This window comes from Streptomyces sp. NPDC048295 (assembly GCF_040652135.1).
Classification (GTDB): Bacteria; Actinomycetota; Actinomycetes; order Streptomycetales; family Streptomycetaceae; genus Streptomyces.
Genome location: NZ_JBEZLL010000006.1, coordinates 338153 through 390460 on the forward strand (window position 1 = coordinate 338153; position 52308 = coordinate 390460).

At 71.3% G+C, this 52308-nt stretch carries 52 protein-coding genes, 1 pseudogene and 2 riboswitches; of the genes and pseudogenes, 18 read left to right on the forward strand and 35 right to left on the reverse strand.

Annotated elements, in window-relative coordinates; all coding sequences use genetic code 11:
- The first annotated feature begins 4 nt into the window (after nt 1–4).
- A complete protein-coding gene (locus tag AB0D53_RS12000) occupies nt 5–622 on the forward strand; it encodes a DUF4126 domain-containing protein (RefSeq protein ID WP_362443790.1) in 618 nt (205 codons plus the stop codon).
- Nucleotides 623–652: 30 nt separating this feature from the next.
- Complete coding sequence (locus AB0D53_RS12005; RefSeq protein WP_362443793.1) at nt 653–2170, forward strand: NAD(P)/FAD-dependent oxidoreductase; 1518 nt, start codon at nt 653–655, stop codon at nt 2168–2170.
- A gap of 52 nt (nt 2171–2222) precedes the next feature.
- Here the strand turns inward: AB0D53_RS12005 and AB0D53_RS12010 are convergent, their stop codons facing one another.
- The 7 genes from AB0D53_RS12010 to AB0D53_RS12040 form a co-directional block, all read right to left on the reverse strand.
- Nucleotides 2223–3146 (reverse strand): hypothetical protein, encoded by a 924-nt coding sequence (locus tag AB0D53_RS12010; RefSeq protein WP_362443797.1) that lies wholly within the window; start codon nt 3144–3146, stop codon nt 2223–2225.
- A 50-nt stretch (nt 3147–3196) separates the two neighbouring features.
- On the reverse strand, nt 3197–4114 hold the full coding sequence (gene metF, locus AB0D53_RS12015; RefSeq protein ID WP_362443800.1) for a methylenetetrahydrofolate reductase [NAD(P)H]: 918 nt from the start codon (nt 4112–4114) through the stop codon (nt 3197–3199).
- 121 nt (nt 4115–4235) lie between these two features.
- Nucleotides 4236–4889, reverse strand: coding sequence for a thiamine phosphate synthase (gene thiE / locus AB0D53_RS12020; RefSeq protein WP_362443803.1), 654 nt, complete (start codon nt 4887–4889; stop codon nt 4236–4238).
- A gap of 108 nt (nt 4890–4997) precedes the next feature.
- Complete coding sequence (locus AB0D53_RS12025; RefSeq protein ID WP_329815399.1) at nt 4998–5363, reverse strand: Rv2175c family DNA-binding protein; 366 nt, start codon at nt 5361–5363, stop codon at nt 4998–5000.
- Between the two features lie 43 nt (nt 5364–5406).
- Nucleotides 5407–7155, reverse strand: a complete 1749-nt coding sequence (locus tag AB0D53_RS12030; RefSeq protein ID WP_362443808.1) for a peptide-N4-asparagine amidase — start codon at nt 7153–7155, stop codon at nt 5407–5409.
- Nucleotides 7156–7266: 111 nt separating this feature from the next.
- Entirely contained in the window at nt 7267–8523 is a 1257-nt protein-coding gene (locus AB0D53_RS12035) for an FAD-dependent oxidoreductase (RefSeq protein WP_362443811.1), read from the reverse strand.
- 28 nt (nt 8524–8551) lie between these two features.
- Nucleotides 8552–8896, reverse strand: coding sequence for a hypothetical protein (locus AB0D53_RS12040; RefSeq protein ID WP_362443814.1), 345 nt, complete (start codon nt 8894–8896; stop codon nt 8552–8554).
- A 51-nt stretch (nt 8897–8947) separates the two neighbouring features.
- A riboswitch (TPP riboswitch) is annotated at nt 8948–9060 on the forward strand.
- Between AB0D53_RS12040 and thiO the strand changes: the two genes are divergently transcribed.
- From thiO to AB0D53_RS12070, 6 genes are all read left to right on the forward strand, one after another.
- The gene (thiO, locus tag AB0D53_RS12045; protein ID WP_362443817.1) at nt 9058–10242 is read left to right on the forward strand and encodes a glycine oxidase ThiO; all 1185 of its coding nucleotides are present in this window, start codon (nt 9058–9060) and stop codon (nt 10240–10242) included. It overlaps the preceding riboswitch by 3 nt.
- Nucleotides 10239–10475, forward strand: coding sequence for a sulfur carrier protein ThiS (gene thiS, locus AB0D53_RS12050; protein WP_362443820.1), 237 nt, complete (start codon nt 10239–10241; stop codon nt 10473–10475). The genes thiO and thiS overlap by 4 nt, the downstream gene beginning before the upstream one ends.
- 3 nt (nt 10476–10478) lie before the next feature.
- On the forward strand, nt 10479–11273 hold the full coding sequence (locus tag AB0D53_RS12055; RefSeq protein WP_362443823.1) for a thiazole synthase: 795 nt from the start codon (nt 10479–10481) through the stop codon (nt 11271–11273).
- A gap of 110 nt (nt 11274–11383) precedes the next feature.
- On the forward strand, nt 11384–13300 hold the full coding sequence (pknB, locus tag AB0D53_RS12060; RefSeq protein WP_362443826.1) for a Stk1 family PASTA domain-containing Ser/Thr kinase: 1917 nt from the start codon (nt 11384–11386) through the stop codon (nt 13298–13300).
- A gap of 6 nt (nt 13301–13306) precedes the next feature.
- Nucleotides 13307–14161, forward strand: a complete 855-nt coding sequence (locus tag AB0D53_RS12065) for a deoxyribonuclease IV (protein ID WP_362443829.1) — start codon at nt 13307–13309, stop codon at nt 14159–14161.
- Nucleotides 14162–14406: 245 nt separating this feature from the next.
- A complete protein-coding gene (locus AB0D53_RS12070; protein ID WP_362443832.1) occupies nt 14407–14880 on the forward strand; it encodes a DUF4396 domain-containing protein in 474 nt (157 codons plus the stop codon).
- Nucleotides 14881–14913: 33 nt separating this feature from the next.
- Here AB0D53_RS12070 and AB0D53_RS12075 read toward each other — a convergent pair whose 3' ends face one another.
- Entirely contained in the window at nt 14914–15546 is a 633-nt protein-coding gene (locus tag AB0D53_RS12075) for a sulfite oxidase-like oxidoreductase (protein ID WP_329815408.1), read from the reverse strand.
- Nucleotides 15547–15701: 155 nt separating this feature from the next.
- Here AB0D53_RS12075 and bfr point away from each other — a divergent pair, with 155 nt between their 5' ends.
- The gene (bfr, locus tag AB0D53_RS12080; RefSeq protein WP_266736773.1) at nt 15702–16181 is read left to right on the forward strand and encodes a bacterioferritin; all 480 of its coding nucleotides are present in this window, start codon (nt 15702–15704) and stop codon (nt 16179–16181) included.
- A 33-nt stretch (nt 16182–16214) separates the two neighbouring features.
- Here bfr and AB0D53_RS12085 read toward each other — a convergent pair whose 3' ends face one another.
- Complete coding sequence (locus tag AB0D53_RS12085; protein WP_362443837.1) at nt 16215–16535, reverse strand: (2Fe-2S)-binding protein; 321 nt, start codon at nt 16533–16535, stop codon at nt 16215–16217.
- 169 nt (nt 16536–16704) lie between these two features.
- A complete protein-coding gene (locus AB0D53_RS12090) occupies nt 16705–18051 on the reverse strand; it encodes a class II 3-deoxy-7-phosphoheptulonate synthase (RefSeq protein WP_329815411.1) in 1347 nt (448 codons plus the stop codon).
- A 103-nt stretch (nt 18052–18154) separates the two neighbouring features.
- Here AB0D53_RS12090 and AB0D53_RS12095 point away from each other — a divergent pair, with 103 nt between their 5' ends.
- Together AB0D53_RS12095 and AB0D53_RS12100 are read left to right on the forward strand one after the other, a co-directional pair.
- On the forward strand, nt 18155–18211 hold the full coding sequence (locus AB0D53_RS12095) for a trp operon leader peptide (RefSeq protein ID WP_107408160.1): 57 nt from the start codon (nt 18155–18157) through the stop codon (nt 18209–18211).
- Nucleotides 18212–18304: 93 nt separating this feature from the next.
- Complete coding sequence (locus tag AB0D53_RS12100) at nt 18305–20191, forward strand: anthranilate synthase family protein (RefSeq protein ID WP_362443841.1); 1887 nt, start codon at nt 18305–18307, stop codon at nt 20189–20191.
- Nucleotides 20192–20225: 34 nt separating this feature from the next.
- On the opposite strand, the gene AB0D53_RS12105 is transcribed toward AB0D53_RS12100, so the two are convergent.
- From AB0D53_RS12105 to AB0D53_RS12120, 4 genes are all read right to left on the reverse strand, one after another.
- Nucleotides 20226–21230, reverse strand: a complete 1005-nt coding sequence (locus tag AB0D53_RS12105; protein ID WP_362443844.1) for a 2-hydroxyacid dehydrogenase — start codon at nt 21228–21230, stop codon at nt 20226–20228.
- 126 nt (nt 21231–21356) lie between these two features.
- A complete protein-coding gene (locus AB0D53_RS12110) occupies nt 21357–22049 on the reverse strand; it encodes a response regulator transcription factor (protein WP_362443847.1) in 693 nt (230 codons plus the stop codon).
- Nucleotides 22046–23269 (reverse strand): DUF5931 domain-containing protein, encoded by a 1224-nt coding sequence (locus AB0D53_RS12115; protein WP_362443850.1) that lies wholly within the window; start codon nt 23267–23269, stop codon nt 22046–22048. Before AB0D53_RS12115 ends, AB0D53_RS12110 begins: the two co-directional genes overlap by 4 nt.
- A 52-nt stretch (nt 23270–23321) precedes the next feature.
- Nucleotides 23322–24065, reverse strand: a complete 744-nt coding sequence (locus tag AB0D53_RS12120; RefSeq protein WP_329815416.1) for a lysophospholipid acyltransferase family protein — start codon at nt 24063–24065, stop codon at nt 23322–23324.
- Nucleotides 24066–24258: 193 nt separating this feature from the next.
- Between AB0D53_RS12120 and AB0D53_RS12125 the strand changes: the two genes are divergently transcribed.
- Complete coding sequence (locus tag AB0D53_RS12125; protein ID WP_362443854.1) at nt 24259–25038, forward strand: alpha/beta fold hydrolase; 780 nt, start codon at nt 24259–24261, stop codon at nt 25036–25038.
- The gene (locus tag AB0D53_RS12130) at nt 25031–25711 is read left to right on the forward strand and encodes a hypothetical protein (RefSeq protein WP_362443857.1); all 681 of its coding nucleotides are present in this window, start codon (nt 25031–25033) and stop codon (nt 25709–25711) included. The genes AB0D53_RS12125 and AB0D53_RS12130 overlap by 8 nt, the downstream gene beginning before the upstream one ends.
- A gap of 37 nt (nt 25712–25748) precedes the next feature.
- Here AB0D53_RS12130 and AB0D53_RS12135 read toward each other — a convergent pair whose 3' ends face one another.
- The 6 genes from AB0D53_RS12135 to AB0D53_RS12160 form a co-directional block, all read right to left on the reverse strand.
- Complete coding sequence (locus tag AB0D53_RS12135) at nt 25749–26507, reverse strand: endonuclease/exonuclease/phosphatase family protein (RefSeq protein ID WP_362443860.1); 759 nt, start codon at nt 26505–26507, stop codon at nt 25749–25751.
- 78 nt (nt 26508–26585) lie between these two features.
- Nucleotides 26586–27527 (reverse strand): ROK family glucokinase, encoded by a 942-nt coding sequence (locus AB0D53_RS12140; protein WP_329815420.1) that lies wholly within the window; start codon nt 27525–27527, stop codon nt 26586–26588.
- A gap of 75 nt (nt 27528–27602) precedes the next feature.
- The gene (locus tag AB0D53_RS12145) at nt 27603–28061 is read right to left on the reverse strand and encodes a DUF5304 domain-containing protein (protein ID WP_362443865.1); all 459 of its coding nucleotides are present in this window, start codon (nt 28059–28061) and stop codon (nt 27603–27605) included.
- Nucleotides 28062–28147: 86 nt separating this feature from the next.
- Entirely contained in the window at nt 28148–29464 is a 1317-nt protein-coding gene (locus AB0D53_RS12150) for an ArsA-related P-loop ATPase (protein ID WP_362443868.1), read from the reverse strand.
- A gap of 4 nt (nt 29465–29468) precedes the next feature.
- On the reverse strand, nt 29469–29918 hold the full coding sequence (locus AB0D53_RS12155) for an SRPBCC family protein (RefSeq protein WP_072483258.1): 450 nt from the start codon (nt 29916–29918) through the stop codon (nt 29469–29471).
- A gap of 112 nt (nt 29919–30030) precedes the next feature.
- The gene (locus AB0D53_RS12160) at nt 30031–30825 is read right to left on the reverse strand and encodes a metallophosphoesterase (RefSeq protein ID WP_362443872.1); all 795 of its coding nucleotides are present in this window, start codon (nt 30823–30825) and stop codon (nt 30031–30033) included.
- 280 nt (nt 30826–31105) lie between these two features.
- On the opposite strand from AB0D53_RS12160, the gene AB0D53_RS12165 reads away from it, so the two are divergent.
- Entirely contained in the window at nt 31106–32902 is a 1797-nt protein-coding gene (locus tag AB0D53_RS12165; RefSeq protein ID WP_362443875.1) for an AMP-dependent synthetase/ligase, read from the forward strand.
- Nucleotides 32903–32987: 85 nt separating this feature from the next.
- On the opposite strand, the gene AB0D53_RS12170 is transcribed toward AB0D53_RS12165, so the two are convergent.
- Nucleotides 32988–34130 carry a glycosyltransferase family 4 protein gene (locus AB0D53_RS12170; protein WP_362443878.1) on the reverse strand — a complete coding sequence of 381 codons (1143 nt, stop codon included), beginning with the start codon at nt 34128–34130 and terminating at the stop codon, nt 32988–32990.
- Between the two features lie 120 nt (nt 34131–34250).
- Here AB0D53_RS12170 and AB0D53_RS12175 point away from each other — a divergent pair, with 120 nt between their 5' ends.
- Nucleotides 34251–35501 carry a glycosyltransferase family 87 protein gene (locus AB0D53_RS12175; protein WP_362443881.1) on the forward strand — a complete coding sequence of 417 codons (1251 nt, stop codon included), beginning with the start codon at nt 34251–34253 and terminating at the stop codon, nt 35499–35501.
- 189 nt (nt 35502–35690) lie between these two features.
- Here the strand turns inward: AB0D53_RS12175 and AB0D53_RS12180 are convergent, their stop codons facing one another.
- The 5 genes from AB0D53_RS12180 to AB0D53_RS12200 form a co-directional block, all read right to left on the reverse strand.
- A complete protein-coding gene (locus AB0D53_RS12180) occupies nt 35691–36929 on the reverse strand; it encodes a hypothetical protein (protein ID WP_362443884.1) in 1239 nt (412 codons plus the stop codon).
- 16 nt (nt 36930–36945) lie between these two features.
- On the reverse strand, nt 36946–37977 hold the full coding sequence (locus AB0D53_RS12185) for an NlpC/P60 family protein (protein WP_362443887.1): 1032 nt from the start codon (nt 37975–37977) through the stop codon (nt 36946–36948).
- A 236-nt stretch (nt 37978–38213) separates the two neighbouring features.
- Nucleotides 38214–39242, reverse strand: coding sequence for an NlpC/P60 family protein (locus AB0D53_RS12190; RefSeq protein ID WP_362443890.1), 1029 nt, complete (start codon nt 39240–39242; stop codon nt 38214–38216).
- 284 nt (nt 39243–39526) lie between these two features.
- Nucleotides 39527–40888: an NYN domain-containing protein gene (locus tag AB0D53_RS12195; RefSeq protein WP_362443943.1), complete on the reverse strand. Its 1362-nt coding sequence runs from the start codon at nt 40886–40888 to the stop codon at nt 39527–39529.
- 37 nt (nt 40889–40925) lie between these two features.
- Nucleotides 40926–41168: a hypothetical protein gene (locus AB0D53_RS12200; protein ID WP_014156692.1), complete on the reverse strand. Its 243-nt coding sequence runs from the start codon at nt 41166–41168 to the stop codon at nt 40926–40928.
- 164 nt (nt 41169–41332) lie between these two features.
- Here AB0D53_RS12200 and AB0D53_RS12205 point away from each other — a divergent pair, with 164 nt between their 5' ends.
- Together AB0D53_RS12205 and AB0D53_RS12210 are read left to right on the forward strand one after the other, a co-directional pair.
- Nucleotides 41333–42085 carry a rhomboid family intramembrane serine protease gene (locus AB0D53_RS12205; protein WP_362443893.1) on the forward strand — a complete coding sequence of 251 codons (753 nt, stop codon included), beginning with the start codon at nt 41333–41335 and terminating at the stop codon, nt 42083–42085.
- Nucleotides 42082–42363, forward strand: coding sequence for an Lrp/AsnC ligand binding domain-containing protein (locus tag AB0D53_RS12210; RefSeq protein ID WP_072483264.1), 282 nt, complete (start codon nt 42082–42084; stop codon nt 42361–42363). Before AB0D53_RS12205 ends, AB0D53_RS12210 begins: the two co-directional genes overlap by 4 nt.
- Before the next feature lie 76 nt (nt 42364–42439).
- Here the strand turns inward: AB0D53_RS12210 and AB0D53_RS12215 are convergent, their stop codons facing one another.
- The 6 genes from AB0D53_RS12215 to AB0D53_RS12240 all read right to left on the reverse strand — a co-directional run bounded on the left by AB0D53_RS12215 (nt 42440) and on the right by AB0D53_RS12240 (nt 49546).
- A complete protein-coding gene (locus AB0D53_RS12215) occupies nt 42440–43816 on the reverse strand; it encodes an aminotransferase class V-fold PLP-dependent enzyme (protein WP_362443897.1) in 1377 nt (458 codons plus the stop codon).
- 175 nt (nt 43817–43991) lie between these two features.
- Nucleotides 43992–44109, reverse strand: a riboswitch (SAM riboswitch).
- 85 nt (nt 44110–44194) lie between these two features.
- The gene (gene trpD / locus AB0D53_RS12220; protein ID WP_362443900.1) at nt 44195–45259 is read right to left on the reverse strand and encodes an anthranilate phosphoribosyltransferase; all 1065 of its coding nucleotides are present in this window, start codon (nt 45257–45259) and stop codon (nt 44195–44197) included.
- 123 nt (nt 45260–45382) lie between these two features.
- Complete coding sequence (locus tag AB0D53_RS12225; RefSeq protein ID WP_362443903.1) at nt 45383–47008, reverse strand: ubiquinol-cytochrome c reductase cytochrome b subunit; 1626 nt, start codon at nt 47006–47008, stop codon at nt 45383–45385.
- A complete protein-coding gene (locus tag AB0D53_RS12230; protein ID WP_362443905.1) occupies nt 47005–48057 on the reverse strand; it encodes a Rieske 2Fe-2S domain-containing protein in 1053 nt (350 codons plus the stop codon). Before AB0D53_RS12230 ends, AB0D53_RS12225 begins: the two co-directional genes overlap by 4 nt.
- Nucleotides 48054–48863: a c-type cytochrome gene (locus AB0D53_RS12235; RefSeq protein ID WP_329815434.1), complete on the reverse strand. Its 810-nt coding sequence runs from the start codon at nt 48861–48863 to the stop codon at nt 48054–48056. Before AB0D53_RS12235 ends, AB0D53_RS12230 begins: the two co-directional genes overlap by 4 nt.
- A 62-nt stretch (nt 48864–48925) precedes the next feature.
- A complete protein-coding gene (locus tag AB0D53_RS12240; protein WP_114244128.1) occupies nt 48926–49546 on the reverse strand; it encodes a heme-copper oxidase subunit III in 621 nt (206 codons plus the stop codon).
- 187 nt (nt 49547–49733) lie between these two features.
- Here AB0D53_RS12240 and AB0D53_RS12245 point away from each other — a divergent pair, with 187 nt between their 5' ends.
- Nucleotides 49734–50135, forward strand: coding sequence for a hypothetical protein (locus AB0D53_RS12245; protein WP_362443910.1), 402 nt, complete (start codon nt 49734–49736; stop codon nt 50133–50135).
- An 86-nt stretch (nt 50136–50221) separates the two neighbouring features.
- Here AB0D53_RS12245 and AB0D53_RS12250 read toward each other — a convergent pair whose 3' ends face one another.
- From AB0D53_RS12250 to AB0D53_RS12260, 3 genes and pseudogenes are all read right to left on the reverse strand, one after another.
- On the reverse strand, nt 50222–51478 hold the full coding sequence (locus AB0D53_RS12250; RefSeq protein WP_362443913.1) for an Ig-like domain-containing protein: 1257 nt from the start codon (nt 51476–51478) through the stop codon (nt 50222–50224).
- Nucleotides 51479–51604: 126 nt separating this feature from the next.
- Nucleotides 51605–52003, reverse strand: a complete 399-nt coding sequence (locus tag AB0D53_RS12255) for a cytochrome c oxidase subunit 4 (RefSeq protein WP_329815437.1) — start codon at nt 52001–52003, stop codon at nt 51605–51607.
- Nucleotides 52000–52308 (reverse strand): annotated as a pseudogene (locus tag AB0D53_RS12260) (cytochrome ubiquinol oxidase subunit I); the annotation flags it as partial. The gene AB0D53_RS12255 and the pseudogene AB0D53_RS12260, both read right to left, overlap by 4 nt.

A 52308-nucleotide genomic window follows, 5' to 3' on the forward strand; every position in this document is an offset into this window, starting at 1 on the left:
GTCCGTGTCCGTACTCCCCCTGGTGTTCACAAGCGGCTGGGCGAGCGGGATCAACGCCTATGCGGTGGTCCTGCTGCTCGGTGTCTTCGGTGCGACCGGCCTGACCGACGAGGTGCCCGCGTCGCTGCAACGCACCGACGTCCTCGTCGTGGCCGGCGTTCTCTTCCTGTGCGAGGTGGTGGCCGACAAGATCCCGTACGTGGACTCGGTCTGGGACACGGCGCACACCGTCATCAGGCCGGTCGCCGGTGCCGTCGTGGCCGCGCTGCTGGCCGGCGAGAGCGGTTCGCTGCCGCAGCTCGCGGCCGCGGCGGTGGGCGGTTCCACCGCGCTGATGAGCCATCTGGTGAAGGCCGGCACCAGGATGGCGGTCAACTCCTCCCCCGAACCGTTCAGCAATGTCGCGGTGAGCATCGCGGAGGACCTGGGTGTCGCCGGGATCGTCACCTTCGCGATATTCCATCCGGTGGTGGCCGCCGTCATCGCGGGGACGCTGTTGCTGCTGGGCATCGTCATCGTGGCCTTCCTGGCCTCCAGAATCCGCCGCCACCTGCGCCGCAGGGCTCGGCGGCGGGAGGAGAAACGCCTGGCCGGGACGGGTTCGCGCCAGCCGGCGGAGTGACTGTCGGTGGTGGCCGCTAGGGTCACTGACATGGCACGTATTGCGGTGATCGGCGCCGGGATGGGCGCGATGGCGGCGGCCGCCCGGCTCGCCGTGGCAGGCCACCGGGTGACGGTGTACGAGCGGTCGGAGACCTTCGGCGGTTCGGTCGGCCGGTATGCCCATGAGGGCTTCGCCTTCGACACCGGTCCGGCGCTGCTGCATCTGCCCGCCGTCTACCGCGACTTGTTCGTGAAGACCGGCAAGGAGCCGCTGGAGCGGTGCGTCACCATGACGCAGGTCGATCCTTCGAGCCGCCATCTGTTCGCCGACGGCACGGCGGTCTCGCTGCCGAACGCCTCACGTGCCGGGGTCGTCTCCGCGCTGGACGGCGCGCTCGGCGGCGGTGCGGGCGCGGCCTGGGGCGGGTTCCTGGACCGGGCGCGCGATGCCTGGGACCGGTCCCGGCGTCCGCTCCTGGAGGAGCCGCTGCGCTCCGACTGGCAGGTGCTGGGCCGTGATCCGTACCCGGCGCTGAGGCAGCGCCGCCTGCTGCGCTCCGCCCGGCAGGCGGGCACGGTCGCGGAGGTCGGCGCGTGGGAGCTGGCGGACCCCCGGCTGGCCGCGCTCCTCGACGGATACGCCCTGTCGTACGGGCTCGATCCGCTGCGCGCCCCGGCGGCGGCGGCCCTGCTGCCGTACATGGAGGAGACGTTCGGCAGCTGGTACGTCCGCGGCGGGATGCGGGCCCTGGCGCAGGCGGTGTACGAGCGGTGCCTGGCCCGTAAGGTGGAGTTCGTCTTCGGCGCCGAGGTGGCCCGGGTCGTCGAGAAGGACGGCCGGGCGGCGGGCGTCGAGCTCGTGGACGGCACGGTCGCCGAGGCCGGCCATGTGGTGCTGGGGATCCGGCCGCGGCCGGAGCTGGTGCCCGGTCAGGAGCTGTGGCAGGACGGGGACGTGGCGGTGCAGCCCCGGCCCGGACAAGGGGTGGTGCCGGGGCGCTTCCTGGTTCTGCTCTCGTTGCGCGGCGCCCGGCCCGCGGATGCCGTGCACCGGACGCTGGTGCACGCGCAGGACGGCGCGGCGGAGCGCGAGGCGGTCTTCGGCGGGCGGCTCGCCGAGCACCCCACGGTGACGGTGCTGCGCCCGGACGACCCCTCGGCCCGCCCCGACGACGCGCACGAGGCGGTGACGCTGACGGCGACGGTCGCCCCGCACGGAGTGGTGGACTGGACGGACCCCGCGGTGCGCGAGCGGTGCGCCGACACGCTGATCGACACGGCCGCCGCGGCCGTGCCCGGGATACGGGAGCGGCTGCTCCGTGCCGAGGTGCGGACGCCGGCCGAGACGGCCGCCGACACCGGCGCGGAGGGCGGTTCGGTGCCCGCGCCCGCGCTGGCCGGGGCGGGCGGCGCGCATCTGCACCCGGGCAATCGCACCCGGCTGCCGGGACTCCACGTCGCGGGCGGCTGGTCGCACCCGGGCGGCGGGCTCGCCCACGCGGGCATGTCGGGTGCGCTGGTCGCCGGGCTGATCGTGGAGGGCGACGGCTTCCGGGGCTCCCAGTGACCGGGAGAGCCGTCGACCGTCGGCGTCGGCGTCGGCGTCGGCGTCGGCGTCGTCAGTAGCGGTACTGCTGCTCGTCGTAGCCGTTGCCGTTGTTGTAGCCGTTCGGGTACGGGGCGGGGTGCGCGGGCGGCTCCGGTGGGGCGACCGGGTACTGCTCGCCCTCGCGCTGCTGAGGCACCCAGACACCGCCCGGCGGCGTCTCGGGGGCGTACTGCTGGGCGTAGGGGTCGGCGTCGTACTGCTGCCGGCCGCCGAAGCTGTCGTAGCCGTTGCCGTAGCTGTCGTACGCGTCGTACTGAGCGGGACCGCCGGTGGTGCCGGTCCCGATGTACGGGTCGGAGTACGCGGCGTACTGCTGCCCCTCGGTGCCGTAGCCGTACTGCCCGGCGAGCGGGTCCTGGCCGGCGTACGGATCCTGGCCCTCCGCCCCGTACGCGGCGGGGGCGGCGTACGGGTCGTACGCGGCGTACTGCGGCTGCTGCTGGGGCTGCGCCTGGTCCGCCCCCTGCTGCTGCGACCGGTGGTGGTCGGAGTAGACGCCGTACTGCCCGGTGTCGTCCGGCATCGGCTCGGGTGCGTAGACCGCGGTCGCCGGAGCGTCCGCGTCCGCTCGCTGCGGAGGCTGCTCGTCGTGCGACGCCATCTCCAGGTCCGACACCTGGAGCGTGGGCCCGCGGCCCTCCCGGTCGCCGCCGCCCCGGCGACGACGGCTCGCACCGGGCTTGCCCCCTATGGCCCAGCCGGTGGAGAAGCCGCGCCGGAAGGAGAGCGTGACGTAGGTCTGGCCGGTCGCGAAGGCGATCGTGCCGAGGACGATGACGAACACCGACGGAATCAGCACACCGACGACCACCAGGCCGAAGCCGCCGAAAGCGAGCAGACGCCAGCGAAGGCGCGCCTTGTACTGCAGGAGCACCTCGCCGAGCAGCCACAGCGCGACGATTCCGAACGCGATGTAGAGGACCGTCCAGCCCATGCCCGCCCCCTTCTACGGCCACCGCCCCGGGTCACGGCGGGTACGGCCGGTCACGACTGCTTGTGCAGTCCGAGATTCTCGTAGATTTCGAGCGTCGCCGTCGAGTTGTTGAGCGTGATGAAGTGCAGTCCGGGCACACCCTCGGATCGCAGCCTCGCACAGAACTGCGTTGCGAAGTCGATGCCAATGGAGCGTACAGCGGCGGGATCGTCCTTGGCGGCGAGGATGCGTTCTTTCAGGGACGAGGGGAAAGACGCGTTGCTGAGCTGCGCAAATCTGTCCAGCTGTTTGACGCTGGTCAGCGGCATGACCTCGGGGATGATCGGGGTTTCGCAACCCGCAGCGACCACGCGGTCACGCATACGCAAATAGTCCTCCGGATTGAAGAACATCTGGGTGATCGCATAGTCGGCACCGGCGCGGCACTTGTCCACGAAATGCCGGATGTCGGTGTCCCAGTCGGTCGAGCGCGGGTGCATCTCGGGAAATGCCGCGACGCCCACACAGAAATCGCCGGATTCCTTGATGAGCCGGACGAGATCGGCCGCGTACCGCACGCCCTGCGGATGCTTGACCCACTCGCCCATCGGGTCGCCCGGCGGGTCTCCGCGCACGGCGAGGATGTTCCGGATCCCGGCGTCCGCGTACTGGCCGATCATGTTGCGCAGCTCGGCGACGGAGTGGTTGACCGCCGTGAGATGGGCGACGGGCGTGAGGGTGGAATCGGCCGCGATCTGCTCGGTGGCCTTCACCGTCCCGGCCCGGGTGGAGCCACCGGCCCCGTAGGTCACGGAGACGAAGCTCGGCCCCACCGCCTCGACCCGGCGCAGCGCGTTCCAGAGGTTCCGCTCGCCCTTCTCGGTCTTGGGCGCCCAGAACTCGAACGAGTAAGAGGTCTTGCCGGTCGCGAGAAGCTCACGCACGGTACGCGCGTGATCTGTCCTGGTGGATGGTGTGCCAAGGGCCATACGGGCAGGTTAACCAGAGCACGACGGCCAAAGGACCGGACCAGCGTGAATTGCCCGAATTGACGGGTTGTTTGTCCATCCTTCGGACAGTCGGCCTGATGTCGCCCTCCGGACGGCCGGATCACACCGCGGCGCGTGCCCGGATCCTTTTGGCCAGCTCGGCGGTGGCGGCGGCCGGGTCGGCGGCCTCGGTGATCGCCCGCACGACGACGACCCGGCGGGCTCCGGCGTCCAGCACCTCGTCGAGATTGCCGGCGTCGATCCCGCCGATGGCGAACCAGGGGCGCGGCCGGTCGAGCGAGGCGGCGTACCGCACCAGGTCCAGGCCCGGGGCGTGGCGTCCGGGCTTGGTCGGCGTGGGCCAGCAGGGGCCGGTGCAGAAGTAGTCCACGCCGGGCTCGGCGACGGCCGCGTCGACCTCGGAGCGGGCATGGGTGGAGCGGCCGATCAGCACGTCCTCGCCGAGAACCGCGCGGGCCGCGGGCACCGGCAGATCCCCCTGGCCGAGGTGGAGCACGTCGGAGCCGATGGCGTGGGCGACATCGGCCCGGTCGTTCACCGCGAGGAGCTTGCCGTGGCGCCGGCACGCGTCGGCGAGGACGGCCAGGTGGTCGAGCTCTTCGGCCGCCTCCATGCCCTTGTCCCGGAGCTGGACGATGTCCACCCCGGAGGCGAGGACGGCGTCGAGGAACGCAGGAAGGTCGCCCTGGCGCCTGCGGGCGTCCGTGCACAGATAGAGCCGGGCGTCGGACAGCAGCGCGCGAGGCGTGGACATGGTGCGGTTCCCCCCTGGGAGAGCGTTCGTGGAGCGGCCTGCGCCGGACGGTGCGGGGGCGCGGGCCGCGCGGTGTCGCGCGGCCCGCCCCTCACCTGCGGCCGGCGGTCAGACGGCGAGCGCCTGGGCGCGGCGCTTCACCTCCGTGCCGCGATTCTCGCTCAGTGCCTGGGCGGGGGTGCCCGGCAGGGTCGGGTCGGGGGTGAAGAGCCACTCCAGCATCTCTGCGTCGTTGTAGCCGTCGTCCCTCAGGAGCGTCAGGGTGCCGGAGAGGCCCTTGACCACCTTGTCGCCGTCGATGAAGGCGGCAGGCACCTGAAGCGTCCGGTTCTCACCACGTCGTACGGCGATCAGCTGGCCCTCCTTGACCAGCTGCCGCACGCGCGTCACCTCGACATCGAGCATTTCGGCGATGTCGGGCAGGTGGAGCCAGGCGGGGACGAGAGCATCGATCTTTGCGTCAATCTCGGTCACGGGGACAAGCCTGCCATCCCGCACCGACAGCCGATACCCGGACTCAGCCCTTCAGGGCCTCCCGGACCACGTCGGGGACCCGGCAGTGGCTCCGCCGGTCCCCGGTGACCCAGCCGTGCGCGGTCGTCAGGGAGCGCGCGTAACAGGTCCCGGTGTCGGTGGTGCCCCGGTACGTCTCGGACGACGCGCCGTCGGCGGCCCGGACGGCGCCGTTCTCGCGGGCGAGGTTGCCGGTCGAGTCCATGGTGTCGTCCGTGACCGCGTCCGTGCGCCAGCCGTGCCCGGAGCCCGTCCTGGACGTGTCGAGGAGCACACGGCGCTGGGTGACGGCCGCGTTCAGCTCGTAGTTGTCGTAGTCGCCGTAGAGCGGGATGTCCATGTCGACGTCGATGGGGTAGGACCAGGCGTGCCGCCGGGCTTCGGCGCGCCCGCCGGTGCTGGTCGTCACCGTGGTGGCGCCGTGGTCGCGCTGGTGCATCGTCTGCTGTTGGCCGGTCCTGGAGACCGTGTCCTCGTTGGTGTACGAGAACTGCTGCTCGACGGTGGTGGTGACCCGGCCCTTCGAGGTCCGGACGTAGCCGGAGATCCTCCAGGAGCGCCCGGTCGACACGGCGACATGGGTGGAGCCGTCGCCGCGCGGGGTCCGGACGGTCCTCACCACCGGCTCGTCGCCGAGCGTGTCGACGGTGACCCTGCCGCTCGTACGGGCCGCGTGCGCGTCCGTGCTCAGGAAGAGCGAACCGTCGACGATCCAGGTGTCGGCGGCTCCGTACGGCGTGATGCTGATGGCGTGCGGCCTGCCGTCGGCCAGTTCACCGGCGAAGGGGGTCAGGTCGATGTCGTAGGCCTCGGTCCTGAACTGGTCGATGGCCGGGACGGGCCGCCACAGGGTCGGGACGATGCCGCCGGAGTAGACCACGGGGTACGGCTGGGCGAGGCCCGCGGGCCGTCCGTCCACGGCGATCTGCACCTCGCGGTAGGGGCCGCCGCCGCAGAGGTAGTCCGGGGCGGTGGCGGCGAGGTCGTCGGGGACCGCGTCGAACCACTGCTCGTCGCAGCCGCCGCCGCGTGCGTACACCTGGAGGCGCGCGGCGGTCAGGTTGCGCGGGAAGGTGACGTCGGTGCTGGTGGAGCCGCCCTTGCCCACGCTCATCCAGGGGGCGCTGTCGGACCCGGTGGTGCCGAGGGGGACGATCCGGTCGGCGGTCCGCGCGGCCGGGTGGTGCTTGTCGGCCCGGTAGTACGTGATCGTCAGCCTGACCTTGTACACACCGGTGTAGGTGTCGTTGACAACGTTGCCGAGGTCCAGCTGGAGCTTCTGCGGGTCCTTGAGGAGCGGCGCGAAGTCGGTGATGTCCTTGGCGACGTGCCAGCTGATGCCGTCCTCGTCGGGCTCGGCGGTGCTGGTGCGGAAGATCTCCGCGCCGCCCACGAACACCGCGGCGAGACGATCGTACTGACGCCCCTTCACGCTGGCCGACCAGTCGAGGACGACCTTGTTCCAGGGGCCCTCGCAGGTGTCGGGCGGGGTGAGCGTGGTGGTGTACGGCGGCCCGCCGAGGGTGTTGCCGAAGTCGTGCTCGACGGCCGTGACCGAGCAGTGCGCGGTGTCGGGCCGGGAGACCGGCGGCAGCGCGTCGACCGGGTCCTGGTAGTCGACGGCCGGGTTGGAGCCGGGCCTCGGGGCGGTGCCCGCGTTCGCCGGGACGGCGAGCGCGCCGCCGGCCAGGGCGATCGAGGCCGAGACCACGCAGATCCGGCGCAGGGCGCGGACCCATCTGTGTCGGAACATGTGCTTCCTCCGGGAGCGGGCGAGTGATCCAGAGGATGTACGGTGCACCAATTCCGGCCGCCGTCCAAGAGCTTGCCCGCACTCCGGACGCTCCGCACGCCCGGCGGCGCGCTACTGACGGACCGCCGACTTCAGCGGTACGGAGGGGTCGGCGGCCCGCGCAGGATCGAGCCGCGCCCCCGCCTCGATGAGTTTGCGCCCCTGCGCCAGGTCGCGCGGCCGGCCGACGGCGAGCACCGCGACCAGCACGCCGTCGCGCAGCCAGCACACCGACCAGGCGGGCTCGGCCGGATCGCCGCGCCAGAGCAGGGTGTCGGCGCTCCCGTGGTGGCCCGCGTACTGCACGAACCGGTCGAACTGCTCGGACCAGAAGTACGGCACGGGGTCGTAGACCGCCGGCGCCGCGCCGTCCCCGGCGAGCGCCCCGATGATGTTGGCGGCGGCGGTGCGCGGGCCCTGGAGCGCGTTGTCCCAGTGGTGGACGAGCAGGCGTTCGCCGTACCGGGCGGAGGGGAACGAGGCGCAGTCGCCGACCGCGTACACATCCGGCAGCGAGGTGCGCAGCGCTTCGTCGGCGGTCACCGATCCGTCCGGTCCGAGCTCGATGCCGGAGCCGGCCAGCCAGCCGGTGGCGGGCCGGGCGCCGATCCCGACGACGACCGCTGCGGCCGGGACCGTACGGCCGTCCGCGAGGACCACCCGGCCCGGCTCGACGCGGTCGACCCGGGCGCCGGTGAGGAGTTCGGCGCCGGTCTCCGCGTACCAGGCGGCCATCGGGGCGGCGACCTCCGCGGGCATCGCGCCCGCGAGGGGCCGGTCGGCGGCCTCGACGACGGTGACCGCGCAGCCGGCCGCGCGGGCCGCGGTGGCGAACTCGGCGCCGATCCAGCCCGCGCCGACGACCACGACGCCGTGCTGCTCGTCGAGGACCGGCCGCAGCCGTGCCGCGTCGTCGAGGGTGCGCAGCAGGTGGACACCGGGAACACCCTCGACCCCGGGCAGGACGACGGGTTCGGCACCGGTCGCGATCACCAGCACGTCGTAGGGAACAGGGCCCGACGGGGTGTCCAGTTCGTGTGCCGCGGGGCGCACACCGGTGACCTCGCGGCCCAGTTGCAGATCGATCTCCAGCGCCTCGAAGTCGATGTCGAAGGCGGAGTCCTCGGCCTTGCCGAGCAGCACCGCCTTGGACAGCGGGGGCCGGTCGTAGGGCTGATGCGGTTCGGCGCCGATCAGGGTGACGGGGCCGGTGAAGCCCTGCTCGCGCAGGGCCACCGCGGTCTGCACCCCGGCCATGCCCGCTCCGACGACGACGACGCGGCTTCGTGTCCGCCGGTCCGGCTGCTCTGACTGCTGCTGCTCGCTCACCCGTACACCTTAAGCACCTGACAGATCGTCAGGAAAGGGTGAGTTCCTCGACCGTGCTCGTCCCGCCGCCCTCCTGCGACTCCCACTCCCACCGCTCGTCCAGCCGGACCCGGCCGTCCGCGAGGTCGACGACGGTGGAGTGGCAGTGGCCGCAGGACGTCGTTCCGTCCTGCTTGAGCTGGACGTAGCGGAAGTCGAGCAGGTCGCCGGTCCGGGTGCCGACGAGATGGCCGCGCACCACGTCGCCGCCCGCGTACTCGGCCCAGATCCGGCCGTCCTCCTCGTGGTACGTGAAGCGGGTACGGGTGCCGACCTGGCCGGGCGCCTGGTCGGCCACCGGTGACAGGACGAGTCCGTCGAGCGAACGGGCCACGGCGGCTGCTCCCTTACTGGGGCGGGCGGACGGGGTTTAGGGTGGCCAACGTAAAGCACTCGCGGGAGCCCGGACGCACCGGGCTGAGAGGGAGGCTGGGCGGCCTCCGACCGTACGAACCTGATCCGGGTCATGCCGGCGAAGGGAGGGGCTGGAAGCCCATGCGTTCTTCTCGGAACGGAAACGGATCCGATGTCCTGGTCATCGGGGGCGGGATCATCGGCCTGGTGACCGCCTGGCGGGCCGCGCAACGCGGACTGCGCATCGCGGTCGCCGACCCCGAACCGGGCGGCGGAGCCGCCCGGGTGGCGGCCGGCATGCTGGCCGCGGTCACCGAACTCCACTACGGCGAACAGCTGCTGCTGGGCCTCAATCTCGCCTCCGCCGCCCGCTATCCGGCCTTCGCGGCCGAGCTGGAGGCGGCGAGCGGGCGGGAGACCGGTTTCCGCGCCTGCGGCACCCTGGCCGTCGCACTGGACTCCGACGACCGCGCCCATCTGCGGGACCTGCACGCCCTGCAGCGGCGTTCGGGCCTGGAATCGGAGTGGCTCACCGGCCGCGAGTGCCGCCGTCTGGAGCCGATGCTCGCGCCGGGTGTCCGGGGCGGTCTGCGGGTCGACGGCGACCACCAGATCGATCCGCGCCGGCTGGCCGCCGCCCTGCTGACCGCCTGCGAGCGGGCCGGGGTGGTCTTCCACCGCGGCTGGGCGGAGCGCCTGAGCGTGGTGGGCGGCCGGGCCGCCGGGGCGGTGCTCGCCGGGGGTACGGAGCTCGTGGCCGACCAGGTCGTGCTCGCCGCGGGCAGCCTCAGCGGCCGGCTGGCGGGGGTGCCCGACGAGGCCGTGCCGCCGGTCCGGCCGGTGAAGGGCCAGGTGCTGAGGCTGACCGTGCCGGCCCGGCACGCGCCGTTCCTGAGCCGGACCGTACGGGCCCTGGTCCGGGGCAGTCATGTCTATCTGGTGCCGCGCGAGAACGGCGAGCTGGTCGTCGGCGCCACCAGCGAGGAGATGGGCTGGGACACCACCGTCACCGCGGGCGGCGTCTACGAGCTGCTGCGGGACGCCCACGAACTGGTGCCCGGCATCACCGAGCTGCCGCTCACCGAGACCCTGGCCGGCCTGCGCCCCACCTCCCCCGACAACGCCCCGCTGCTCGGCCCCACCGCCCTGCCCGGCCTCCACCTCGCCACCGGCCACCACCGCAACGGGGTGCTGCTCACCCCCATCACCGGTGACGTCATGGCCGAGCTCCTCACCGGCGGCGAGCCGCCCGAGCCGACCCGCCCCTTCACCCCGCGCCGTTTCCCGTCCCCCGCCGTCTCCGCACGTCAGGAGCAGCCCGCATGACCGAGCCCGTACCGCTCCCCGGGGCCGCCGCCCTCTCCGTGTCCGTGAACGGCGAGGTCCGCCGCCTCGCCGGGGGCACCACCCTGGCGGCACTCGTCGCCACGCTCACCACCGCGCACTCCGGTGTCGCGGCCGCCGTCAACGAGACCGTCGTACCGCGCGGCCGGTGGTCCGCCACCGCGCTCCTCGACGGTGACCGCGTCGAGGTCCTGACCGCGGTCCAGGGAGGCTGAACCGTGCCGGACGACCTCTTCACCCTCGGTGACGCCACCTTCGGCTCCCGGCTGATCATGGGCACGGGCGGGGCGGCCGGCCTCGACGTGCTGGAACGCTCCCTGACCGCCTCCGGCACCGAGCTGACCACCGTCGCGATGCGGCGCCTCGATCCGACCGTGCAGGGTTCGGTCCTCTCCGTCCTGCGGCGGCTCTCCATCCGCGTGCTGCCGAACACGGCGGGCTGCTTCACCGCGGGCGAGGCCGTGCTGACCGCCCGGCTGGCCCGCGAGGCGCTCGGCACCGACTGGATCAAGCTGGAGGTGGTGGCCGACGAGCGGACGCTGCTGCCCGATCCGATCGAGCTGCTGGACGCCGCGGAGATCCTGGTGGACGACGGCTTCACCGTGCTGCCGTACACCAACGACGACCCGGTGCTGGCCCGCAGGCTCCAGGACGTGGGGTGCGCGGCGGTCATGCCGCTCGGCTCCCCCATCGGCTCCGGACTCGGCATCCGCAATCCGCACAACTTCCGGCTGATCGTCGAGCAGGCCCGGGTGCCGGTGATCCTCGACGCGGGTGCCGGGACGGCCTCCGACGCGGCGTTCGCGATGGAGCTGGGGTGCTCGGCGGTGATGCTGGCGTCCGCGGTGACCCGGGCCCAGGAGCCCGAGCTGATGGCCTCGGCGATGCGCCACGCGGTGGAGGGCGGGCGCCTCGCGTACCGGGCCGGCCGGATTCCACGCCGCCACTTCGCCGAGGCGTCGTCGCCGGTGGAGGGGCGCGCGGTGCTGGACCCGGAGCGCCCGGCCTTCTGAGCCGCCGGTACGGCGTGGAGTGCGTGTCCCTGTCACGGCTCGGCTGCAGTACGGCCCCGGGAGTGCCCCGGCCCGTGGGCCGTGTCCGTGGCGGCTCGTAGACTCGCTGCGTGGATACGACCCTCCAGGACCCTCTCGTCGGGCAGCTGCTCGACGGCCGCTACCGCGTCGATGCCCGCATCGCCGTGGGCGGCATGGCCACGGTCTACCGGGCCGTGGACACCCGGCTGGACCGGGTGCTCGCCCTCAAGGTGATGCACCCGGCGCTGGCGACCGACGTCTCGTTCGTCGAGCGCTTCATCCGGGAGGCCAAGTCCGTGGCCCGGCTCGCGCACCCCAACGTGGTCGCGGTCTTCGACCAGGGCGCCCAGGGACAGTACGTCTATCTCGCGATGGAGTACGTCGCGGGCTGCACCCTGCGCGACGTGCTGCGCGATCGCGGCGCGCTCCAGCCGAGGGCCGCCCTGGACATCCTGGAGCCGGTCCTCGCCGCCCTGGGCGCGGCGCACCGGGCGGGCTTCGTGCACCGCGACATGAAGCCGGAGAATGTCCTGATAGGGGACGACGGCCGGGTCAAGGTCGCCGACTTCGGACTCGTACGGGCGGTCGGCGCCGTCACCGACACCACCGGGTCCCTCCTGGGCACGGTCTCCTATCTCGCCCCCGAGCAGATAGAGGACGGCACAGCCGACACCCGCACCGATGTGTACGCCTGCGGCGTCGTGCTGTACGAGATGCTGACCGGGTCCAAGCCGCACGGCGGCGACACCCCCGCGCAGGTCCTCTACCAACACCTCAACGAGGCCGTCCCGCCGCCGTCGGCCGCCGTCCCGGGGCTCCCGGACGCGCTCGACGGCCTGGTGGCGAGCGCCACCGCCCGTGACCCCGAGCTCCGCCCGTTCGACGCGGTCGAGCTGCTCGCCGGGACCCGGGAGGCCCGCTCCGGTCTCACCGACGCCCAGCTGGACGCCGTACCGCCGCAGGCCACCGCCGAGGTGCACGACGCCGCCGAGGACCGCACCAGCGTGATCCCGCGGCTGCTCCCGGCCGGCCAGGGCGTCTCGCACCACACCAGCCGGCTGGAGATGCCCCCGCCCCAGCCGCCACGGACCGCGGGGCCGGGCCGGGACCGTCGCGCGCCGCGGCGCTCCGTGATCGCCGTGGTCGTCGCCGTGCTGCTGGCCCTGGGGATCGGTACCGGTGTCTGGTACATCAACTCCGGGCAGTTCACCCGGGTGCCCTCGCTGCTCGGCCAGACCGAGAAGAACGCCGAGCGGCGGCTCTCGGACGCCGGTCTGGAGCTCAAGGGCGTCAAGCGGTCCTACAGCGACACCGTGGAGCGCGGCAAGGTCATCGGCAGCGACCCGGAGTCCGGCGCCCGCGTCAGGGGCAACGACGCGGTGACGCTCGTCGTCTCGCGCGGCCCCGAGATCGTGAAGGTGCCCGACGTCCAGGACCTCTCGCTCGCCGACGCCAGGGCCGAGCTGAAGAAGGCCGGTCTGGTGCCCGGGATGGTCACCAAGGAGTTCAGCGAGGCGACGACACGGGGCGACGTGATCCGTACGGACCCCGTGGCGGGCACCGAGCGCCACCCGGACTCGGCGATCGCCCTCGTCCTCAGCAAGGGCACCCCGGTGGACGTCCCCGATGTCACCGGGCTGTCGGTGGTGGACGCCACCGCCGCGCTGAAGGAGAAGGGGCTGAAGGCGAAGGTGCTGCCCGGCCGGGTCAATTCCCCGGAGGTCGCGGGCGACATCGCCCGGCAGTCGCCGGGCGATGGCAGCGAGGCCGCCGAGGGCGACACCGTCGAGCTGACGGTGTCCGAAGGGCCGCGCATGATCGACGTCCCGGACGTCACCGGCAAGGACGTCGACGAGGCCACGAGCGAACTGAAGGACGCGGGCTTCGAGGTCAAGGTCGACCGCCCGTTCCTGTCCTTCAGCGACACCATCGCGAGCCAGTCCGTCGACGGCGGCAAGCAGGCCCCCGAGGGCAGCACCATCACCATCAAGACCAAGGGACTCTAGATCCACATGCGCAACCCAGTCGGCGGCCATGTTCCGGTGGCCGGCGGCCTCGCCAAGGCCGGCCTCCCCTACGCCCGCGAGATGGGGGCGGAGGCCGTCCAGGTCTTCGTCGCCAACCCGCGCGGCTGGGCGACTCCCGTCGGCAATCCGGCCCAGGACGAGCAGTTCCGCGCCGAGTGCGCCGCCGGGTCCATACCGGCGTACGTCCACGCCCCGTACCTGATCAACTTCGGATCGCACACCGCGGCGACGGTCGAGAAGTCCGTGGAGTCGCTGCGCCACTCGCTGCGCCGGGCCCGCGAGATCGGCGCCCTGGGCGTCGTGGTGCACACCGGATCGGCGACCGGCGGCCGGCCGCGCGAGCAGGCCCTGGCGCAGGTGCGCACGCACATGCGGCCGCTGCTGGACGAGCTGACCCATGACGACGACCCGTTTCTGCTGCTGGAGTCGACGGCCGGGCAGGGGTTCTCGCTCTGCTCCCGGACCTGGGACTTCGGCCCGTACTTCGACGCGCTCGACGCCCACCCGAAACTCGGCATCTGCCTCGACACCTGTCACATCTACGCGGCGGGCCACGATCTGACCGGTCCGGCGGGCATGCGGCAGACCCTGGATCTGCTGGTCTCGACGGTCGGCGAGGGCCGGCTGAAACTGATCCACGCCAATGACTCCAAGGACGTGGTGGGGGCCCACAAGGACCGGCACGAGAACATCGGCGCCGGGCACATCGGCGAGGGACCGTTCCGTGAGCTGTTCTCGCACCCGGCGACCGCGGGCGTACCGCTGATCATCGAGACGCCGGGCGGCAAGGAGGGCCACGCGGCGGACGTGGCCCGGCTGAAGCGGCTGCGCGACGACTGATTCCCCATTGAGGAATACCCCATGGGGGTATACGGTTCCTGCTGTCGGCAGGAACCGCTACTCGGCATTGGGGGATCGCCATGCAGCACGACACGGACCACGGGCAGCACAGCCACCACGCGGACCACACAGGCCACGCGGACCGCACAGGCCATGCAGACCACTCGGGCCACGCAAACCACACCGAACACACAGGCCACACCGAACACGCAGACCATGCAGAGCACGCAGACCACGCAAGCCACATGGACCACTCCGCCCACGCCGGTCATCGCCCCGGCAAGGTGAGCTGGGCCATGGCCGCGCGGGCCACGCTGCACTGCCTCACCGGCTGCGCCATCGGCGAGATCCTCGGCATGGTGATCGGCACGGCGTTCGGCTGGGGCAACATGGCCACGATGGCGCTCGCCATCGTCCTGGCCTTCTTCTTCGGCTACACGCTGACCCTGCGCTCCATCCTGAAGGCGGGCGTCGACTTCGGCACCGCCCTGCGGGTCGCCCTCGCCGCCGACACCCTGTCCATCGCGGTGATGGAGCTGATCGACAACGGCGTGATCGCGCTGTGGCCGGGCGCCATGGACGCCACCCTCCTGGACGCACTGTTCTGGGGCGCGCTCGCGCTCTCGCTCGCCGTCGCCTTCGTCGCCACCACACCGGTCAACAAGTGGATGATCGGCCGCGGCAAGGGCCACGCGGTGGTGCACCGGTACCACCACTGAGGAACGGGCCGGAGCGGCCCGTGGGCCATCAGGTCAGAGCTCGGGGCCGTCCCCGGGCTCTTCCTGGTACGAGTAGCGCTGCTCGCTCCACGGGTCACCGATGTTGTGGTAGCCGCGCTCCTCCCAGAAGCCACGGCGGTCCGCCGTCATGTACTCGACACCCCGGACCCATTTGGGGCCCTTCCAGGCATAGAGGTGCGGCACGACGAGACGGAGCGGGAAACCGTGCTCGGCGGTGAGCAGTTCGCCGCCCTTATGAGTGGCGAAAAGTGTTCGGTCCGAGGCGAAGTCGGAGAGCCGCAGATTGGAGCTGAAGCCGTACTCGGCCCAGACCATCACATGGGTGACGTTCGGCGCGGGCGGCGCCAGCTCCAGGACCGTACGGGCCAGGACCCCGCCCCATTCGGCACCGATCATGCTGAATTTCGTGACGCAGTGCAGGTCGGCGACGACCGAGGCGAACGGCAGCACCGAGAACTCCTGATGGTTCCAGCAGTGCTTCTCACCGTCCGCGGTGGCCCCGAAGACCCGGAACTCCCAGCGGTCCGGCTTGAACTTGGGCACGGGCCCGTAGTGGGTAACCGGCCAACCACGCTGGAGCCTCTGTCCCGGCGGAAGCTCGGACTGCTCTGACGCGCGGTGTTCCCGGCTTTCCGGCTGACCCATGACTCCATGGTGACAGACAGGCAGGGGTGGTCCCGACCAGGCCAGGGGCGAATCAGGACAACTCACAGTAAGCCTGTACTTACTGGACGACCATCGGGTGCGATGACAAGATGCGGCCAACTTGTCCGGTCCACCGGTTGGAAGGAGCCTCTGCGATGCAGGGCGACCCCGAGGTCCTTGAGTTCCTGAACGAGCAGCTGACCGCAGAACTGACTGCCATCAATCAGTACTTCCTGCACGCGAAGATGCAGGACAACTTCGGCTGGACGAAGCTCGCGAAGTACACGCGCTCCGAGTCGTTCGACGAGATGAAGCACGCCGAGATCCTCACGGACCGCATCCTCTTCCTCGACGGACTCCCCAACTACCAGCGGCTGTTCCATGTGCGGGTGGGCCAGACCGTCACGGAGATGTTCCAGGCTGACCGCCAGGTCGAGGTGGAGGCGATCGACCGCCTCAAGCGCGGGATCGAGCTGATGCGCGGCAAGGGCGACATCACGTCCGCGAACATCTTCGAGTCGATCCTGGCGGACGAGGAGCACCACATCGACTATCTCGACACCCAGCTGGAACTGGTCGAGAAGCTCGGCGAGCCGCTCTACATCGCCCAGCAGATCGAGCAACCGGACAGCTAGGGTCTTCCGTCCGGATCAGGCCGGCGGGAGTGGTCAGGCCGCGTCGGGGAGCGGGATTCCCGGAGCCACGCCCGGGGCGATGCCGGGAGCGATGCCCGGGGCGATGCCAGGAGCGATCCCGGGCGCGGCCTCCGCAGTGGTGTCGGCGGCGGTGCCGGGCGCGCGCTTGCGGTCGAGCAGTTCGCGGCGCGGACAGGTGCCGCGGCCGAGCACGGCCTGGATGGCCCGGACGCAGCCGCCGCAGTCGGTGCCCGCCTTGCAGGCGGAGGCTATCTGCCTGGGCGTGCAGGCCCCGGCGTCCGCATGCTCCTTGACCTGCTTCTCCGTGATGCCGAAGCAAGAACAGACGTACACGCGGTTCACCTCCCGGCGGGATCGGTCGTTGGCTGCCCCCCGTCTACCGGTGAGGCTAACCTAACCTTACCCGGCGCGGAAGGCGTGAAAAGCCCCCGAACGCCCTGTGGGGCACGGATCACATCGATCCGCGCCCCACAGTCGTACGCGTGCCACCTGCGGTGATCGCCTACTGGTCCCGGTACATCTCGGCGACCAGGAACGCCAGGTCGAGCGACTGGCTGCGGTTGAGCCGCGGGTCGCAGGCCGTCTCGTAGCGCTGGTGCAGATCGTCCACGAAGATCTCGTGTCCGCCGCCGACGCACTCGGTGACATCGTCACCGGTGAGCTCGACGTGGATGCCGCCCGGGTGCGTACCGAGGGCCTTGTGCACCTCGAAGAAGCCCTTGACCTCGTCCAGGACGTCGTCGAAGCGACGGGTCTTGTGGCCGGAGGCGGCCTCGAAGGTGTTGCCGTGCATCGGGTCGGTCACCCACGCCACGGTGGCGCCGGAGGCGGTGACCTTCTCGACCAGGGCCGGGAGCTTGTCGCGGACCTTGTCGGCGCCCATGCGGACGATGAAGGTCAGCCGGCCGGGCTCGCGCTCGGGGTCGAGGCGTTCGATGTAGCCGAGCGCCTCGTCGACCGTGGTCGTCGGGCCGAGCTTGATGCCGATGGGGTTGCGGATCTTCGAGGCGAACTCGATGTGCGCGCCGTCCATCTGGCGGGTGCGCTCACCGATCCAGACCATGTGGCCGGAGGTGTCGTACAGCTCGCCGGTGCGCGAGTCGGTGCGGGTCAGCGCCGACTCGTAGTCCAGCAGCAGGCCCTCGTGCGAGGCGTAGAACTCGACCGCCTTGAACTCGGCCGGGTCCGTACCGCACGCCTTCATGAAGTTCAGCGCGTTGTCGATCTCGCGGGCGAGCGCCTCGTAGCGCTGGCCGGACGGGGACGACTTCACGAAGTCCTGGTTCCAGGCGTGCACCTGGCGCAGGTCGGCGTATCCGCCGGTGGTGAAGGCACGGACCAGGTTCAGCGTGGAAGCGGATGCATGGTACATCTGCTTCAGCCGCTCCGGGTCCGGGACGCGCTCCTTCTCGGTGAAGGCGAAGCCGTTGACGGAGTCGCCGCGGTAGGTCGGCAGGGTGACGCCGTCGCGGGTCTCGGTCGGCTTGGAGCGGGGCTTGGAGTACTGACCGGCGATCCGGCCCACCTTGACGACGGGCACGGAGGCCGCGTACGTCAGGACGGCACTCATCTGGAGCAGCGTCTTCAGCTTGGCCCGGATGTGGTCGGCCGACACGGCGTCGAAGGCCTCGGCGCAGTCACCGCCCTGCAGCAGGAACGCCTCGCCCTTGGCGACGGCTCCCATGCGGGCGCGCAGCTGGTCGCACTCGCCCGCGAACACGAGGGGCGGATACGACGCGAGGTCCGCGAGTACATCGCGCAGAGCCTCGGCATCGGGGTACTCGGGCTGCTGCGCCGCGGGAAGGTCTCGCCAGGTGTTGCCACCGGCGACGGAGGTATTGGCGTTCACGGTCACAACGCCAACATTACGGGGTCCGGCGGTGGGTCCATCCGCAAGCTCAATAGTTGAGACGCGCGCTCGGACGGCAGCGGCGTCCGCTAGGGTTCTGGACATGTTCGCGCAGACAAACCAGAACTGGTGGTGGACCGCTCATCCGGCGGCCCACTGACAATCGCGCGCGACAGACCACGCGAAGGCCGCCCGAGGGGCGGCCTTCTCCGCGTTTTCGGGAGCCGTTCCTCCATCCGGAAGGAACACCTCCATGTCCCACCGCACCGCCGCCGTCGTCCGGCGGCTCCTGAGCGACGACTGCCCGCCGTTCGCGCTGCTGCGCAGGCTCACCCCCGGCCGTGACCAGGACACCGTCGAGGTGCTGATCGGCCGGGTGCGGGAGGCGGACCGGCTCGCCGGTCTCCCCGTCGGTGAGCTGCCCTCGCTCGCCCTGGTGCCGTTCCGGCAGATCGCCGAGCGCGGTTTCGATGTGCGCGACGACGGGACGCCGCTGTCCGTGCTGGTCGCGGACGAGACGTACGAGCTGCCGCTCGCGGAGGTGCTGGACCACCTGCCGGTCCGGGACGTGGGGGTCGAGGACGGCGCGTTCGACGTCGGGGACGAGGAGTACGCCGGGATCGTCCGGCGGGTCGTCGAGGACGAGATCGGACAGGGCGAGGGCGCGAACTTCGTCGTCCGGCGGACCTTCCGGGGGCAGATCCCCGGCTTCGGCCGGGCCGACGCGCTGGCCCTCTTCCGGCGGCTGCTGGCCGGTGAGCGCGGCGCGTACTGGACCTTCGTCGTGCACACCGGGGCCAGGACGCTGGTCGGCGCCAGTCCCGAGGTGCATGTGCGGATGTCGGGCGGGACGGTCGTGATGAACCCGATCAGCGGGACGTACCGCTACCCCGCCGAGGGCCCGACCGCGGAGAGCCTGCTGGCCTTCCTCGCCGACCGCAAGGAGACCGAGGAGCTCTCCATGGTGGTCGACGAGGAACTGAAGATGATGTGCACCGTCGGCGACATGGGCGGGGTGGTGATCGGGCCGCGGCTCAAGGAGATGGCCCATCTCGCCCACACGGAGTACGAGCTGCGCGGGCGCTCCTCGTTGGACGTGCGGGAGGTGCTGAAGGAGACCATGTTCGCGGCGACGGTCACCGGCTCCCCGGTGCAGAACGCCTGCCGGGTCATCGAGCGGTACGAGCCCGGCGGGCGCGGCTACTACGCGGGGGCCCTGGCGCTGCTGCGGCAGGAACCGGGCGGGGCGCAGACCCTGGACTCGCCGATCCTGATCCGTACCGCCGACATCTCGGCCGACGGCGAGCTGCGGGTGGCGGTCGGGGCGACGCTCGTACGTCACTCCGATCCGGACGGCGAGGTCGCCGAGACCCATGCGAAGGCGGCCGGCGTGCTCGCGGCGCTCGGGGTGCGCCCGGGCCGTCCGGTGGACGAGGCGGCCCGGCCGCGGCTGGCGGGCGACCCCCGGGTGCAGGCGGCGCTGGAGGCCCGGCGGGACGGACTGGCGCCGTTCTGGCTGCGGATGCAGGAGCGCACCCACGAGCTGTCCGGGCGGGCGCTGGTGATCGACGGGGAGGACACCTTCACCGCGATGCTGGCGCATCTGCTGCGCTCCTCGGGGCTGGAGGTGTCGGTGCGCCGTTACGACGAGCCGGGGCTGCGCGAGCTGGTGCGGGCGCACGAGGGTCCCGTCGTGCTGGGTCCCGGGCCGGGGAATCCGGGCGACACCGCCGATCCGAAGATGCGGCTGATGCGCGGGCTGGCCGCGGAGCTGGTCCGTGATCACCGCTACGGCCTGCTCGGGGTCTGCCTCGGCCATGAGCTGATCGCGGCGGAGCTGGGGCTGGAGATCGTCCGCAAGACCGTGCCCCACCAGGGCGCGCAGACCCGGATCGAGCTGTTCGGGCGGCCGGAGACGGTGGGGTTCTACAACAGCTTCACCGCGCGCTGCGACGAGGCGGTGGTCACCGAGCTCGCGGCACACGGTGTCGAGACGAGCGTGGACGCGGCCACCGGTGAGCTGCACGCGCTGCGCGGGCCGGGCTTCGCCTCGGTGCAGTTCCACCCGGAGTCGGTGCTGACGCTGCGCGGCGCGGGAATCGTGGCCCAGCTGCTGGCGGGGCTGCCGGTGGCCGGCTGAAGGGGAGGACGGGACCCCGGGGCGGTCCGGGGTCTCAGCTCGCCGGGGGCGCCGGGACCAGGACGTTGTCGCTGCGCCGGCCGGCCAGGTAGTCGGCGACGTTCCGCACGGTGGTGTCGATGATCTGTCCCACCGCGTCCTCGGTGTAGTACGCCTGGTGCGAGGTCACGATGACGTTCGGGAAGGTGACGAGGCGGGCCAGGGTGTCGTCGTCGATGCCCTCCAGCGACTTGTCGAGGAAGAAGAGCCCGGCCTCCGCCTCGTACACGTCGAGCCCGACGCCCAGGAAGCGGCCCGCGCGCAGCTGGGTGACGAGCGCGGTGGTGTCGATGAGCCCGCCGCGGCTGGAGTTGACCAGGATGACGTCGTCCTTCATCCGGGCCAGGGCTTCCTCGCCGATGATGTGGTGGGTCGAGGGCAGCAGCGGGACGTGCAGGCTGATCAGGTCGGACTCGGCCAGCAGCTGTTCCTTCTCCACGTACTTCATGCCGAGCGCGACGCAGGCGGGGTTCTCGGCGACGTCCCAGCCGAGCAGCTCCATGCCGAAACCATGGGCGATACGGGTGAAGGCCTCGCCGATCCTGCCGGTGCCGATCACGCCCGCCGTGCGGCCGCGCATGTCCCGGCCGAGCAGTCCGTCGAGCCGGAAGTCGAAGTCGCGGGTGCGGCTCGCGGCCCGGATGATCCGGCGGTTGACGGCCATCGCGAGGGTCCAGGCGAATTCGGCGACCGAGTAGGGCGAGTAGGAGGAGACCCGGGCGACCCGGAGGGCGAGGCGCTCGGCGACGTCGAGGTCGATGTTGTTGAAGCCGGTGGAGCGCTGGGCGATCATCTGTGTGCCGCCCGCCGCCAGGGTCTGCAGGACCCTGCCGCCCAGGTCGGCGTTGACGCTGGTGGAGATGATCTCGTAGCCCGCCGCGATGGGGGCGGTGTCCCTGTTCAGGAAGACGTCCAGGCAACGGACCTCGTGCTGCCCGGCGAATGCCTTCTCGATCAGCGGCTTCTCGTCGGACTGCACACCGAATGCCAGGATTTCCACGACTTCTCCCGTTCGTCGCACGGATCAGCGGATCAGGGGCATGGGCCGGTCATCGCGAATATACGGCCCATGCCGCTGCCCCGCCGCTCGGCCGAACGGGGTGGCCGGCGGTCCGCTCCGGGGCGCTCAGGCGTCGTCGAGGCCGCGCTCGATCGCGTACCGCACGAGTTCCACGCGGTTGTGCAGCTGGAGTTTGCCCAGGGTGTTCTGCACGTGGTTCTGCACGGTGCGGTGCGAGATGACCAGCCGTTCGGCGATCTGCTTGTAGGAGAGCCCCTTGGCGACCAGCCGCAGCACCTCGGTCTCGCGCTCGGTGAGCTGCGGGGCCTTGGGTTCGTCGGAGGCGACGGGGGTGGGGTCGGAGGCGAGCCTGCGGTACTCGCCGAGGACCAGTCCCGCCAGGCCCGGTGTGAAGACCGGGTCGCCGACGGCGGTGGAGCGCACGGCATCGGTCAGCTCCTGGGTACTGGCCGACTTGAGCAGATAGCCGGTGGCCCCGGACTTGACCGCCTCCAGTACGTCGGCGTGCTCGCCGCTCGCGGAGAGCACCAGCACCCGCAGCCCCGGGTGGGAGCCGACGAGCTCCTTGCAGACCTGGACCCCGGGCATGCCGGGCAGATTGAGGTCGAGCACGAGGACGTCGGGGGTGACGGCCTTCGCCCTGCGGACCGCCTGCGGTCCGTCACCGGCGGTCGCCACCACCTCGAAGCCCGACTCGGAAAGGTCACGGGCGACGGCGTCGCGCCACATCGGGTGGTCGTCCACCACCATCACCCTGATGGTCCGCTCATCGGCGGCCCGGGTGTTCTCCGTACTCATCTCGCTGGTCCTGCCTTCCCCCGTGAAACCTTCGGAACCTTCAACTCGACCTCGGTGCCCTGGCCGGGAACCGAGACCAACTCCGCCGTACCGCCCAGGTCACGCAGCCTCCCCCGGATCGACAGGGCCACCCCCATCCGCCCCTCGCCCTCGGCCTGGGCGAGCCGTCCCTCCGGGATCCCGGGGCCGTCGTCCCGGACCGTCACGATCACCTCGTCCGGCCAGTCCTCGACGAGGATCCATGCCTGGGCATTCTCCCCCGCGTGGACCCTGACATTGTCCAGGGCGGCACTGACAGCGGCCGCCAGCTCCGTCGCGGCCGCCGCGGCCAGCAGCACCGGAGCGCCCGGCTCCGCGAAGCTGACCCGGGAGCCGGCGTGCGGGGCGAGCAGGGAGCGCAGATCGCAGTCGGCGGCGCCGGACGGTTCGTCGTCGACCTCCATGCTGCGGACCACGGCGCCCTGGGCGGCGTCCTCGGAGACCCGGGTGGCGGGTACGAGACCGCTGGAGACCAGGGTGCGCAGGGCGACCTCCTGTTCGCCGGCCATCCGGCCCAGTTCGGCCGCCTCCCCGCCGAGCGCGGTGCCGCGCCGCTGCACCATCGCGAGGACCTGGAGCACGCTGTCGTGGATGTCCCTGGCCAGCCGTTCCCGCTCGCGGGTGGCGGCCTCGATCTCCAGGGCGCGGGCCAGGGTGCGCTCACTGGCCCTGGCGACCTCGACGACGTACCCGATCGCGATGGAGGCGACCCAGACCAGCAGCACGTTGTGGAACGTGTCCCGGCTGGGATCGCCGCGCTCGATGATGTTGGCGACGGCGACGAAGGTGGAGGCGAAGGCCGCCCAGCGCCAGCCGCCCTTGATCGCGAAGGCCAGCACGGAACCCGCGGTCCAGATCGACGGCAGCGTCGGGCCGTCGACCTGCTGGGCCTCGAAGTCGGCGAGCGGGGTGAGGAGTATCCCGGCCAGGGCGATGGTCAGATCGGCGCCGAGGAAACGTTTGGTGCAGGCGGCGGCGCCCGCGACCTTCGGAAGGGTGGCGAGCGTCCAGACCACCATCACCGCCAGGAAGGCGACGGCCACCCACGGCCGGTCGTACTTCTCCCGGCCGAAGACGGAGAGCAGGACCGCGTACAGCATCGTCAGGATGCGGTACGCGGTCAGCGCACTCCACAGCGGCTGCTCGACCGACATCCGTACGACGCGCTCGCGCCTGGTCACTTCTCCCCCACCCCCCGGACGGTACGGCGCGCTCACACGCCGTACCGTTCCTTCAGCCTTGCGTTCCGGGCTCGTCGCCCTTGTGCTTCTCCGCCTCGGCGCGGCGTTTCGCCTCGTCCGCGATCTGCCGCTTGGCCGCCGTCGCGTAGATGTCGACGTACTCCTGACCGGAGAGCTTCATGATCTCGTACATCACCTCGTCGGTGAGCGAGCGGAGGATGAAGCGGTCCCCGTCCATGCCGTGGTAGCGGCTGAAGTCGAGCGGCTTGCCGATCCTGATCCCTGGGCGCATCAGCTTGGGCACGACCTGGCCGGGCGGCTGGATCTTCTCCGTGTCGATCATCGCGACGGGGATGACGGGCGCCCCGGTGGCCAGCGCCACCCTGGCCAGCCCGCCGGGCTTGCCGCGGTAGAGACGGCCGTCGGGCGAGCGGGTGCCCTCCGGGTAGATGCCGAAGAGGCCGCCGCTCTCGATGACCTCGATGCCCGCCTTGATGGCCGCCTCGCCGGCGCCGCGGGCGCCCGAGCGGTCCACCGGAAGCTGGCCGACGCCCTTGAAGAAGGCCGCGGTCAGCTTGCCCTTCACACCGGGTGCGGTGAAGTACTCGGACTTGGCGATGAAGGTGACCTTGCGGTCCAGGACCGCCGGCAGGAAGAAGGAGTCGGAGAACGACAGATGGTTGCTCGCGAGGATCGCCGGCCCCTGCGCGGGAATGTTCTCCAGGCCCTCCACCCATGGCCGGAAGGCGAGCTTCAGTGAGCCGCCGATGGAGAACTTCATTGCGCCGTAGATCAACTCGGGTGCCTCCTGTGTGCTGTCCGACAGACCTTAACCCGTGGGGCGCCCGCCTCCCGCCCGGCACGGAGCCGATGCGGCGGCCGGAGGCGGTGACGACCCTGGTCGGTGTCAGCCCGGTCGCGTACGGTGAAGTAATCCTTCTGCACTCCCCCTTTCGCTCCCCTTCGAGCCTCACGAACAGGAGACCCCGGTGCCGGTCCTTCCTGGAGCCGAGCCGTTCCGCCACGAGGGCGGAGAGGTCGGTGTCCTTCTCTGTCACGGATTCACCGGTTCCCCGCAGTCGCTGCGCCCCTGGGCGCACTACCTGGCGGAGCGCGGGCTCACCGTCTCGCTGCCCCTGCTGCCGGGGCACGGCACCCGCTGGGAGGACATGCAGCTCACCGGCTGGCAGGACTGGTACGCGGAGGTGGACCGGGAGCTGCGCGCCCTGCTGGAGCGGTGCAGCCAGGTCTTCGTCTTCGGGCTGTCCATGGGCGGCGCGCTGACGCTGCGGCTGGCGGCGAAGCACGGGGACGCGATCAGTGGCCTGGTGCTGGTCAACCCGGCGAACAAGGTGCACGGCCTGTCGGCGTACGCGCTGCCGGTAGCCCGTCATCTGGTGCGGACGACGAAGGGCCTGGCGAGCGACATCGCCCTGCCGGGCTCCGAGGAGGTGGGGTACGACCGGGTGCCGCTGCACGCGGCGCATTCGCTGCGGAATTTCTTCCGCCTGGTCGACGCCGAGCTTCCCCAGGTCACCCAGCCGATCGTGCTGCTGCACAGCCCGCAGGACCATGTGGTGCCGCCCGCCGACTCGGCCCGCATCCTCGGCCGGGTGTCGTCGACGGACGTCGAGGAGATCCTGCTGGAACAGAGCTACCACGTGGCGACGTTGGACCACGATGCGGAGCGGATCTTCGACGAGAGCTACCAGTTCATCGGCCGCCTCGCCCCGAGCGTCGGAAAGAAGGGGAGCACGTCAGGTGGCTGAGCACGACGCGGAGCGCGCGGGCAGCGAGGAGGAGCGCGAGCCCCTTCCCGCGGAGGGAGCGGCCGTGCCCGACGACGGCACGGGCCCGCAGGACGCCGCTGCACCGGAGGCGGCGCCGGGCGCCGACGGCAGCCGGACCGAGCCGTCGGTCGACGAGGACGCGGCGTGGCAGGCGATCGTCGCGGGGTACGGCGAGGAGCCGCCGGACCCGCCGGGCACCAAGCCGTTCCGGTCGGTCGAGGATCTCGCGCTGCTGGAGGACGACCGGCCCGGCGTCCTGGACCCCGACAAGGGGCTGGGGAAGAAGTCCGTGAAACCGCCGGAGAAGCCGCTCGGCGGCTCGGTCGTTTTCGCGCCCGGCGTCGGGGGTCCGCGCGACTACGACGTCGCGGAGCCGAAGGACGACGATCTCGACGACAGCGACGAGGGGCATTTCGTCCCCCCGGAGCCGCCGCCGCTGCCGGAGGCCGATGTCACTGCGAAGTTCGCCTGGCTCGCGGTCGTCGGCGGTCCGGTGCTGATGCTGCTCGCGGTGCTGCTGCGCTGGGACATGACCTGGTGGCTCACGACGATCTGCATCGGCGGCTTCCTGGGCGGTTTCGTCACCCTGGTGGCGCGGATGAACGACGACGACGAGGACGGCGACGACCCCGGGCGCGGGGCGGTGGTCTGAGGCGGGGCGCTGCGGCGGGCGGGCGAACACCGCCCGCTCAGGGCCTGATCGCGGGCACCCGCAGCGCCGCCAGCACCGGCAGATGGTCGGTGGCCGCCCGCAGGTCCGCGTCGGTGACACCGGGCAGCCCGGCGGGGACACCGCAGCCGAGCACCTCGATGCCTTCCGTCGCGAAGACCGCGTCGATGCGCCGTCGCGGGTCGTCCGGCGCATAGGTGTTCTCCTCGCCCCAGGGCCGGACCGCCCAGCAGTCCTGGAGCCGCCCGGCCAGCCGCCGGAACGCGGCTCCGGCCGGTACGTCGTTGAGGTCACCGGCCGCGATGGCGTGCTCGACGCCCAGCGCGTCCAGCCGTTCCAGCAACAGCTCCGTCTGGGCCAGGCGTTCGTCGCGCCGCAGGCTCAGATGGAAGCTCAGCAGACCGATCCGGGTGCCCGCGATCCGTACCACCGACGTCGCGAAGCCCCTGCGGTGCAGTCCGGGGGTGAGCGGCAGCAGCACGTCCTGTGTCCGCTCCACGGTGGCCCGCAGCGAGCAGAGCAGCAGCGGCCCGGCCGCGGTGGCGCCGCCACTGAGGAGGACCAGGTCGGTACGGGCCGCGAGCCAGGCGGCCCGCTTGCGCCAGCGGAAGAAGCGCGGGGCCTCCTGGATGAAGACCAGGTCGGGGGCGCAGGCGCTGATGACCCGGGCCAGTGCCTCGCGGTCGTCGCGCATCGACCGGACGTTGTAGCTGAGCACGCGGATGACGGCCGAACCATCCGGCTCGGTACGGGAGTCGGGCAGTGGCGTCAGGACCATGCGGCTCACGATACGACGGACGCCCGCCGCTCCCACAGGGGCGCGACGGGCGTCCGGTTCGGTCCGGTCCCGTTCGGCTCAGCCCTGGCGGGCCAGGTCGGCCGCGCCCACCAGTCCGGCCTCGCCACCCAGTTGGGCCGCGAGCACCTGGGCGTGCGGACGCCATTCGCCGCCGATCAGCCAGCGCCGGAACGACTTGCGGATCGGGTCGAGCACCAGCTCGCCCTCGTCCGAAACGCCGCCGCCGACGATGAACGCGGACGGGTCGAAGAGCGAGGCGAGGTCGGCGAGTCCGGCGCCGGCCCAGCGGGCCAGCTCACGGAACGAGTCGACCGCGACCGGGTCGCCCTGCCGGGCGGCCCGGCTGATGTGCTTGCCCTCGATGCCGTCGACCGTGCCGTCGCCGAGCGACAGCAGGATCGTGGCGTTCTCGGGGGTGGCGTTGGCGCGCTGCTTGGCGTACCGGACGAGCGCGCGTCCGGACGCGTACTGCTCCCAGCAGCCCTGGCTGCCGCAGCCGCAGAGCAGACCGTCCGGGACGACCCGGATGTGGCCGAACTCGGCGGCCACGCCGAAGCGTCCGCGGCGCAGCTTGTTGCCGATGATGATGCCGCCGCCGAGGCCGGTGCCGAGCGTGATGCAGATGACGTCGTCGTGGCCCTGTCCGGCGCCGAAGCGGTATTCGCCCCAGGCCGCGGCGTTGGCGTCGTTCTCGACGACCACGGGAAGGCCGACGCGCTGTTCGACCTTGTCCTTCAGCGGCTCGTGCCGCCAGTTGATGTTCGGCGCGAACAGGACGGTGGCGCGCTTGTCGTCGACGTATCCGGCCGCGCCGATGCCGACCGCATCGATCTGGTGGCCCTCGCTCGCGCCGGACACCGCCGCCGCGATCGCGTCCACGATGCCTTCAGCCGTCGGCGGGGTCGGCACCTTGTGCGTCGAGAGGATGCGGCCCTCTTCGTCGACCACTCCAGCCGCGATCTTGGTGCCGCCGATGTCGACGCCGATGGTGAGTCCCATGAATCCCTCAGTTCCGGTCGAGCCCCGCTGGGGCCAACCGTACCCGAGCCGGGGGCCCGGCCTTTTCGGTGCCGGTCAGTCCAGGTCGATGTGCTCGCCCGCGGCGGGGCCCTCGTCACGGGGGTCGGAGGGGTCGTCGGCCTTCTTCTCAGTGCCTGCGGAGTCCCCGGCGCCCTGGGTCCAGCGGCGTTCCTGGCCCTCGACGGCGGAGCGGTAGGCGGCGAGGAGCTCGCTGCCGGCCGCGGCGATGTGGTCGAAGACGTCCGGATTGCGCTCGATGACGGGCTCGACCGCGGACTTCGCCTGCTTGATGATCTGCTGCACGGTGCCCTGGGCCGCCGCGCCGAACAGCGGCGACTGGAGGGACGAGACCTTGTCGGCCACGGCGTCGACCAGCTTGCGCAGTTCCTCGGCGGCGGAGCCGGGCGGCGGGCCGTACTGGTCGCGGCGGCGGGCCTTCTCCGCTTCGAGGTCCTCGGCGCAGGCCTTCGCCCACGCGTCGTCGTCGACGGGACGATCGGTGGCATCGCTCATGGCGGACTCCTGCGACGTGGTGTGCCGGCGGCCCGGCATACGGGGCAACACGTACTACCGACGTTACCCGAACCGCGGGGCGACGTTCAGTCCGTCCTCGGCCACAGCCCGGGGTCCGGGGTGAACCGGACCCGCAGGACCCCGTCGGTGAGGGCCGCGCCGGAGACGGTGCAGCGGCGCAGCCCCGACTCCAGCGGGACGATCCGGTGGAACGGGCCAACGGTGAGCAGCAGTTCGTCGCCGCGCCGGACCAGCTGGAGGTCCTTCTTGGCGGCGCCGGGCAGCGGCAGGCACCAGACGAGGACCGGTTCGCCGTCGCCGGACGGCGGGACGGTCACGATCCGGGCGCCGGGAAGCAGTCCGCCGAGGCCGTCCGGGGCACCGGGGCTCTCGATCCACCAGGGGTCGTCGGCCCGGCCGGGGCTCCGCCCGTCCGGTTCGGAGGCCAGTCCGCCGCCCTCGAAGAGGCCGCCGCCGGTGCCCGCCGCCTCGAAGACGGTGCAGGCGGCCGTGGTGTCGAGGCGGGCGAGGTCGTCGAGGCCCCTCGGGTCGCGGCCCAGGTGGGGCACCTCGCACAGCGCGGCCTCGGGGACCCATTCCTCGTACCAGCGGTCGACCGTCTTCTCCTGCTGTGCGGCGAGCTCCGCGAACCAGGGGTCGGCCGAGTGCCTGGGCAGCACCCGGTTGACCGCGAGGGTGTCGACCCGCAGTCCGTGCAGGGCGAGGCCGGTGCGGGCGGTGCGCAGGGCCTCCTCGGCGGCGGGGCCGGGCTCCGCGACCAGCCGGAGCGTGGTGCCGCGGTCCTCGATCAGGGCCTGGACGGCGGCCAGCTCGGCGTCCCTGCGGGCGGCCGCCTCGTACAGCCACTGGGCGGGCATGGGTACACCGGCGAGCTGGGCGAGCATCGGGCGCAGGGCGCGGGCCGCCTGGCGTTCGGGGGGAAGCAGCCTGCGCAGATAGCGGCGCAGCTGCTCGGGGAGGGCGAGCAGGGCGAGCGCCTCGCGCAGCGGTGGCAGGTCGACGACGAGGAGTTCGTGGCCACGGCGCGACCAGTCGCCCTCGGCGGCGCGGCGCAGGGTGTGCAGGAGGGCGAGCTCGGTGCTGCCGGGGAGTTCGGTCAGTTCCTCGCCGTCCAGCCGGTTGCCGCCGAGCAGGTCGAGTACGGCGGAGGCCTGGTCCTGGAGGGCGAGGAGTTCCTCGCGGAAGTGCTCGCCGGAGTCGATGCGGGCGGACCACAGCCCGTCGGTGACCTCGGTGGGTTCGGTGCCGTCGGGGAAGCCGGGTATGCCGTCGGCCGTCAGCAGCAGGGTGCGGCGGCCGCGGCGGGCGGCGGCCAGCGCGGTCGCCGCGGCGACGGTGGTACGGCCGGCGCCGCCGGGGCCGGTGACGAGGACCGTACGCACCGGGTCAGGCCTTCGGGACGGACTCGACGCGCTTCTTCAGGCCGGCCAGGGCCCGGTCGATGATGACCTTCTCCGCCTTGCGCTTGATCATGCCGAGCATCGGGATCTTGACGTCGACGGTCAGCCGGTAGGTGACCTCGGTGCGGTCGCCGTCGCCGAGCGGGGCCAGTGCGTAGGAGCCGTCGATGGCGCGCAGCATCTGGGACTTGACGAGGGTCCAGCTGACCTCGTAGTCGCCGATCCAGGTGTAGGCGAGCGTGTGGTCGTCCTTGATCGCTCCGGCGTCGAGGACGAGGCGGACCTTCTCGGCGCGGCCGTGGTCGTCGGTGGAGAGGACCTCGGCCTCCTTGACCTCGCCGGTCCACTCCGGGTAGCGGGCGAAGTCGGCGATCACTCCCATGACGTCGGCCGGCGCCGCCTCGATCGTGATGCTCGAGCTGGTGTGTTCAGCCATCGCCGTGGCTCCTCCAGTGCGGTGTACCGGTGCGTCGGCAGAGGCCTGCCGTCAGAAGGCTATCGCGTGCGCGCGCCACCTCGTCCCAGGGTCCGGTGCCGGTGCGGTGCGGTCACCATTCCAGGGCCCAGGGCCTGCCGGTGGACGCGAAGTGACCGACGTTCACGCACTCGGTGGCGCCGATCCTCATCCGTCGGACCAGCGGCTGGTGGACGTGGCCGAACAGGGCGTACCGGGGGCGGGTCCGGCGGATGGCGTCCAGCAGGGCCCGGCTGCCGCGCTCGAAGCGGCGCGCCACGGTGTCGTACGTCAGCTCGGGCACCTCGGGCGGGATGTGGGTGCAGAGCACGTCGACCGGGCCGATCGCCTCGATCTTCGCCGCGTACTCCTCGTCGCCGATCTCGTACGGGGTCCTCATCGGGGTCTTCAGGCCGCCGCCGACGAAGCCGAAGACCCGGCCGCCGATCTCGGCCCGCTGGCCGTCCAGGACGGTGGTGCCGGGGTGTGCGTACTCGGGCCACAGGTTGGGGATGTCGACGTTGCCGTAGGTGGCGTACGTAGGTGTGGGGAAGGCCGCGAAGAGTGCGGCGTACTGCTTGCGCACCGCCGAGACGATCGCGGCGTTGCGGTCCATGCCCTTCCACAGGCCGCGGCCGAACTCGCGGGCCTCCTCGAAGCGCCGCTCGGTGCGCAGCGCGACGATCCGGTCGGCGTTCTCCACGCCGAAGAGGTCGGGGAAGATGCCCCGCGAGTGGTCGGCGTAGTCGAGGAAGAGCACCAGGTCACCGAGGCAGACCAGCGCGTCGGCGCCGTCCCCGGCGCGGGCCAGCGCCTCGGTGTTGCCGTGCACGTCACTGACCACGTGGATGCGCGTGCGCTGTCGGGTGCTGTCCGGTCCGGCTCGCATGACGATCACCCTAGGGGCTGTCCGGCCACCTGAGTAGAGGCCGCCGGACCTGCGAATATCGCCGTCCGGTCACGCGGGTGGACTACTGTGCGCCCAAGGATCACGGTTGTGTGTGACGCATAAGACATCTGGCCGGAACCCCCTATCGGGAACCGAGTACTGGTGGGTAACGTCCGGGCAGTCCCGTCGTGCTCACCCCACTGAGCACTTGCCAGTCTTGGACCGCAGCCGGTGCGTCACACAGAGCCGTGGCACCGGAGCCCGATGAGGAGCAGCAGTCTTGCGCGAGTTCAGCCTTCCGGCCCTGTACGAGGTCCCCTCGGACGGCAACCTGACGGATCTCATCCGCCGCAATGCCGCTCAGCATCCCGATGTCGCGGTGATGAGCCGCAACGTGGGGGGCAGGTGGACGGATGTCGACGCCACGCAGTTCCTGGCCGAGGTCAGAGGCGTCGCCAAGGGTCTGATCGCCGCGGGTGTCGAGGCCGGCGACCGGGTGGCCCTGCTCTCGCGCACCCGCTACGAGTGGGTGCTGCTCGACTTCGCGATCTGGAGCGCGGGCGCGGTCACCGTCCCGGTGTACGAGACCAGCTCGCCCGAGCAGATCCAGTGGATCCTCGGCGACTCCGGCGCCGCGCTCTGTCTCGTGGAGTCCGAGGCGCACCGGGCCTCCGTGGTCTCCGTCCAGGCCGGCCTGCCGGCCCTGAAGGGCATCTGGCAGCTGGAGGACGACGCGATCCGCCGGCTGACGGCGCTCGGGGAGGACGTCTCGGACGAGACGCTGGACCTGCGGATGGCGAGCGCCAAGGCGGACGACCCGGCCACCATCGTCTACACCTCGGGCACCACCGGCCGCCCCAAGGGCTGTGTGCTCACGCACCGCAGCTTCTTCGCCGAGTGCGGCAACGTGGTGGAGCGGCTGAAGCCGCTCTTCCGTACCGGCGAGTGCTCCGTGCTGCTCTTCCTGCCCGCCGCGCACGTCTTCGGACGGCTGGTCGAGGTGGCCTCGGTGATGGCTCCGATCAAGCTCGGCTGCGTACCGGACATCAAGCACCTCACCGATGAACTGGCCTCGTTCCGGCCGACGTTGATCCTCGGTGTGCCGCGGGTCTTCGAGAAGGTCTACAACGCGGCGCGCGCCAGGGCGCAGGCCGACGGCAAGGGCCGGATCTTCGACAAGGCCGCGAACACCGCGATCGCGTACAGCCGCGCGCTGAGCACCCCCCAGGGCCCGCCCCTGGGCCTGAGGCTGAAGCACAGGATCTTCGACCGGCTGGTCTACGGCAAGCTGCGCGCGGTGCTCGGCGGGCGTGGTGAGTACGCGATCTCCGGCGGCGCGCCGCTGGGCGAGCGGCTCGGCCACTTCTACCGCGGGATCGGTTTCACGGTCCTGGAGGGCTACGGCCTGACCGAGACCTGCGCGGCCACCGCCTTCAACCCGTGGGACCGGCAGAAGATCGGTACGGTCGGCCAGCCGCTGCCCGGTTCGGTGGTGCGGATCGCGGACGACGGCGAGGTGCTGCTGCACGGCGAGCACCTGTTCACCGGCTACTGGAACAACGAGGCGGCCACGGCCGACGCGCTGGCCGACGGCTGGTTCCACACCGGTGACATCGGCACGCTCGACGAGGACGGCTACCTCGCGATCACCGGCCGCAAGAAGGAGATCATCGTCACGGCGGGCGGCAAGAACGTCGCCCCGGCGGTGATCGAGGACCGGATCCGGGGCCATGCCCTGGTCGCCGAGTGCATGGTGGTCGGCGACGGGCGGCCGTTCGTGGGCGCGCTGGTCACCCTGGACGATGAGTTCCTGGGCCGCTGGGCCGAGGAGCACGGCAAGCCGTCCGGCTCGACGGCCCGGTCGCTGCGCGAGGACCCGGAGCTGCTGGCCGAGGTGCAGCGGGCGGTGGACGACGGGAACGCGGCCGTCTCCAAGGCGGAGTCGGTGCGCAAGTTCCGCATCCTGGACGCGCAGTTCACCGAGGAGGCGGGCCACATCACGCCGTCGCTGAAGCTGAAGCGCAATGTGGTGGCGAAGGACTTCGCCGACGAGATCGAGTCGATCTACCGGGGCTGACCGGCGGCCGGTCCACCGGGACCGACCCGGTATCCGTACGCGAGAGGGCCCGCACGGTGTGTGCGGGCCCTCTCGCGTACGTGGCTCAGAGCAGCGCCCGGAGCCGTTCGGCGAGCAGGTCCCAGCGCCACTTCTCCTCGACCCAGGCCCGGCCCCGCTCCCCCATCCGCTGCCGCAGCTCCGGGTCGTGGAGCAGGGTGACGATCCGGTCGGCCGTCTCCTCCACGCTGCCGCCGCGCACCACCCATCCGGTCTCGCCGTCGAGCACCGCGTCGGGCGCGCCGCCCGAGTCGCCCGCCACCACCGGGAGACCGGTCGCGGAGGCCTCCAGGAAGACGATGCCGAGGCCCTCCACGTCCAGGCCGCCGCGACGGGTCCGGCACGGCATGGCGAAGACGTCGCCCGCGCCGTAGTGGGCGGGCAGCTCCTCCCACGGCACCGGTCCGGTGAACCGTACGGACTCCTCGACCCCGGTCCGGGCGGCCAGCCGCTTCAGCTCCCCGGCGTACGGTCCGCCGCCGACGATCAGCAGCACCGCGTCCGGCACCTGCGCCAGGATCGCGGGCATCGCGAGGATCAGCGTGTCCTGGCCCTTGCGCGGCACCAGCCGTGACACACAGACGACGACGGGCCGGTCCGCGAGGCCGAGCCCGGCCCTGACCCGGTCCCCGCCCGATCCCGGGTGGAAGGCCTTCTCGTCGACACCGGGCGGCAGTTGAGCCATGCGCGCCGCGGCCCCGGGGCTGAGCGCGGGGGCGATCCGGGAGCGGGTGTACTCCCCCAGATAGGTGATCGTGTCCGTGCCCTCGCCGATCCGTCGCAGCAGCTGCCGGGCCGCGGGGAGCTGGGCCCAGCCCGCCTCGTGCCCGTGGGTGGTGGCGACCAGGCGGCGGGCGCCCGCCCTGCGCAGCGCCGGCGCCATCAGCCCGAGCGGGGCCGCGGCGCCGAACCAGACGGAGGTACAGCCGTGTTCGCGCAGCAGCCGGACCGCGCGCCGGGTGACCCGCGGGGTCGGCAGCAGCATCGTCGTCGGGTCGCGCACCACGGTGAACGGCTGCTCGGCATCGAAGGCGGCGGTGGCCGCGAGGCCTTCGGCGGTCCGCTTCCAGGTGGAGGCGTAGACGACGATCCGTCCGGGGTCCAGGCGCAGCGCCATGTTGTGCAGGAACGCCTGGATGCCGCCGGGGCGGGGCGGGAAGTCGTTGGTCACGATCAGGGTCTTGTCCATCCCGGCCGACAGTACCGGGCGGTCCGGCCCCGATGGCCCGCGCACCGGCCGGGCGGGCATCATGGCTCCTCGTACCCACCGGGAAACGACCGGCGAAATACGGACACGGATGAGGCGTTCATGACGGGATCGACCGGCGCACGGCTCGCCGCCGCGGCGGTGTGGGCCCTGACCAGGGTCGCGCTGCTGCTCTTCGTCACCAAGGTGATCACCCTGCCCGGACCGGACGTGACCAGCGATGTCTCGGTGATCTATCACGGCTGGTCCGAGGTCCTGAAGACCGGTACGTATCCGGAGTCCGACGTCACCTGGCAGTACCCGCCGCTGGCCGCGCTGGCCGTCCTCTCCCCCGCGCTGCTGCCGTTCCTGGACTACGCCTCGGCCTTCTTCGTCCTCGCATTCGTGTGCGACGGGCTGGTGCTGGCGCTGCTGCTGTACGCGGGCCGGGGCGGCGGCCGGTCGGTGGCGGGCACCTGGGTGTGGGTGGCGGGGGTGCCGCTGCTCGGCACGACCGCGTACGCCCGTTACGACGTGATGGTCACGGCGGTGGCGGTGGCGGCGCTCCTGGCGGGGCTGCGGCATCCGCGGGTGATGGGGGTGCTGGCCGCCGTCGGTGCGCTGCTGAAGGTGTGGCCGGCGCTGGTCCTGGCCGGTACGGCGCGCGGCCGGCACACAAGGCTGGCGTGGACGGCCGCGGCGGTGACGGCGGCCGGGCTGCTGGTGGGGTGCGCCGTGGCGATGCCGGGGGCGCTGGCCTTCCTCGGCGCCCAGCGCGACCGGGGCACCGAGGTCGAGTCGCTGGGCGCGCTGGTCTTCCATGTGGCGCGGCAGTTCGGCTGGCCGGGCCGGGTGGAGTACCACTACGGCTCGATGGAGTTCCTGGGGCCGTACGTGCCGCTGGTGAGCACGCTCGCCCTGGGTCTGTCCGTGCTCGCGTTCGGCTGGCTGCTGATGTGGCGGCTGCGGGCCCGTGACTTCGGCGCGGGCACCCCGGCGGACGCGGCGTTCGTGGCGGTGCTGCTGTTCACGACGACGAGCCGGGTGATCAGCCCCCAGTACATGCTGTGGCTGGTCGGTCTCGCGGCGGTCTGCCTGGTGTTCCGCGACAGCCGGATGGTGCTGCCGTCCTGTCTGGTGCTGCTGGCGACGGGCGTCACCCAGTGGGAGTTCCCGCTCGGGTTCACGCACGTGGTGACCAGCGACGCGACCGGCGTGACGCTGATGGTCCTGCGCAACGGCCTGCTGGTCGCGGCGACGCTGATCGCCTGCCGCCGGCTGTGGCGGCGTACGGTCCCCGGGGCGGCGCGCGAGAACCGCGGGGCCGCCGTGCGGCCGGGTCCCGGCCGCACGGCGGAGCCCGTCGGCTCCTGAGCCGTGCCTCCAGGGTCTTTCGTCCGGATCGAGCCGGATCGGGGAGCGGGGTCCGGTGCGTGCGATCGCAGGACGGAGGAGGGAGCCGATGGGGTCTCCCCGCCCGAGCGGAGCCGAGAGCCCGGGGAAGGAGCCCTGGCGACCGAGCGTGCCGGCCCCTCCAGCCCGGCATGATCCGGGCGAGAGGCCCTAGCCGAGCTCGGAGCGCAGATGCTCCCGCCAGAGCGCGGTGAAGTCCTGCGGGGTCGTGCCGAGCACCTCGTGCATGGCCTGCTCCACCGCTCCGTCCCGTCTCCCGTGCCCTCCGACGGCCCGGTAGAAGGCGAACAGCTTCTTCTCGCCCCAGTGGTCGGCGATCAGGTCGCAGGCCGCCCAGCCGCCCTCGTACGCCCTCGCCAGGCGCGCGGGGTCGCCCGCGAAGCCGAAGTCCTCGTCCGTGGGGAGCCGGGCGGGCAGGTCGCCGCGCCGGACGGCGTCGGCGAGTTCGGGCGCGATCCGTGCCGGGGTGCGGTCCTCGGAGCGGTAGGCCGCCCAGTCCGCGAAGCCCTCGGAGAGCCAGGCCGGGGTCGCGGCGGAGGTGTGGGCGCGGGTGGCGACATGGGTGGTCTCGTGGGTGAGGACGACCCGCTGCCCGAAGGCACCGAGCGTGCCGTACGCCTGCGGGTTGACGATCACACGGTCGGCGGGGGTCCGGCCCGCGCCGCCGGTCTGCCCCGTGGTGACGGCGGCGATGCCCCGGTAGTCGGCCGACGACCCCAGCAGCCCCGCCAGGTCGTCCACCGTGCGCGGCACGAGCACCACCACGCGGCCCGCCCAGCGCTCCGGCCAGGCGCGGGAGACGGCGGGCACCGCGCGGTCCGCGGTCCGGGCGATGGCGCGCAGCTCCTGACCGGTGCGGCCCACGCCGAGCACGAGGCTGTGCGCCCCGCGCACCACCTGTACGTCGCCCTGCTGCCAGAGCTGGCGGGCGCCGTCCCCGCCGGCCCGTTCCCCGACGACGTACCAGCGGCCGTCCGTCCGGTCCCGTCTCAGGTCGAACACCCGGTCCGCGGTGACCGGGGCGGCGTCGTAGTCCTTGATCCGGTAGCGCAGCTCGACCTCGGCGGTGGCCCGGTCGGTCCCCTGCCCGGTCACGTCCTGCAGCCGGTAGGTCCATGAGCCGAGCGGTACGTCCGCGAGGTTGGCAAGCTCCCGGCGCCCGGCCGTGCGCAGCCCGGTGGCCCCGGGGTCCGTCGTGGCCAGGAAGGCGTCCGTGTCGTGGTCGAGCACGGCGGCGGCCCGGCGGTCCAGCGTGGCGCGGATGCCACGGGCGGTGGCCCCGGGGGCGGCGTCATGGCCGGGGGCCGCGCAGCCGGAGACGAGCAGCAGCCCGGCGAGCAGCACCCCCGCCGCTCGCCGCCCTCCGTTCCGTCCCCGTCTGCCGCTCACCCGATCGAGGGTACGGTCACACGCGGGTGACCGACGAGACGGGCATCATGCCGACGGGGTCGTAGCGCACCGGGGCCCCGGGGTACGGGGCGTGGATCACCTGGCCGTTGCCGACGTACATCGCCACGTGCCCGGCGTCCGCGCGGTAGACGACCAGGTCTCCGGGGCGGGCCTCGGAGAGCGGCACCATGTGTCCCGCGTAGCGCTGGGCCTGCGAGGTCCGCGGCAGGCTGACCCCGGCCTGGGCGTATGCCCACTGCATCAGCCCGGAACAGTCGAATCCGGCCGGACCGTTGGCCCCCCAGATGTACGGGCGGCCCAGCGCCTGCCGGACCGCCGCGACGGCCACCGCCGCGCGTGCGGAGCCGGCCGGCAGATCGGCGATCGCCGGGAACGCGCCGTCGCGGCCGGAACGCGAGGCCCGCTCGAACCGTGCCCGGTCGGCGCCGGGCAGTGTGGCCAGCAGCTTCCTGGCCTCGGTGAGCTTGCGCTCGACGGTCCGTTTGTGCCGGGTGGCGGCCGCCCGGTTGCGCTCCAGCTCGGCCAGCGCGCGCTCCGCCTCCGCGCGGGTCTGCGCGAGCCCGCGCTGGACCTGCTGGAGCTGCCGCAGCTCGGTGGCCTGAAGCTCGGTCAGCCGCTCCAGCACGGCGGCCCGGTCGAGATAGCTGTCCGGGTCGGAGGAGAGCAGCAGGGCGAGCGAGGGGTCGATGCCGCCGGAGCGGTACTGCGCGCTCGCCGCCGAACCCAGCGCCGTCCGCATCCGGTTGACCTGTTCCTGGCCACGGGCCGCCCGGTCCTGGGCGCGGCCGACCTCGCCGCGCAGCCGGTCGGCGTTCTCACCGGCCTCGTTGTACTGCTCGGTGGCCCGCTCGGCCTGGGTGTACAGCAGGTCGATGCGGGCCTTGGCCGTCCGGGGGGCGTCCTGCGGGTCGGCGTTCGCGGTGGCCGCCCCGAGGGTGGCGGCGGCGGTCGCCGCCGCGGCCGACAGAACGGTGGCCCGGACGCTCAGGTTGAGGCCGGACTGTGTGGAACGGCGATGGGACACCACAGGACGCCGCACTCCCTTCCGCTGTACGCAGACGCGCGCAGCCCCTGCCGCCCGGGGCGGGCGGACCGACGACCGGGAGCTGCACGGCAGGCAGACAGTAGTCGGGCGATCACGCAGCGGCGAACGGCCGCGCCGGAGGGAGGGCGGCGGAAACGGCGACGCCCCGCCGGTGACCTGTGGTCTCCGGCGGGGCGGACTGTCCGGGCGGGCGCGGGAATTCGCCCGTTCGGGCGTCGTCAGCCGACGCGCACGCCGAACTGGAAGCTGCCGATGGTGTTCATCGACTCGTAGCGGACCACCGTGCCCGGGTACGGGGCGTGCAGGACGGTGTTGTTGCCCGCGTAGAGGCCCACGTGCTCGGTGTTGTTGAAGAAGACCAGGTCGCCCGGCTTCAGCGCGCTGCGCCCGATGTGGACACCGTCGTTGACCTGGGTGTACGTGACCCGGGAGATCTGGACGTTGGCCTGCGCGTAGGCCCACTGGGTCAGCCCGGAGCAGTCGAAGGACCCGGGGCCCGTGCCGCCGCGGCCGTACGGCTTGCCCTCCTGGGTGGCGGCGGCCCTCAGGGCCGCGGCACCCCAGGCGGACGCGGGGACCTCATTGCCGAGATCGACCCGGTCGCTGGCGGCGCGGCTGGCGCGCTGTTCGTCCTCGCGCATCTTCGTGCGCTCGGCCTGGGTCATCGTGTTGAGCAGGCGCTGCGCCTCGGCCAGCTTGCTCTGGAGCTTCTGCTTCTTCGCGCCGAGCGTCTTGCGTACGTCCGCGAGGTCACCGAGCTTGTCCTGGGCCTCCTTGCGCTCCTGCGCGAGGACCCGCTGCTTCTCCTGGATCTTCCCCAGGGTCTCGGTCTGCTTGGCCGTCAACTGGTCGAGGGCCGAGGCCTCGTCGAGGAAGGTGTCCGGGTTGGACGAGAGGAAGAGCTGCACCGACGGGTCGATGCCACCGGAGCGGTACTGCGCGGCGGCGAGCGAACCGAGGCCGTTGCGGAGCGTGTTGATCTCCTGCTGGCCCCGGGCCACCTTGTCCTGCAGCGCGCTGACTTCCTTCTCCAGCTTCTGCTGCTTCTCCTTGGCGCCGTAGTACTGCTCATTGGCCGCGCCGGCCTCGTGGTTGAGCTTCTCGACCTTCGCCTTGACCTCGCCCTTGGAGGGCTTCGGGTCGGCGTGGGCCGCCTGGGAGGTCAGGGCCACGGCCGCGGCGGCGGTCGCGGTGAGCACGGTCACACGGGCGCGGCTCGGCTGCTTGGGACGACGGTGGGACGCCACGGAGGCGAGCTCCTTCTTCCTCGAGCCGCCTACCGGGCTGTGGGGGATTCGGATCCCCGGCTCCGTGCATGCCACGGACTCGGCGGTGCCTTCACCGTCACCCCGGATGGGTGATCAACCGTGCGAAGGTTCGAGGCCTGACCCTAGTGACCAACTTGTGATCAGTTCAAATCCTCACCCGAAAAATCTCGTCACGGGCTGCACTTCTTTACCCACGACGCACGGGGTGTAGCTGCGACCTGACGGTCCGTTCCCCGATTTCCGCCGAGATCCGGCAAGTGCCACTAGACGCGCGAAAGGCGCTTCAGGAGCAAGACGGACGCAACGGGCCTGGCGCCCGCCTTCGCCACCCCGTCGGCGACTTCGCGGTCGGTGGAGACCACCACGACGGGCCTGCCCGGAGGTTCGGCGCGCGCCAGCTGGCGGATGAGCTCGTCGGCGGTCACCCCGGGCTTGCTGAACAGCACCCGGACCCCGCGCGGCGGCGCGAGCAGCACCGGGGCCGCCAGCTCGGCCCCGTCGAAGACGCAGGTCATCTCGGCGCCGGTCTGTGCCGCGAGCATCGAGAGCCCGCCCAGCAGCCTCAACCGCTGCTTCTCCAGCGGCAGCTGCGGATAGCCGGTCTTGGTGACGTTGTAGCCGTCGACGATCAGATGCGCCTGCGGCAGCGCGAGCAGCTGGTCGAGCAGGGCGGGATCGGTCTCCGAAAGGGCCCTGGCGGCAATGTCCTTGGGCGACATGCGGCCCGGTTCGACCGCGTCCACACCGTCGGCGGGGCGGAGCGAGGAGGGCGGCAGGGCCAGTTCGCGACGGAGCCCGCTCGCCGCGTCGAGCACCGTGTCCAGCAGCAGCCGCAGCCGCATGTCCTCGACCGAGCGGCCCTCCCTGGCGGCCCGGCGGCCCGCCTCCACGGACGCCTCGGCCTCCCCCAGCCGCGCCTTGAGCCGACGGCTCTCGCTCTCGGCCGCGGAGACCTGGGCGGCCGCCTCGGACCGTACGGTGTCGGTCTCGGCGCGGCTGCGGCGCAGCGCGGCCTCGCCGCGCCTGACCTCGTTGACGGCGCTGCGCAGCTTGCGCTGAAGGGATTCGGCCTCTTTGCGGGCCGCCTCCAGCTCGCCACGCAGCCGCTCCGTCTCGCTCTTCGTCTGCGAGCGGGCCCGGGCGAGCTCCTCGCGCAGCCGGTCCAGCTCGCGGCGGCTCTCCTCGTCGATGCGCTCGGCGTCGGCGCGCTGGGCCTCCTCGCCCGCGGCGGCGACCAGCTTCACCCAGCCCGCCGGGCGCAGCACATAGGCCGCCGCGGCCACGTCGACGGGGTCGGCGGCGGCGGGCGGAGCACCGGCCTCCAGGGCGGCGGCCAGCTCCGGCTGCCCCTCCTTGAGCCGCTCGCCGATGCGCTGCCGGAACAGCGCGTCGCCCTCCAGGGCTGCCGCCATCGCGTTCCCGGCGAACTTGGCCCGCCGGCTCGGGGTGAAGCGGGCGTACTGCCTCAGCTGGGCGGGGAGTTCGGTGACGGTCAGACCGCCGAACGCGTCCGAGACCAGCGCGACGACCCGGCGCCGCACACCTTCGGGCAGGGGGCGGTCGAGCGCCTCGACGGCGTCGCCGGCCGCCTCGGCCGACTCGGCGCCGCTCTCGGGCTGCTCCACCATCCGTCACCCCAAATGTCTGTGGGCGCGGCTCCCGTCAGGAGTCGGCACCCGGCCTGTCCACCAGTTCGATCTGGTCCACCGCGTTGCACCAACGGCAACGCACCGACTCGATGGTCTCACTGACCACCTCACGTTCCTCGACGCTGGACTCACCGGCCAGGTCGAGATGGACATACTCGACGACCTTCGAGGAGCGCGTCACGTCGAAGCGCGTGAGATTGCCGCAGAGCGTGCAGCGCCAGCGGGTCCCGTCGGTCGGCTGGGGAACCGTCGTCATCGTTGCGTCCTCTTTCGTCGAGCCTCGTGCTGCCTTGTCTTCAAGGATCTCGCGGTGCGCCGTCGAACTGCGGATGTCCTGCCGTAACCCTACGGCCTTGCCACGTCCCCTCGACACGGCGAGGCGGTCTGTCCCGTTCCCTCCGCTTGCGTCATGCTCTGTTCATGATCGATCGGCGAGCTGTGGCCGGCAGGCTGACCGGTGGGCTGTTACGGACGGTCACCTCGGGCGGCCCGCTGGTGACCCATGCCCTGATCACGGTCTGTGTCGTGGTCTTCGTGATCAGCCCGCTCTCCGGCCTCGCGCCGGTGCCCGGGACCGCCGACGCCCTGCTCGCCGCCCAGGCCGGGTACTTCGAACGCTGGGGCGTGATCCCCGACGAGCTGTGGGAGGGCTCCGCGCGCGCCCTGCTCACCCCGCTCACCGCCCTGTTCGTGCACGGCAGCTGGCTGCACCTGCTCGGCAACATGCTCTTCCTGTACGTCTTCGGGGCGATGACCGAGGAACGCATGGGCCGGCTCGGGTTCACCTTCTTCTACGTCATCTGCGGCTATCTCGCCCTGGTCGCCTACGCGGCCGCCCACGCCACCTCGGACCAGACCCTGGTCGGTGCGTCGGGGGCGATCTCGGCGGTGCTCGGGGCGTTCCTTTACCTGTTCCCCAGGGCCCGGGTCACCAGCCTGTTCCCGTTCCTCTTCTTCCTGCCGCTGCGCTTCCCCGCCTGGATCGTGCTGGTCTTCTGGTTCGTCCTGCAGTGGCTGGCGGTCCAGGGCGCGGGCGACGGGGGGCCGGGGGTGGCCTATCTGGCCCATGTGGTGGGCTTCGCCCTGGGCTTCGTCTACGCCTGGGGGCGTTTCCGGCGTACGGATAGAGTGAAGACACCAGCCACGGCCACCGAGGGAGAAAGCCAGCCGTGATCACCGCGATCGTGCTCATCAAAACCAGCGTGGACCGTATCCCCGAGATCGCCGAGGCCATCGCGGCACTGGACAGCGTCAGCGAGGTCTTCTCGGTCACCGGTACGTACGACCTGATCGCCATGGTCCGGGTGGCCAGGCACGACGACCTGGCCGACGTCATCCCCGGCCGGATCAGCAAGATCCCCGGCGTCGAGGCCACCGACACGCATGTGGCGTTCCGTACCTACTCGCAGCACGACCTGGAGGCCGCCTTCGCCATCGGCCTCGACGCGTAGGCGCTGCTTCGCGGCGTGGCACTTCGGCGGGGGACGGGCTTTGCTGCCCGTCCCCCGCCGAAGTGCTTCGTGCCCGTCAGTGCTGTGCGGCGCCCCGGTCCGGCACGCAGCGCCCGCCCTCGGTGCGGTACTTCCACTGGGCGCCCTCGCTGACCAGTTCCCTGACCGCGCGGACGAAACGCTCGATGTGCTCGTCCGGCGTACCGGCGCCGAAGCTCACCCGGATCGCGTTGAGCGAGAGCTCCCCCGGCTCGGCCTCCGGCGCGCCGCACTCGCCGACCTCCTGCGGGTCGCTGCCCAGCAGGGTGCGGACGAGCGGGTGGGCGCAGAACAGTCCGTCGCGGACTCCGATGCCGTACTCGGCGGAGAGCGCGGCGGCGAAGTGCGAGCTGTTCCAGCCCTCCACCACGAAGGAGATGACGCCGACCCGCGGGGCGTCGTCGCCGAACAGCGAGAGCACCTTGACCTCGGGGACGGCGGCGAGGCCGGCCCGGACCGTGCTCACGAGGTGCTGTTCCCGGGCGACCAGGCTGTCGAAGCCCGCCTCGGTGAGCGCCTTGCAGGCGGAGGCGATGGAGTACACGCCGATGACGTTGGGGGAACCGGCCTCGTGGCGAGCGGCGGTGGAGTGCCACTCGACATCCACGCCGCCGTCGGCACGGCGGGCCACCTTGCGCGAGGCGCCGCCGCCCGCGAGGTAGGGCTCGGCCGTCTGGAGCCAGTCGGCCCGGCCGGCCAGGACGCCCGAGCCGAAGGGCGCGTACAGCTTGTGTCCGGAGAAGGCGACCCAGTCGACGTCCAGCTCGGCGATGTCGACGGGGTGGTGCGGGGCGAGCTGCGCGGCGTCCAGCACGATCCGGGCACCGTGCGCGTGCGCCGCGGCGGCCAGCTCCTTCACCGGCCACAGCTCCCCGGTGACATTGGAGGCACCGGTGACACAGACCAGCGCGGGGCCGTAGGGCTCACGGTCGGCGAGCGCGCGCTCCAGCGTCTCGACGGCCTGGGCGGGGGTGCGCGGGGCGTTCAGGTAGGTCACCCGGGCGTCACGCCAGGGCAGCAGCGAGGCGTGGTGTTCGGTCTCGTAGACGAAGACCTGGCAGTCGGCCGGGACGACCGCGGCCAGCAGGTTCAGCGAGTCGGTGGTGGAGCGGGTGAAGATCACCTGGTCGTCGGCGCGGCAGCCGAGGAACTCCGCGACGGTGGCACGGCTGTTCTCGAAGAGGTCCGTGGAGAGCTGCGAGAGGTAGCCGGCCCCGCGGTGGACGCTGCCGTAGTACGGGGCGTACGCGGCGACATCGTCCCAGACGCGCTGGAGGGCGGGGGCGCTGGCCGCGTAGTCGAGAGCGGCGTAGGTGACCTCACCACCCGTGACCAGCGGAACCGTCACATCCTTGCCCAGAACCGGCAGAGGGGAACAAAGCGACTGGTCGGCGGCAGCAGTGAAGACAGACATGGCGAACTCCCGTAAGAGGCAGGCGAATCGCATGCGCCGGCGGATACGCGGCAGCGCAGCGGAGAAGTGAAAAGGGGTGTGCGGAAGAGGGCCGAAGGCCCTATCGCATTCGCGTGCTCACAAGAGACTCCCTAGGGACCAGGACCCCGGGGGTTGGCATTCACAGATGCCGAGGGGCCCGCGCTTGCCGCAGACCTCGCTGCCTACGGCCTGGTCTTCACCCGGGGCACCCCGCCACGGACGGAGGGTTGCCGGACAGCGGGCCGGGGCCGTAGTCGCTGTCACTCATGACCTGCCCAGCATCTTGCCATACGTACGAAAGCGCGCAAGGCGCGGTCCAGGATCCGGACCGCGCCCCGCGCCACATCTGTGCCTGTCTCAGGCGTTGCTGGCAGCCACCCAGCGCTCCAGCGCACGCGCCGCCGACCCGGAGTCGATGGACTCGGCGGCCTTCGCGATCCCGGCCGCGAGCTGCTCCTCCAGCGTGCCGTCCGTCGGGTCGAGAGCCGTCAGCGCCGCCGCCGAGTTGAGCAGCACGGCGTCCCGGGCGGGTCCCCGCTCACCGGACAGCACCCGCCGGGCCACGTCGGCGTTGTACGAGGCGTCCGCACCGCGCAGGGCCTCCACGGGCACCAGTTCCAGACCGACGTCGCGCGGGTCGAAGGTCTCCTCGCGCACCGCTCCGTCCCGGACCACCCAGACCCGGGAGGTCGCGGTCGTGGTCAGCTCGTCCAGACCGTCGTCGCCGCGGAAGACCAGCGCCGAATTGCCGCGCTCGGCGAGGACACCGGCGACGATGGGAGCCATCCTCAGGTCGGCGACACCGACGGCCTGGGAGCGCACCCGGGCCGGGTTGGTGAGCGGCCCGAGGATGTTGAACGTGGTCGGCGTGCCGAGCTCCTTGCGGGCCCTGGCCGCGTAGCGCAGGGCGGGGTGGAACTTCACCGCGAAGCAGAAGGTGATGCCCGCCTCCTCGGCGACCTCGACGACCCGCTGCGCGGAGAGTTCCAGGTTGACGCCGAGCTTCTCCAGCACGTCGGAGGCCCCGCTCGCCGACGAGGAGGCGCGGTTGCCGTGCTTGACGACCTTGGCGCCGGTGCCGGCGATGACGATCGCCGACATGGTGGAGATGTTGACGGTCTTGGCGAGGTCGCCGCCGGTGCCCACGATGTCGACCGTGCGGCCGGGTACCTGGATGGTGTTGGCGTGCTCGTACATCGCCCGTACCAGGCCGGACACCTCGTCGATCGTCTCGCCCTTGGCCCGCAGCGCCACCGCGAATCCGGCGGTCTGCACATCGGTCGCCTCACCGCTCATGATGCGGTCCATCGCCCACGCGGTGTCGTCGGCGGTGAGGTTCTCGCCGCGCAGCAGGGGGTTCAGCACGCCGGGCCAGGTACGGTCCGCCACGCTGTCGCCGCCGATCGGGGTCACAACGTTCATGGTCCGCTCCTGGGGTCCACAGCCGGTAAAAGGGATGCCTCCACCCTATCGAGCGCCAGGGGCAGCAAAGAGCCCCGTCCATCGAATGGACGGGGCTCCCGCTGTGGCGATCAGTTCAGGCGATCAGTGGTGACCGTGGCCGCTGGTGATCTCCTCGTACTCCTCGACGGTGGGCTTGGCGATCTGGTTGTCCTCGCCGAAGTAGCCCTTGCTGAGCCGGGCCCTCAGCTTCTGCAGGGCCGACACCTTGCGCTCGACACCGTTCTCGTCGACCGTCGGGCCGATCTCGACCGGCTTGTACTGCTCGTGCGCCGTGAGCGTGTGCAGCTGCTCGGGGCCGAGCGGCTCGTGGATCTCGACGAACTCACCGTGCGGCAGGCGCTTGATGATGCCGGACTCGCGCCCGTGCAGCACCTTCTCCTTGTCGCGGCGCTGGAGGCCGAGGCAGATCCGCCGGGTGGCGATGAACGCGAGGACCGGGCCGACGAAGATGAAGATCCGGACGAACCAGGAGATGGCGTTCAGCGACAGGTGGAAGTGCGTGGCCCACAGGTCGTTGCCACCGCCGATGAAGACGATGACGTACTCGGTGATCCAGGCGACGCCGAAGGCCGTCCGGGTCGGGGCGTTGCGCGGGCGGTCCAGGATGTGGTGCTCGCGCTTGTCCCCGGTGACCCAGGACTCCACGAACGGGTAGACCGCGATGATCGCGAGCACCAGTCCGAAGGCCATCAGCGGGATGAACACACCCAGGACGAGCGTGTGGCCCCAGAGGTTGATCTCCCAGCCCGGCATCACTCGGATCAGACCCTCGGCGAAGCCCATGTACCAGTCGGGCTGGGCGCCGGTGGACACCTGGTCCGGGCGGTACGGGCCGATGGCCCAGATCGGGTTGATCGAGGCGATGGCCGCGATGACGGCGATGATGCCGAAGACCAGGAAGAAGAAGCCACCGGCCTTCGCCATGTACACCGGCAGCAGCGGCATGCCGACGACGTTCTTGTTGGTGCGGCCGGGACCCGCGAACTGCGTGTGCTTGTGGTAGAAGACCAGGATCAGGTGCGCCACCAGCAGACCGAGCATGATGCCCGGCAGCAGCAGGATGTGGATCGAGTAGAACCGGGCGACGAAGTCGTGACCGGGGAACTCTCCGCCGAACAGGAACATCGAGATGTACGTGCCGACGATCGGCATCGACAGGATCGCGCCCTGGGTGAAGCGGACACCCGTACCGGACAGCAGGTCGTCCGGGAGGGAGTAGCCGGTGAAGCCGGTGAACATGCCCAGCACGAACAGCAGGAAGCCGAACAGCCAGTTGATCTCACGCGGCTTGCGGAACGCACCCGTGAAGAAGACGCGCATCATGTGCACGAACATGCCGGCCAGGAAGATCAGCGCGGCCCAGTGGTGGATCTGGCGAACCAGCAGACCACCGCGGACGTCGAAGCTGATGTCCAGCGTCGAGGCGTAGGCCTCGGACATCCGGATGCCCTGCATCGGCTCGTACGAGCCGTGGTACACGACCTCGTTCATGCTCGGGTGGAAGAACAGCGTCAGATACACACCCGTGAGGATGATGATGATGAAGCTGTAGAGGGCGATCTCACCGAGCATGAAGGACCAGTGGTCCGGGAAGATCTTGCGCATGTTGGCCTTGGCCAGGGAGTAGATCCCGAGCCGGCCGTCCGCCCAGTCGGCCACCCGCTCACCGGCGGGCGCCTTGCGCTGTGTGTCGGTCGCAGTACTCATCCGCGCTCCCAGAATGCAGGACCGACGGGCTCTTCGAAGTCACCGAGCGCCTCGAGGTTGCCCTCGCTGTTCACGCCGATCCGCAGCTGCGGAAGCGCGTGACCGGCCGGACCGAAGATGACGCGGGCGCCGTCGGAGAGGTCGAAGGTGGACTGGTGGCACGGGCAGAGCACGTGGTGCGTCTGCTGCTCGTACAGGCTGATCGGGCAGCCGACGTGGGTGCAGATCTTCGAGAAGGCCACGATTCCCTCGTGGGCCCACTCGCGCTCGCGCTTGTCCTTGATGTTCTCCGGCTGAATGCGGATGATCATCAGCGCGGCCTTGGCGATCTGGTTCTGGAAGTCCTCCGCGTGCTCCGACAGGCCCTCGGGCATGGCGAAGGTCAGCGAACCGACGGCGACGTCCTCGGGACGCAGCGGCTCCATCGTGTTCATGTTGATGAGCTGCTTGCCCTTGGCCCACAGGGTGTTGCGGAGCTTCTTCTCCGGCAGCGGACCGAGGTCGCGCAGCAGCACCACACCGGAGAGCGGCACCAGGGCCAGCGCGCCGAACATGGTGTTGCGGATCAGCTTGCGCCGTCCGAACGCGGACTCCTCGGCACCTGCCGCGAAGTCCGCCAGGACCTTCGCCTTGACCTCGGGCGTCGCCTCGATGGCGTGCCGGTCGTCGGCGACCTCCACGTCCGACATCAGCGTGCGCGCCCAGTGGACGGCGCCGGCGCCGATCGCGAAGAGGGCCACGCCCAGGGTCAGCCCCAGGGAGAAGTTGAGCGCGCTCACGTGGCCGAAGGGCCAGATGTACACGATCTTGTCGACCGGGAAGATGACGTACGAGGCGATGAAGCCGATCGTCGCCAGCATGGACAACGTGAACATGAACGCGACGGCGCGCTCGGAGCGCTTCGCGGCCCGTTCGTCGATGTCCTGGATGCGCGGCTTGTGGGCCGGCAGCCCCGGGTCGGCGAACGGATCGCCCGCGGTCTCTACCGCGCCGTGCGCGGGGGCCTGCTCAGCGGGCAGGTTCTCTTCTGGAATCTCTTGGCTACTCATGACTTCTTGGCCTTAGCGGTGTGGGCCGCGACCCAAATGGCAACTGCGATCAGTGCGCCGAGCCCGAAGATCCAGGCGAACAGCCCCTCGCTGACCGGCCCCAGGCCGCCCAGCTTCAGACCACCCGGGTTCTCCGTCTGGTCGCCGTTGACGGTCTGGATGTACGCGATGATGTCCCGCTTCTGCTGCTCGGGCATCGTCGTGTCCGGGAAGGACGGCATGCTCTGCGGGCCGGTCTGCATGGCCTCGTAGATGTGCTTCGGGTCCACGCCTTCGAGGCTGGGCGCGTACTTGCCGTTCGTCAGCGCGCCGCCCTCACCGGTGAAGTTGTGGCACTGCGCGCAGTTGGTACGGAACAGGTCGCCACCCTTGGCGATGTCCGCACCCTCAGGGCTGACCTGGCTCTTGTTCGGAATGATCGGGCCGGCGCCGAGCGACGCGACGTACGCCGCGAGCTGGTCGATCTGCGCCTGGCTGTAGATGACCTTCTTCTTCGGCACCTGGGCGCCGGGCTGCTGCGCCGGCATACGGCCCGTACCGACCTGGAAGTCAACGGCGGCGGAGCCCACGCCGACCAGGCTCGGCCCGTCGGTGGTGCCCTGACCGCCGGTTCCGTGGCAGCTGGCGCAACCGACGGAGTACAGCTTCTTGCCCTCGTCGATGGCGAGGGACTGGGCGGTTTCGTCGGCCTGCGCCTTACTCGCGGGCGCAAACGCGGCGTACAGCCCCCCAGTGGCCGCCAGCGCGAGGAGTAGTACGACGACCGCCGCCAACGGATGGCGTCGTCGTGCGGAGAGCTTTTTCACGGATTACCCCGGTGTCAGGATCTTCTGCGTCGATGCTGGATGTGGTTCGGGTTCGAGCCCGGTTACTTGATCATGTAGATCGTGGCGAAGAGGCCGATCCACACGACATCGACGAAGTGCCAGTAATAGGACACGACGATGGCGGCGGTCGCCTGTTCGTGGGTGAACCTCTTGGCTGCGTACGTCCTGCCCAGAACGAGCAGGAAGGCGATGAGACCGCCTGTCACGTGCAGACCGTGGAAGCCGGTGGTCAGGTAGAACACCGAGCCGTACGGGTCGGAGGACAGCGAGAGGCCGTCCTTCTTCACCAGCTCGGTGTACTCGAAGACCTGGCCTCCGATGAAGATCGCACCCATCACGAAAGTGATCACGAACCAGGTACGGAGCTTCTTCACATCGCCCCGCTCAGCGGCGAAGACGCCGAGCTGGCAGGTGAGTGAGGAGAGCACCAGGATCGTGGTGTTCGTCGCCGAGAACGGGAAGTTCAGGGCCGAAGCCATTTCCTTCCAGTGGTCCGGTCCCGTCACCGATCGCAGGGTGAAGTACATCGCGAAGAGGGCCGCGAAGAACATCAGCTCGGAACTCAACCAGATGATGGTTCCGACGCTGGTGAGGTTCGGTCGATTGACCGACGGGTGCGCGTGCCCGGTTTCTACTGTCGTTGCTGTCGCCACGACCGACATTATGTCGGTCGCTTATCCCGCCCTCACCCCGGGGGGTGCCGTTCGGTGTGTCAGCCGGGTGTGTCCTCCCCGAACGGCCCATGGAACCACTGCCCCGGGCCGTGCTGACTGGCCGTCGGGCGGAGTACGATCCGCGCATCGGTTCATGCCCGGAAAGCCCCGAAGACACAGATGTCACGGAGGAACAATGCAGCCGACCGCCACGGTCCTGGTCTACAGCGACGACGCCAACACCCGTGAGCAGGTGAGGCTGGCAGCCGGGCACAGGCCCGCGGCCGATGTGCCACCGGTGGAATTCCTGGAATGCGCCACTCTGCCCGCCGTCCTGGAGGCGCTGGACCGCGGCGGCGTCGACGTCTGCGTGCTGGACGGCGAGACGGCGCCCGCGGGCGGCATGGGCGTCTGCCGGCAGATCAAGGACGAGATCTTCCGCTGCCCGCCGGTACTGCTGCTGATGGGGCGCCCGCAGGACGCCTGGCTGGCCACCTGGAGCCGCGCGGACGCCGCGGTGACCCTGCCGGTCGAGCCGGTCGAGTTCGCGGACGCCCTGGCAGCCCTGCTGCGCAGCAGGGACTGCGTGGACGCCTGAGAGACGGCCGGGGCCACCCGGCCGCCTCCGAGTCCCGCCGCGGCCTCGTCCGCGGCCTCTGAGGGGCAGCGCACTCCCCGGTCCGGTCAGACCTCGGGGCGCAGTCGCGCCGCCTGGAACGTGTCCGTACGGTCCGGTGTGGTGTTCTTCTGCAGGGCGCTGCCCTTCAGCCATTTGGCCCAGGACAGGTTCCAGTCCCCGAAGCCGTTGTCGAAGGGTGTCATCGTCTCGCCCTGGCTGCCCACGACCGTGACGATGTCGCCCGCGCGCACGGTGTTGTAGAACCACTCGGCCTGGCTGGTGCTCATGCCCGTACAGCCGTGGCTGACGTTCTCGTACCCCTGAGAGCCGGTGGACCAGGGGGCCGCGTGCACGTACTCGCCGCTCCAGGTGACCCGCGTCGCGTAGTAGACCTGCAGGTCGTACGAGTCGGAGGAGCCCTCCGCGATGCCGATCGTCTCACCGCGCATACGTACGCGGTACTCCTTGCCCAGCACGACCTTGACGCCGTTTCGGGTGGAGAAGCCGGGCTTGCCGGTGGTGACCGGAATGGTGTTGATCACTTTCCCGTTGCGCTTGACCGTCATCGAGTGCGCCGCGGCGTCCGTGACGGCTTCGATGCGGTCGCCCGTGGTGAGCCTCAGGGGCTTCGTGGGGGCGCCGTAGAGGGCGTCGGTGACCTTCACCCCGGCCAGGCCGCTGGTGACGTCGATGGTGGCCTTGGCGGGCCAGTAGTCCTTGGGGCGGTAGTGCAGGGTCTTGTCGTCGACCCAGTACCAGGAGCCGGTCACGGCGGGGGTCGAGCGGACCCTGAGGGCGCGCTCGACGTTGGCCCTGGAGGCCTTGTCCTTGACCGGAGCGCTGAGTTCCGCCGTGATGGGCTGTCCGACGCCGTAGGTGCCCGCCTGGGGGCCGAAGGCGACCTTCAGGAACTTCTTGGCGGAGGTGGTCCCGAAGGAGAGCGTACGGCTGCCCGGGGCGCCGTCGTCGTCCTCCGTGCTGACCCGGACGGTGTACCGGGTGCCGGCGGCGAGCGGGAGGGAGGAGTGCCACCGCTTCCCGTCGACGTCGAGCTCGCCCGCCAGGTGGCGGCCGGTGGTGTCGACGGCCGACACGTCCGTGATCCGGTCGTCGTCACCGTTGACGGTGACCTCCAGCGGCTTGCCGGGGTCGACCTTCTCGTCGCCGTCGGACGCGTTGGAGGAGATCTCGTCCACCGCGTCGTACGGCTTCTCCGCGAGCGGGTGACCGCCGGACCCGCCACAGGCGGTCACACCTGCGACCAGGGTCACGACCAGCAGAGTGCTGCCCACTGCGGGGCGGATGCGCGGGCTGTGGTTCATAAACCCACGCTATGGAGATTCGTCCGCAGCGGCGCGCGGTGTACATGCGAACGGGGGACCCGCGCTCCTCTCGGTGGAGAAGTGCGGGCCCCCCGTCAGGTGGAGCGGTGACGCCGGGTCACCGGGTCACTGGGTGCGGTTCTCACCGCGGTAGTACTCGAAGACCCAGCCGAAGAGACCGATCAGGATGATCGGGGCCGAGAAGTAGAGCAGCCACCAGCCGAAGATGACTCCCATGAAGGCGAGGGCACCGCCGACCGCCAGCGAGAGCGGCTGCCAGCTGTGCGGGGAGAAGAACCCCACCTCGCCGGCCTCGTCCGCGACGTCGGCTTCCTTGTTGTCCTGCGCCAGGGCGTCGACCCGCCGGGCCGTGAAGGCCAGGTAGAAGCCGATCATGACGCTCAGCCCGAAGGCCAGGACGAGTGCGGTGGTACCGGCCGGCTCCTTCGACCACACGCCGTACGTGACGGCCATGGCGAGGATGAAGACGCTCAGCCAGATGAACATCTTGCCCTGGATCTTCACTTGCCGGCCTCCTTGCCACCAGCGAGGGCCTTGTCATCCTCGGAGTGGTGCTCCAGCTGCTCGAGCGCCGAGATCTCCGGGTGGTGCAGGTCGAAGGCCGGGGATTCGGAACGGATCCGCGGCAGGGTGAGGAAGTTGTGCCGCGGCGGCGGGCAGGAGGTCGCCCACTCCAGCGAACGGCCGTAGCCCCACGGGTCGTCGACCTCGACCTTCTTGCCGTACTTGGCGGTCTTCCACACGTTGTAGAAGAACGGCAGCATCGACAGGCCGAGCAGGAACGAGGAGATCGTCGAGATCGTGTTCAG

Excerpts from the sequence above, each read along its gene's own strand:
- trpD (WP_362443900.1), bottom strand. The coding sequence starts at position 45,259 with ATGAACGTTGTGACCCCGATCGGCGGCGACAGCGTGGCGGACCGTACC.
- AB0D53_RS12065 (WP_362443829.1), top strand. The coding sequence starts at position 13,307 with ATGCGCAACCCAGTCGGCGGCCATGTTCCGGTGGCCGGCGGCCTCGCC.
- AB0D53_RS12100 (WP_362443841.1), top strand. The coding sequence starts at position 18,305 with ATGTCCCACCGCACCGCCGCCGTCGTCCGGCGGCTCCTGAGCGACGAC.
- AB0D53_RS12140 (WP_329815420.1), bottom strand. The coding sequence starts at position 27,527 with ATGGGACTCACCATCGGCGTCGACATCGGCGGCACCAAGATCGCGGCT.
- AB0D53_RS12005 (WP_362443793.1), top strand. The coding sequence starts at position 653 with ATGGCACGTATTGCGGTGATCGGCGCCGGGATGGGCGCGATGGCGGCG.
- AB0D53_RS12160 (WP_362443872.1), bottom strand. The coding sequence starts at position 30,825 with ATGCGAGCCGGACCGGACAGCACCCGACAGCGCACGCGCATCCACGTG.
- AB0D53_RS12110 (WP_362443847.1), bottom strand. The coding sequence starts at position 22,049 with ATGAGTACGGAGAACACCCGGGCCGCCGATGAGCGGACCATCAGGGTG.
- AB0D53_RS12215 (WP_362443897.1), bottom strand. The coding sequence starts at position 43,816 with ATGTCTGTCTTCACTGCTGCCGCCGACCAGTCGCTTTGTTCCCCTCTG.
- AB0D53_RS12070 (WP_362443832.1), top strand. The coding sequence starts at position 14,407 with ATGGACCACTCCGCCCACGCCGGTCATCGCCCCGGCAAGGTGAGCTGG.
- AB0D53_RS12175 (WP_362443881.1), top strand. The coding sequence starts at position 34,251 with ATGACGGGATCGACCGGCGCACGGCTCGCCGCCGCGGCGGTGTGGGCC.
- thiE (WP_362443803.1), bottom strand. The coding sequence starts at position 4,889 with ATGTCCACGCCTCGCGCGCTGCTGTCCGACGCCCGGCTCTATCTGTGC.
- AB0D53_RS12145 (WP_362443865.1), bottom strand. The coding sequence starts at position 28,061 with ATGAGCGATGCCACCGATCGTCCCGTCGACGACGACGCGTGGGCGAAG.
- AB0D53_RS12075 (WP_329815408.1), bottom strand. The coding sequence starts at position 15,546 with ATGGGTCAGCCGGAAAGCCGGGAACACCGCGCGTCAGAGCAGTCCGAG.
- AB0D53_RS12155 (WP_072483258.1), bottom strand. The coding sequence starts at position 29,918 with ATGGCTGAACACACCAGCTCGAGCATCACGATCGAGGCGGCGCCGGCC.
- metF (WP_362443800.1), bottom strand. The coding sequence starts at position 4,114 with ATGGCCCTTGGCACACCATCCACCAGGACAGATCACGCGCGTACCGTG.
- AB0D53_RS12170 (WP_362443878.1), bottom strand. The coding sequence starts at position 34,130 with ATGGACAAGACCCTGATCGTGACCAACGACTTCCCGCCCCGCCCCGGC.
- AB0D53_RS12225 (WP_362443903.1), bottom strand. The coding sequence starts at position 47,008 with ATGAGTACTGCGACCGACACACAGCGCAAGGCGCCCGCCGGTGAGCGG.
- AB0D53_RS12135 (WP_362443860.1), bottom strand. The coding sequence starts at position 26,507 with ATGGTCCTGACGCCACTGCCCGACTCCCGTACCGAGCCGGATGGTTCG.
- bfr (WP_266736773.1), top strand. The coding sequence starts at position 15,702 with ATGCAGGGCGACCCCGAGGTCCTTGAGTTCCTGAACGAGCAGCTGACC.
- AB0D53_RS12245 (WP_362443910.1), top strand. The coding sequence starts at position 49,734 with ATGCAGCCGACCGCCACGGTCCTGGTCTACAGCGACGACGCCAACACC.
- AB0D53_RS12240 (WP_114244128.1), bottom strand. The coding sequence starts at position 49,546 with ATGTCGGTCGTGGCGACAGCAACGACAGTAGAAACCGGGCACGCGCAC.
- AB0D53_RS12250 (WP_362443913.1), bottom strand. The coding sequence starts at position 51,478 with ATGAACCACAGCCCGCGCATCCGCCCCGCAGTGGGCAGCACTCTGCTG.
- AB0D53_RS12010 (WP_362443797.1), bottom strand. The coding sequence starts at position 3,146 with ATGGGCTGGACGGTCCTCTACATCGCGTTCGGAATCGTCGCGCTGTGG.
- AB0D53_RS12030 (WP_362443808.1), bottom strand. The coding sequence starts at position 7,155 with ATGTTCCGACACAGATGGGTCCGCGCCCTGCGCCGGATCTGCGTGGTC.
- AB0D53_RS12230 (WP_362443905.1), bottom strand. The coding sequence starts at position 48,057 with ATGAGTAGCCAAGAGATTCCAGAAGAGAACCTGCCCGCTGAGCAGGCC.
- thiO (WP_362443817.1), top strand. The coding sequence starts at position 9,058 with ATGCGTTCTTCTCGGAACGGAAACGGATCCGATGTCCTGGTCATCGGG.
- AB0D53_RS12200 (WP_014156692.1), bottom strand. The coding sequence starts at position 41,168 with ATGACGACGGTTCCCCAGCCGACCGACGGGACCCGCTGGCGCTGCACG.
- thiS (WP_362443820.1), top strand. The coding sequence starts at position 10,239 with ATGACCGAGCCCGTACCGCTCCCCGGGGCCGCCGCCCTCTCCGTGTCC.
- AB0D53_RS12205 (WP_362443893.1), top strand. The coding sequence starts at position 41,333 with ATGATCGATCGGCGAGCTGTGGCCGGCAGGCTGACCGGTGGGCTGTTA.